This is a genomic window from Bosea sp. 124 (assembly GCF_003046175.1).
GTDB lineage: Bacteria > Pseudomonadota > Alphaproteobacteria > Rhizobiales > Beijerinckiaceae > Allobosea.
Map to the genome: position 1 here is coordinate 3646627 of NZ_PZZM01000001.1, position 53480 is coordinate 3700106.

The window sequence follows — 53480 nt, forward strand, 5'->3', positions numbered from 1 at the left end:
GCGGGCGGGCTTGCCGTCGCGCAGCAGCACGAGGCAGCGGTTCATCAGGTCGGCCAGCTCCTTGGCCTCCTTGTCGCCGGTTTTGGCCTTCTTCTCCAGCGGCAGCACGCGCTTTTCGAGGCTTTCGAGATCGGCCAGCATCAGCTCGGTCTCGATGATCTCGATGTCATTGATTGGCGCGACCTTGCCCTCGACATGGGTGATGTCGCCATCCTCGAAGCAGCGCACGACATGGGCGATGGCGTCGCATTCGCGGATATTGGCGAGAAACTGGTTGCCGAGGCCTTCGCCCTTGGAGGCGCCGCGCACGAGGCCGGCGATGTCGACGAAGGTCAGCCGCGTCGGGATGATCTCCTTGGAGCCCGCGATGGCGGCGAGTTTCTCCAGCCGGTCATCGGGAACCGCGACGTCACCGACATTGGGTTCGATGGTGCAGAAGGGATAGTTCGCCGCCTGGGCTGCCGCAGTCTGCGTCAGCGCGTTGAAGAGGGTCGACTTACCGACATTCGGCAGGCCGACGATACCGCATTTGAAACCCATGGTGGTCAGTTCGCTTTGAGGAAGGCGTCGGGATCGACGCGGAAGGGGTTGATGATGGTGAGATCGCCATATCGCGTCTCGTGGGCCATGTCTTCCGAGAGAAAATGGCTGCAGCCTTCTTCGGATGCCCAAGCGATCAGCAGACAGTCAAACCATTGATAGCCGAGCTTCTCGCGAACGGACCAGGCGGCCGCGACATGTGACGGCTGCAAGGCGGCCTCGCCGAAGCGCCTCAGCTCGTCAACGCGCTGCCTTGCTGTTGCGACGGGCACTCGTTCGTTGCGCAAGACCCAGCGGGTCAACTCGTTCAACACCTGAAGATTGACGACGAGGGATTGCCGTGCGGCGAGCATCCTCAGCCAGCGCGCGGCGCTGGCAGTCTTGTCGCCTGCCGCCGGGTCACGAACGTAGATCAGCACGTTGGTGTCGACGAAAACACGCCGCTCAGCGATCATAGATCTGATCGCGGCTCGGCGCGTTGCCGTTTTCGTCGAGGAGATCCCAATAAGGCGGAGCAAGAAAGCGTTCCATCGCCTCGATATCGGCGCTTCGCTCATCCCGACCAACTTGTCTGTCGACCAGCGTTGCGACGTATTTCGACATGCTCTTGCCCTCCTTGGCCGCAGCGACGCGCAGGCGGGCAAAGGCATCGTCAGGGAGAGTCAATGTCAGGTTTTTCATCGTGGCTGCCTCCAACGTCGATATCGTGTTTCCGTGTTTTCGTGTCAATGCTCTGTCCTGTTGCCGGTCACGCGAACGTGCGTGGCCGCAAGATTGCCGCAAGCGCAGGAATGGCCAGCGACGTTCTCGATATGATGGATAATCCCATGCGTTCTCTGGCCACTTTCTGCCTCGTGCTTGGACTGACTGTCGCGGCGCAGGCCCAATCGCCGACGACCCGCATTCGCGGCGAGGTCGAGAAGGCCGAAGGCGACACGCTGATCGTCAAGACGGTTGACGGCGCCATGGCGAAGGTCGCGTTGGCGTCCGGCTTCTCGGTCGGCGGGGTCGTCAAGGCGACGACGGCCGACATCAAGAAGGGCGGCTATATCGGTGTCGGCGCCCGGCCGCAGCCGGACGGCTCACTGCAGGCCGTGCAGGTCTTCATCTTCCCCGAGGCGATGCGGGGCACCGGCGAGGGCCACCGTCCCTGGGGCGTGCTGCCGGATTCGACGATGACGAACGCGACGGTTGCCGAGACGGTCTCGCGCGTCGACGGCGCGAATGTTGTGCTGAGCTATCCGGGCGGCGAGCAGAAGGTCGCGATCAATCCCGATGCCAACATCATCATGGCGGCGCCGGCGCAGACGTCCGAACTCGTGGCCGGCGCCCAGGTCGCGATGACCGCGACAAGGCAGGCCGACGGCAGCTTCAGCGCGAGCCGCGTCACCATCGCCAGGCCCGGCGCGCAATTGCCGTATTGAGCGGGCCGCCGGGCTCCTGCCGCATCGGCTTTTCCGAAAACCGGCGTCCGCTTTTCGGGGCAATGCTTTAGTCGGGCGTCTTCTCGCCCAGCCGCTTCACTGCGGCATGGCCGCGGGCATCCATGAAGAGATGGACCTTGTTCTGGAAGCCGGCATCGTCATGGTTGGCGAGCAGGGCGGCATGGTCGGCGCAGGCCGTGCAGAGATCCTCGACCCAGGGCTGCTCGGCCTTGCCGAAATCGTTCAGCACATAGGCGTGCACGAGTTCCTTGAGGCCCGGATGGCCGATGCCCATCCGGACGCGGCGATACTCGTTGCCGATCGCGGCCGTGGTCGAGCGCAGGCCGTTATGGCCGGCATTGCCGCCGCCGAGCTTCACTCTGAGCTTGGCCGGAGCGAGGTCGAGTTCATCGTGAAAGACGACGACGTCGGCGGGCTCGACCTTGAAGAAGCGCGCCGCCTCGCCGACGGAACGGCCGGATTCGTTCATATAGGTCTGCGGCTTGAGCAGGATGACCTTCTCGGTCCCGATCGTCGCCTCGCAGGCCACGGCCTGAAAGCGTGAGCGCCAGGGCGAGGCGCGGTGGGTGCGCGCGATCTCGTCGAGCGCCATGAAGCCGATATTGTGGCGGTTGCGGGCAAAACGCGTGCCCGGATTTCCCAGCCCTGCGAAGATCAGCATGATGGTTCGGTCCGCCTCGACATCGAACGAGGACATGGCTCAGGCGAGAAACCGTTCTCCCCATTTGCGTCTGCCCTAGCAAAACGGCCGGGAAATCCCGGCCGTCTGCAGTCTTTCGTTTCGGCAATCCTGCCGGCGTCTTGCCGGCAAGCTGGCCGATCAAGCCTTCGGCTTGGCCTCGGCGGCAGGAGCGGCCGCAGCGGCGGGCGCCTCTTCGGCTTCCTCGGCCATCGGCGGAACGATGGTGACGATGGTGGCGTCCGAGCCCACCGAGAGCTTGGCGCCCTTCGGCAGCTTGATGGCGCTGGCTTCGAGCGAGCCGCCGATCTCCAGGCCCGCAACCGAGACCTCGAAGAACTCCGGGATGTGCTCCGGCTCGACGGTGATCTCAAGCGAATGCTCGACGATCTGAACGGCGCCGCCGTTCTTGATGCCGGGGCTGGCATCCTGGCCGACGACATGGACCGGAATCTCGACAGTCACGGTCTGGCCGGCTGCCACGCGCAGGAAGTCGACATGGATCGGGAAATCCTTGACCGGGTCGAGCTGGTAGTCGCGCGGGATGACCCGCTGCTTCTTGCCGCCGACGCTGATTTCGAACAGCGTGGTCAGGAAGTGGCCGCCATAGATCATCAGGCGGGTCTTGTTGGCGTCGAGCGCGATCGCTTCGGGAGCGGCGCCCCCACCATAGATCACGGCGGGTGTCAGGCCTTGACGACGAACTGCACGGGCGGCCCCCTTGCCGACCTGTGCGCGCGCCGAAGCCTCGATTTGCTTCACGGCGGTCATGGTATGTCCTTGCTTCAAATGACAAGGCCGCCTGCTGGCGGCCTCATTGCGGTTTGCGCCCGTGCCTCCAAGGGTGTCAGTCGGGCGCTGGCAGGCTCATAAGCGAAATAGACGGCGATCTCAAGTCCGCAATGGCCCCAAGCTTCAGGCGGCGGTGGCGATGACGCCGGCCCGACTGTCGGGTTCCAGGTCGAGCTTCCGGATGGGCTTCTGGCCGAAACGCTGCAGCAGCTCGATGACGATCCCCGCCGGCATCGCCTGCGCGTAGAGGAAGCCCTGGCCGAGGCGACACCCCGTGGACTGCAGCCACTCCGCCTGCGCTTGCGTCTCGATGCCCTCGGCGATGATCTTCATGCCCAGCCGGTGGGCGATGCCGACCATGGCCTCGACGATCACGCTGCTCCTCGTGCCGCTCCGGGCGGCTGCGACGAAGGAGCGGTCGATCTTGATGATGTCGACCGGGAAGTCGAGCAGATGGGTCAGCGAGGCGAAGCCGGTGCCGAAATCGTCGAGCGCCACGGGGATGCCGCGCTCGCGCAATGCGGTGATCGTGCGGGCGACGCCATCCTTGCGCCCGCCCATGAAGACCTGCTCGGTGATCTCGACGACGAGATGCCTCGGCGGGACCCGGACCCGCTCCAGCGCCTTGAGCACGCGCTGGACGAGGTCGCCCTTCTGGAAATCGGCGGAGGTCACGTTCAGGCCGACATGCTGGAAGTTGATGCCGGCGCGCTGCCACGCCGCCATGTCGGCAGCGATCGCGCCGAGCATCTGCCCGGTGATGCGATGGGCGACCTTCGGGTCGAGCATGGCCTCGTGGAACTCGCCGGCGCAGGCGATCCGCCCGTCGGGCATGCGCATGCGGGCAAGCGCCTCGAGGCCGACGATCTCGTCGGTGTCGAGGCGGATGACGGGTTGATAATGGGGGATGATGCGCCCGCCGGTCAGGGCCTCGTCGACGTCGCGCCTGACCTGGATGCGGCGTGTCATCGAGGTGCGAAGCCCGTCCTTGAAGCGGACATAGCCGCCCCGGCTGGTCTCCTTGGCGTGATACAGGGCGAAATCGGCATTCTGCCTCAAGGTGACGCTGTCCTCGCCATCCTCGCCCGCGAGGGCCGCACCGATCGTCACGCTCGGGACGATGCTGTTGCCGTCATGGTCGAGCGGGGTCGACATCGCCGCGAGGATCGCAGACGCGACGGAGCGCATCTGGGCCGCCTGGGTGCAGTCCGGCAGAAGCACCGCGAATTCGTCGCCGCCGATCCGGCAGGCGGTGGCATCGCCGACCACCGCCTGGAGCCTCGCCCCCACGGTCTCGATCAGCGCGTCCCCGGCGGCATGCCCCATGGTGTCGTTGATCGCCTTGAGATGGTCGATGTCGATCAGCATCAGGCCGAAATCGTGCGGCGGCTCGGCGGTCATCCGCATGATCGCGTCGTTGAAGCTCACCCGGTTCGGCAGGCCGGTCAGCGTGTCGTAATAGGCGAGCCGGTGGTTGCGCGACCGGACCTCCTCATGCTCGATCGCGATGGCGCAGAGATGGACGCAGGTGGCGACGATCTGCCGTTCGAGATCGTTGGGGCCGCGCTGGCGGTTGTAGTAGAAGGCGAAGGTGCCGACGACGCGGCCGTCCCGTGCCTTGATCGGGCTCGACCAGCAGGCGCGCAGGCCGAGCGGCAGGACGAGGTTTTCGAGACCCTCCCAGAGAGGATCCGTCGCGATATCGGTGACGCAGACGGGCTCGCCGCGATAGATGGCCGTACCGCAGGAGCCGACGCGCGGCCCGACGGGCACGCCGCTGACGCTGGCGGCGTAATGCGCGGGCAGGCTGGGTGCGGCCAGCGGCTGCAGGCAGCCCTGTGCATCGACGCTCACGACCGAACAGATCACGCCGGGGGCGATGGCTTCCACGCGCCGGCAGAGCCGGTCCATGATGGCGACGAGAACCTCCCCACGCGCGACCGCCTCCAGAATCTCGTTCTGAAGGGCCTGCAGGTGTTCTGCCGAACCGCTTTCACGCATCTCGAAGCTCTCGCTGACGAAGCGGCAAGCTATGTCAGCCCGGCATGAAACCGTGGTTGCGGCGATGGTTCAAATTGTCAGGAATCGGCGTTTGAGCTGTGGAGCGCGTGTACTCCACCGTCCCTGTGTTGCGCCTGCGCCATGCCCGGAGCCGCGGCGGCGCGTCGCGTTTGCGCCGGCCTCGGGCGTCAGGGCTCAAGCGGCGGCGAGCCCGATCTTTTCGTCGCGGCGGCGCAGCAGATGCATCAGCGGCAGGGCGAGCAGCACCATCCAGGCCTTGCCGATGATCTGGCCGCCGACGAAGTCGAGGCTGCCGAAGGCGAGCTGCAGGAAGACGATGCTGTCGACGACCAGCCCGACGATGCTGGAGGCGACGACCGCGGTGACGAAGCGGCGGCGTTGCAGTGGCGTATAGACCGCGAAATCCGCCAGTTCCGACAGCAGGAAGGCCGCGACCGAAGCCAGCACGATGGCCGGCGGAGCGACGAAGGCCGAGATCAGCGCGCCGATGGCGATGGCGCCGAGGCCCGCCAATGGCCCGAGCCGCCGCTGCACGATGTCGCGCAAAACGAGCGCGAGCCCGATCATGAGAACGCCGCTGGGTGCCTTGATGTCGGGCCAGACCGGAACGAGGCAGGGGCCGTCCGGCACGCAGACGATACCGACATTGCCGATCAGCCAGTTGGCGACCGGGATGGTGAGGGCAAAGAGGACGAGGGCGACGATGCCTTCGATCTGGCGCTGCCGATCAAGAATCATGGGAGGGTCCGCTGTCGTCGGGGGAGGCGAGAAAGGCGACATAGCCTTTCGCACGCAGCTCGCAGGCCGGGCAATGGCCGCAGCCGAACCCCCAGCCATGCCGTGTCTTCCTGTCGCCGAGATAGCAGCTATGGCTGTCCTCGATCACGAGATCGAGCAGAGGCTCGCCGCCCAGCGCCTTCGCCAGCGCAAAGGTCTGGGCCTTGTCGCGCCACATCAGGGGCGTGTGGAGCACGAGCCGGCGGTCCAGGCCCAGGCCCAGCGCGACCTGCATCGCCTTGATCGTGTCGTCGCGGCAGTCGGGATAGCCGGAATAATCGGTTTCGCAGACGCCGAGAACGATGTGCCGCGCGCCGCGCCGATAGGCCAGCGCGGCAGCGAAGCTCAGGAAGATCAGGTTGCGGCCGGGGACGAAGGTGGTCGGCAGCCCGGTTTCGGCAAAGGCGATCTCGGTGTCGCGGGTGAGGGCGGTCTCCGAAATCGCTCCCAGCGCCGCGAGATCGACGAAATGGTCGGGGCCGAGCCGTTCCGCGTAGATCGGCGACAGTGCCGGCAGCTTGCCACAGATGACCTGCCGGCATTCCAGCTCGACACGATGGCGCTGGCCGTAGTCGAAGCCGACGGTCTCGACCTCGTCGAAGCGGGCGAGGGCCCAGGCGAGCGCGACGGTCGAATCCTGGCCGCCAGAGAACAGGACGAGGGCGCGGGATGTGGTCATGGCCGCGGCCGTCACGCCGCCGCTCAATCGAACAGGCTGGAGACGCTCGATTCGCTGGCCGTGCGCTCGATCGCCTCGCCCATCAGCGCGGCGATCGAGATGACGCGGATGTTGCGCGCCACCTTCACCGCCTCGGTCGGCATGATCGAATCGGTGATCACCAGTTCCTTGAGCTTGGAATTGGCGATGCGCGCCACCGCGCCGCCGGAAAGGACGCCATGGGTGATATAGGCATAGACCTCGCGGGCGCCCTGATCGAGCAAGGCCTCGGCCGCGTTGACCAGCGTGCCGCCCGAATCGACGATGTCGTCGAGCAGGATGCAGGAGCGGCCCTCGACCGAGCCGATGATGTTCATCACCTCGGATTCGCCCGGCCGGTCGCGGCGCTTGTCGACGATGGCCAGTGGTGCGTCGATGCGCTTGGCGAGCGCGCGGGCGCGGACCACGCCGCCGACGTCAGGCGAGACGACCATGGCGTTCTTGTAGTCGAGCCGCTCCTTGATATCGCGCGACATCAGCGGGGCACCGAACAGGTTGTCGGTGGGAATGTCGAAGAAGCCCTGGATCTGGCCGGCATGCAGGTCGAGCGTCAGGACGCGGTCGACACCGGCATGGGTGATCAGGTTGGCGACGAGCTTGGCCGAGATCGGCGTGCGGCCCGAGGCGCGCCGGTCCTGCCGCGCATAGCCGAAATAGGGGATCACCGCCGTGATGCGGCGCGCCGAGGAGCGGCGCAGCGCATCGGTGATGATCAGCAGTTCCATCAGGTGGTCGTTGGTCGGAAACGAGGTCGACTGGATGATGAAGACATCCTGGCCGCGCACATTCTCCTGAATCTCGACGAAGACCTCCATGTCGGCGAAGCGCCGGACGGAAGCCTTGGCGAGGGGAATGCCGAGATGGGTGCAGATCGCTTCGGCGAGCGGCCGATTGGAATTGCCGGCGACGACTTTGAAGGATGAAGGCATGCCGGCGCGCACCGTTATATTCTGGCTGGGCGAGAACCGCTCTAAGCTGGCTCAGTTCGCAGGGCTCTTAACAGCGGTATGACGGGGAGTCGACTGTTGCACTGCAAAAGCCGCCCGCAAAACATTGCGAGGCGCGCCTTGCCGATTTGCGCAGAGATGATGGCCGGCTCGCCCGACGCCCGGACCTTGCGTCCCGCGGGACTTTGCCTGTCTGGCTTCTTGGCCTGTCTGGCTTCAGAGCTTCTTGCCGCCCGTTGCCGAGGCCGTCTTGGCCGCGGTCTTGGCGCTGTCGGCCGCCTGCTTGCCGGCCGTCTTGGTCTTGTCGCCGGGCAGGACGGTGTCCGCGGCCGGCGTCGTCACCAGGAAGCTCGCGATCGCATCCATCGATTCGGCCGCGGCCTTGGCGACGATGGTCTGGTCGACGCCGGACCACGGGTCCGAGGTGCCGCCGCGCCGGCCGAGGCTTTCGCCCTGCACGCGCTGGGCGCGCTTCTTGGTCTCGTCATAGACGTCCCAGACGAAGCCGAGCGAGGTCTGGCCGTCTTCGGTCGGCTGGGCCGTGAGATAGCCGCGAACGCGGAAGCGGGCGGGCTTGTCGCCCGGCACGATCTCCATACGCCGCTCGGCGGCAGCCTCGCCGAGCAATCCGGCGAAACGGGTCGTCACCGCATCGGGGGCCCCGGAAATGCTCTGCACCGACACCGGCACGCCCGGCGCATCGACGCGCGGCCTGGCTGCGGTCGTGGTTTCCTGACAACCGGCGAGCGCAAGCGCGACGGCCGGCCCCAGAACGAGGCCGCTCAAACGATCGATCATGACGCCTCCCGCTTGTCTTTGCGCGTACGGGTTGGACAGTTTTTGTAGTCCCTGCGCGGCCTTTCTAGGCTCAACCGACCGCGAGGTCCAGACAGTGCGGCTGGCCGGACCCGAGCGGGCTTCGTCGGGAGGATCAGGCCGTGGTCGGTTGCTGCCGGGGCGGAAGGCATGTGCGATCTGCCCGGCCGCGATTGCGGGCCCGGGCATCCTCGCCCATATATCCCGACATGCGGGCTCGGGAAGGCCCGATCCGGAGAGTTCCATGGTCACGACCAGCAGCCGCATCCTCGACGATATCGCCCGCCTCGCCACCGATGCCGCCGGCGCGGCCCAGGGCGTGCGCCGCGAGGTCGAGACCGTCGTGAAGACGCAGATCGAACGCCTGCTGCGCGATCTCGACGTGGTGACGCGCGAGGAATTCGAGGCCGTGCGTGAGATGGCGCTGCTGGCGCGCGAGGAGAACGACAAGCTCGCAGCCCGGCTCGCCGCGCTCGAAGCGGGGCAGCCGAAGCCCTGAGTGGTGCGGGCGCCCGGCGCCTGCCGCATCGCCCGCCCGGCGCGCATCCACAGCCATGTGCTGTGGACAGGGCGCCATGGGGATTGAGCCCGCCCCCCGAATCCGCCGAGCGTCACATCGTGTTGGGAGTGTCACACGCCCTGCGCTAACGTCGGTGGAGAAATTGATTCGTCGGGTCAACCTCTTAGGAGGAAGCCGACGGATCGTGGCGCCCGGTTTCAGGCCGGCGCGGCATCTGTGGGTTGCGTTCCTTCAGCTTTCCCGTCGCCGTGTTCCCGTTCTCGAACGCGCCGGACCGCGCCTCAGCGACACCCGGCAGTTGGACCCAAGGGCATGATGGATCTCGAACTGGATGCCGAACTCGACCGGCCTTCCAACCCCCTCGACCTGATCGAACGACTCGCCGCTCTCAACAACTGGACCTTCGACCGCGACAGCGACGACGAATTGTCGGTCGCCGTTACCGGCGGCTGGTCCGACTATCACGTCGCCATTACCTGGCTGGCCGAAGTCGAGGCGATCCATATCGCCTGCGCCTTCGATCTGAAGGTGCCCGACAGGCGCCGAGCCGAGGTGCTGCAACTGGTCAGCCTCGTCAACGAGCAGCTCTGGCTCGGCCATTTCGACCTTTGGAGCTCCGAAAGCGTGGTGATGTACCGCCACGCGCTGCTGCTTTCGGGTGGTGCCGAGCCGACGGACGAACAGGCCGCCGCGCTGATCAAGGCGGCGATCGATGCCTGCGAGCGCTATTTCCAGGCTTTCCAGTTCGTCGTCTGGGCCGGGAAGACGGCGAAAGAGGGCCTTGAGGGCTCCTTGCTGGAGACCGTCGGCGAGGCGTGAGTTTCTCCGGTTTCGTCGTGCCCGGGCTTGACCCGGGCACCTCATGACGGGAAGGCTCTTCGGCGAGAGATGCCCGGGTCAAGCTTGGGCATGACGCCTGCCGCCATCTTCAGAGAGTTCCGCCCATGTCCAGCCCCCTGCCGCAATCGCTCGTCCTTCTCGGTGCGGGCAAGATGGGAGGAGCGATGCTGGAGGGCTGGCTGCGAATCGGCATGAACCCGGCCGGAATCAGCCTGATCGATCCCAAGCCTTCCGACGAGATGGTGACGCTCGCGGCCGAGAAGGGCATGGCGATCAATCCGGATCCGCGCTCGCTGGGCGCCGTCGAGGTTCTGGTTCTGGCGACCAAGCCGCAGATGCTCGACACCGCCGCGCCGGCGGTCCAGGCCTTCGTCCGGCCCCAGACGCTGCTGATCTCGATCCTGGCGGGCAAGACGATCGCCGATCTTTCGGCGCGGCTGCCGAACGTTACCGCCATGGTCCGGGCGATGCCGAACCTGCCGGCCTCCGTGCAGCGCGGCGCCACCGCGGCGGCGGCCGGTCCGGGCGTGACTGGCGCCCAGCGCGCCATGGCCGATGCGCTACTGCGCAGCATCGGCAAGGTCGAGTGGCTGGAGGACGAGGGGCTGATCGATGCGGTGACGGCCGTGTCGGGCTCGGGGCCGGCCTATGTCTTTCACCTGGTCGAATGCTTGGCGGCGGCGGGCAAGGCGGCCGGGCTGCCTGACGACATTGCGGAGCGCCTGGCTCGGGCCACGATCGAGGGCGCGGGCGAGATGCTGTTCCAATCGCCATTGTCACCCGCGACGTTGCGCCAGAACGTGACCTCGCCGGCCGGCACGACGGCGGCTGGGCTGGAGGTGCTGATGGCCGCGGACGGGCTGAAGCCGCTGATCATCAAGACGGTGGCTGCCGCCAAACGTCGCGCCGGCGAGCTTTCCGGTTGAACCGCCTTTCATAGGCCGCGATCGCGCCCTAGCTTCTCCGGACTGCGTCGCGAAGGAGAACTCCCATGGCCCGCAAACCTGTTTCCCCCGAATCCGTTCCTGCTGCGCCGGCGCCCGCGCCGGCCAATCCGCGCAAGCAGGCCGTCGAGGCGCTGATGCGGCTTGCCGCCAGCCGCCACTGGGATGAGATCGAGCTCGGTGAGATCGCCGCGGAGGCCGGCCTGTCGCTGGCGACGCTGCGCGGGCTGTTTCCGTCCAAGCTCGCCATGCTGGGCGCGGTGACACGGCTCGTCGACGATGTCGTGTTGGCCGAGCTCTCCGACGAGCTTGCCGGCGAGCCGGTGCGCGAGCGGATGTTCGATCTGGTGATGCGCCGCCTCGACGCGCTGTTGCCCTACAAGGACGCGCTACGCAGGATCGTGCCCGTGCTGCGGCGCGACCCGCTGACGATGGCGGCACTCAACCGCGGCGCGGTGAATTCCTGGCGTTACATGCTGGCTTCGGCCGGCATCCCGACCGAGGATGCGCTGGGCGCCGTGCGCGTGCAGGGAGCGGTGCTGCTGATGGCACGCGTTTCGGAGGTCTGGCTCGACGACGACGAGCCCGAGCTGTCGCGGACGATGGCGCGACTCGACCGCGAGCTGAAGACCGCCGGGCGGATCATGGCGCGGGTCGAGGATGTGCACCGGCTGACGGCGCCGCTGCGCGGCCTGGCGCGGGCGCTCTGCTCGGCACGGCGACCGCGTGCGCGCCGGCGGGAGCGCGCCGACACAGAGACGGCGATGCGCGGCGGCGAAAACGAGGATTTCGCCCCCGCAATCTGATGCAATGCCCGGCCAATCATGGCCGAGATGTGGCATCGTTAAGCGAGTCTTAGCCAATTTGTGCAACTCTGCGGAATCTCAATTCCGTGGGGGTCCCGGATGTCGCTGACGAAAAAACTCGCCACTCTGTCGATCAGTCGCTCGTTTGCGCTGATCGCAGCCCTTGCCGTCGTCATCGTGGTCGGGGGGGTTGGTGTGACGCTTCATGCCGCCCGCAACGAGATGATCTCGCTCAAGCGTGCCGAGATGAAAAACGCGGTCGACGCGGCCGCATCGACGGTGAACAGCTATCTGGCGCGGGCGGAGAAGGGCGAACTGTCCGAGGCTGATGCCAAGAAGCTGGCGATCGACGCGATCGGCGCCGCGCGCTTCGATAGCGGCAACTACTATTTCCTGATCGACTTCAACGGCATCAGCGTCCTGCATGCCAACAAGAAGATCGAGACGACCGACATGAAGCCGCTGAAGGATACGGCGGGAAAGTTCTTCGTCCAGGAGATGGTCCAGATCGCCAAGGGCCCGGGCTCCGGCTTCATCGACTATGGTTGGGTGAAGCCCGGCGACAAGGAGTCCTCGCTCAAGATCTCCTACGTCGTCGCCTTGCCGAAATGGCAGTGGGCGGTCGGATCGGGCCTGCATGTTCATGACGTCGATGCGGCCTTCATGGGCATGATCGGCGATGTCGCGAAGGTGCTGGTGCCGCTTGGGCTCGTGATGTTCGGCCTCGTCTTCTTCCTGAGCCGTCGCGCCTCGGCCATGCTGGCCTCGCTGGCCCAGACCATGAACGGGCTCGCGGCCGGCGACATGAAGGCGGATATCCGCCATCAGGACCGGCCCGACGAGATCGGCTCCATGGCGCGTGCGCTCGTGGTGTTCCGGGATGCGGCGCTGGCGAAGGACGCGATGGAAGGCGAGAAGCTGCGCATGGAGCAGGAGGCGGCCGGCCATCGCGATGCCGCCGACAGCCAGCGCCGGCACAACGAAACCGAGCGCGCCGAGCAGGCGCGGGTCCAGGAGAACGTCGTGCACGCGCTCGGGACGGGTCTCGAACACCTCGCCGAGGGGGACCTGACCTATCGTATCACCGACAGCTTCGGCGCCGAGTACGCGAAGTTGAAGGACGACTTCAATGCCGCAATCAGCAAGCTGCAGGAGACGATGCGGCAGATCGCGACCAATACCGAGAGCATGAAGGCCGGGTCCATCGAGATCAGCCAGGCGGCCGACGATCTCGCCGGGCGGACCGAGCAGCAGGCGGCTTCCGTCGAGGAAACCGCGACGGCGCTCGACGAGCTGACGGCGACGGTGCGCCAGACGGCGGAGAGTGCGCGGCTCGCCAGCCAGGCGACGACGCAGGTCAAGTCCGAGGCGGAGCAGTCGACCTCGATCGTGCGCGACGCTGTCCTGGCCATGGGCGGCATCGAGAAGTCCGCCGACGAGATCTCGCAGATCGTCGGTGTCATCGACGAGATCGCCTTCCAGACGAATCTGCTGGCGCTGAATGCCTCGGTCGAGGCGGCGCGGGCCGGCGATGCCGGCAAGGGTTTCGCGGTCGTCGCGTCCGAGGTGCGGGCTCTGGCCCAGCGCTCGGCCTCCGCTGCCAAGGAGATCAAGGAATTGATCACCGCCTCGAATGGCGAGGTCGAGAAGGGTGTCACGCTGGTCGGCCAGACCGGCAGCGCGCTGCAGCGGATGGCGGAGGAGATCACGCGGGCGACCGCGCTGGTCGCGGAGATCGCCAGCGCTGCCCAGGAGCAGGCGTCCGGCCTCCAGGAGGTTAACACCGCCGTCGGCGAGATGGACCAGTCGACGCAGCAGAACGCCGCCATGGCCGAGGAATCGACCGCTGCCGCGCACTCGCTGTCGCAGGAGGCGGACCGTCTCGCGGCCCTGGTCGCACGCTTCCAGCTCGGCGGCGATGTCGAAGGCCTCAAGGCGATGGCGCGGACAATGCACGCGGCCGTGGCGCCGGCGCCCGCACCCCGCCCGGCCGCTCCGCGCGCCGCGCGCCCCGTCGCATCCTCCGGCGGCGCTGCGACGGCCCGCAAGATCGATCCCAGCGCTCATGACAAGGACTGGGAGGAGTTTTGAGCGCTCCGTCCACCCCCTCCGGAGCCGCCGCGACGATCGGTTTCGACGATTTCCTGAAGGCCGACATCCGTGTCGGCACCATCGTCGAGGCCGCTCCCTATCCCGAGGCGCGCAAGCCGGCGATCAAGCTGACGATCGATTTCGGCGGCGCGATCGGGCTGAAGAAGTCCTCGGCGCAGATCACCCGGCACTACAGGCCGGAAGATCTGCCGGGCCGCCAGGTTCTGGCGGTGGTGAATTTTCCGCCGCGCCAGATCGGCAAGTTCATGTCCGAGGTGCTGACGCTCGGCGTGCCCGATGCCGATGGCGAGGTCGTGCTGATCGCGCCGGGGCTTCCCGTACCTGATGGTGGGCGGATGTTCTGAGCGAAGCTATTTGATCAGGATCGATGTCGGCGGGGTGAGAGCTCCGCCGAAATCCTCGAAATGCTTCGCTACGATGGCTTTGTATTCCTTCAGGGAATCCTTGACGAGGTCTTCCTTGAACGCCCTTTTTCCCTTCGCGGCGGAAATCAGTTCGAGTTCAATATTGTCCTTTACGACCGTGAGATTGCTCGCGGCTGTGAAATGCGCCTTGAACTGCGTATTGTACCCGAAGGCGGACAGGGCAGCGATGACCACGGCGCTTATGCCGGAGAGGACGAGCAAGCGCGCGGCGTCGACGCCTTTCCACCATGTCCAGCCGATGCTCACGACGGCGAGGACAAGTGTGGCCAGGACGAGGGTGCGGTACCAATCGAACGCAAACTTAGCCGCGTCGTCGTAATTGCCGATCAGGTCGATCAGGCGCTCCCTCAGAAACAGGGCGGCATCCGGCAGCGCCTCCTGAGCGAAGGAGGCCTGGATGTAGGCGCTGCAGATCCTGTGCCTGTCCCTCTCTTCGACAGGCCGGTCGTCCTTGCATTTTTCGACGTAGAGCGGCTTTGGCCCTTCGCCCCAACTCCAGGGTTCGGCTCGAACCGAGGCGCCGAGAAGCGTGGCGAGCAGGAGCGCAAGCCCGAGTGCCTTGACGAACTTCATCGACCATCCCCCAATGCCCTCAGTCATGTAAGAGCATCGCAGCAATCAATACAACTTATAAGAGTATTTTGTTGGGAAAAGCTCAGCGAGCGGAAACTGCACCGGCAGCCTGACCGTTGCCCGCAATCCCCCAGGATGATGTTGCCGCCTAGCGCAGCGAGCCGGCGAAGCCCACGATCGCTGCCACGACGGCGCTCTCCCTGCCGATGAAGCCGTGATAGGCACGCGCCTGGCAGGGGTCGCCGGTCGAACTGCCGCCCTCGATCCAGACCGTCCTCGCCCGGTTGCCGGCCCATTCCTGGAAGGCCACGGTCGATTCCGGCAGAGTGAGGCGGCAGGTGTCCCAGCGATGGTGGACCAGCAGCGTCGGCGGCAGCCGCGACGGGTCGCCGATGGCGGAGCGAGCCTGATCGAGTATTGCCGACGTGAAGACGATGCCGTCGGGCCGCTGGGCCAGCGTGCCCGCGACCTTCAGCGCGCCCCGGCTCATCGCCACCACGATCACGCGTGGCGCGATGCCGCGCATCAGCTCGACGGCCCGGGCGGGGTCGGCGCCGGCGTCGAGCGTGATGCTGGCGATGCTGCTGCGAAGATAGGCGGCGCGCGTCCGCACGATCCAGTTGCCGCTGCGCGCCACGCTGCCGTCGCTGCCGATGCCGATATTGCCGTCTCCGCCGGTCAGCAGCACGAGCCCGGCGCGGGCCTTGCCGGCGGGCTTGTTGAGCAGGGCCTTGCCGCCGCCGAAGAAGCCGCCGCCGAGATCGACGACTTCCTCTGACCGCGCTGGCGCGGCCAGCGCCACGAGGGTGAAGGCCGTGAGCAAGGCCAGGACCGACCGCTTCATAACACTCCCTCTGTCGCTCTTTTCATTGTTGGGCGCGAGGCTAAGACCGGCCCCGTGGGCTGTCCATCGCAGCACTGGCGCCGCGGCCCGCCTCACACCGGCAGCCTCACCGTCGCGCGCAGGCCGCCCAGCGGCGAATCCGTCAGGATGATGTCGCCGCCATGGGCGCGGGCGATGTCACGGGCGATGGCGAGGCCGAGGCCGGTGCCGCCGGAATCGACGTTGCGCGCCTCGTCAAGGCGGAAAAACGGCCGGAAGACATCCTCGCGCTGGTCGGGGGGGATGCCTGGCCCGTCGTCGTCGACCATGATGATCAGATAACGCGCATCATGGGTGGCCCGGATGGCGATGCGGTCACCGAAGCGGGCGGCGTTCGACACGAGATTCGTCATCAGGCGGCGGAAGGCGTCCGGCCGGATCACCACCAGCGGGTCGCCGATGACGGTGAGTTCGGTCTGGTGGTCCTGCCGCTCGGCATCGGATTTCAGTTCCTCGAGCAGCGCGCGAATATCGGTTTCGACCGCGGCCTCGCCAGCATCGCCGCGCGCAAAGGCGAGATAGTCCTCGAGCATGCGGCTCATCTCGTCGACGTCCTTTTCAAGGGCCTCGATTTCCGAAGAGCGCTCCAGCAGGGCGAGCGAGAGCTTGAAGCGGGTCAGGATGGTGCGCAGGTCGTGGCTGACGCCGTTCAGCATCGTCGTGCGCTCGCCGACGGCGCGCTCGACGCGGCGCTTCATCTCGATGAAGGCGTTGCCCGCGCGGCGGACCTCGCGGGCGCCGCGCGGGCGGAATTCGGCGTCGCGGCCCTTGCCGAAGGCCTCGGCCGCATCGGCTAGCCTGAGGATCGGGCGGATCTGGTTGCGCAGGAACAGCACCGCGATGGTCAGCAGGATCAGCGAGGTGCCGAGCATCCAGAGTAGGAAGATGTGGCTGTTGCTGGCATAGGCGGAGTTGCGCCGGGTCAGGATGCGCATCACGTCCTTGCCGAGCTTGACCCTGATCTCGATCAGGCTCGAGCGGCCGACCGTGTCGAGCCAGAAGGGCCGGGCGACCTGCTGGGCGAGCTCGGCCGAGAGCGCGCTGTCGAGCAGCGAGAAGAAGGGGCGGGGGCCCGGCGGGGGCAGGTCCGAGTCCGGGATGATGTCGATATCCATGCCGAGCCGGTCGGCGGCGATGCGGCCCAGCACACTGGCGTCGGCGTCCTGCGGATAGCTCTCATAGACGTCGATCATCGCGGCGATGTCGGCCGAGACGGCCGAGGACAGCCTTTGCGTCACCGTCTGCCAGTGGCGCTCCATGAAGACATAGGCGATGACCGACTGCAGCAGCACGACCGGCGCGATGACGATGACCAACGCGCGCGGATACAGCCCTTTCGGCATGTAGCGCGCGATGCTGTGCAGCGGCCTCCCTGCGAACTTGAGGATGGGCTTGAGCCGGTTGTTGATGCCCTGTCGCCAGCGGGCGCCGGCCGAAGCCAGGCGCGCGACCCGGGCGCCGATCGCCTGCGCCAGGCCCGTGCGGCGCCTGCCGGGCTGGACCGGCGTCACGTCCGGTCCGTCACGAGGCGGTAGCCGACACCGCGCACGGTCTGGAGATAGAGCGGATCGGCCGGGTCGCGCTCGATCTTGCGGCGCAGGCGGTTCATCTGGACATCGACCGTGCGGTCATTGGCGGCGGTTCCCTGGGCCGCCAGCTCCTCACGCGGAACGACCTCGCCGGCGCGTTCAGCCAGCGCGGTCAGAATCTCGCGCTCGCGTTCGGTCAGGCGGATCGGCTCCTCGCCCTTGCGCAACTCGCCGCGCGAGAGCCCGTAGAGGAAGGGTCCGAAGCGGACGAAATCGGGCCGCGGGCCGGATTGCGCGGGGTCGACGACGAGGGTTCGCTTCAGGATGTTACCGAGCCGCAGCAAGAGCTCACGCGGCTCGAAGGGCTTGGCGAGATAGTCGTCGACGCCGATCTCCAGCCCGTTGATGCGGTCCTTGCCGTCGGCACGGGCGGTCAGCATCAGGATCGGCACAGTGGAATCGGTGCGGAAGCGGCGGGCGAAGTCGAAGCCGTTCTCGCCTGGCATCATGATATCGAGCACGATGGCGTCGAAGACCAGCCGCGCGAGCTTGGAATCAGCCTCAGCCGCATTGGCGGCCGTGGTGACGCGGTAGCCGTTGTCGCCGAGGAAGCGCCCGAGCAGGTCGCGCAGGCGGCGGTCGTCATCGACCACGAGGATGTGGGAGGCTTCGTCGGGGAGCGGCTTGCGCGCTGGCTGTGCGGCCATCTGTCTTCCGCCTTGTCCTTCCTGCCTGAGGTCGCATGCGCTCTCGCCCCAGGCTGGGCTTCGGCCCTCACCGCGGCGCGGCGAGGAAGCTCTGCACCTTGTGGCGTTCGGCAGGATCGATCAACCCTGCGAGATAGAGCGCGACCGTCTCGGCCGCTTCGGGCGCGAGGTCGCCCAGCGCGGCATTGATCCGCTTTGCCTGAAGCCGGACGAGGCGCAGTGCCAGATCCTGCCCGGATGGCGTGGCATGCAGATGACGCTGGCGCTTGTCCTGGACGCCGGTGCGCTGCTCGACGAAGCCGGTCTCGACCAGTTCCTTCAGGACGCGGTTCAGGCTCTGCTTGGTGATCTTGAGGATGTCGAGCAGTTCGGCGATGGTCAGTCCCGGGCGACGCAGGACGAAGTGCAGGACGCGGTGATGGGCGCGGCCGAAGCCATATTCGGCGAGAATGAGATCGGGGCCGCCGACGAAATCGCGATAAGCGAAGAACAGCAGCTCGATCAGGTCATAGGGCACGGTTTCGCCCGGCGGCAGATTGGCATCGATCGGTCGGCCTTGCCTGTCGGCCATCGCATCTGTCCTGAAATTTATGTCAGTGATGTTGACATATCTCAGACGGAAGATTACCGGTCAAGCGCGCCTGACGACGGAATATGTCGCAAGACGATGTTGCAGCGCACTATCATTCCGGTCCTTCGCCTCGTCCCGTCATGGTGACGGTGTTCGGAGCGAAACGGATCACCAAGGCCGGACGTGCCAAGAGGAGCACCCCATGTCAGTCATTCCATTCGACCAGCGCGACGGCGTCATCTGGTTCGACGGCAAGCTCGTGCCGTGGAAGGACGCGAAGATTCACGTACTGACCCATGGGCTGCACTACGGCTCCTGCGTGTTCGAGGGCGAGCGCTCCTATGACGGCGTGATCTACAAGGGCACCGAGCATTCGCAGCGCTTCCATGCGTCGGCCGAGATCATGGATTTCACGATCCCCTGGTCGGTCGCGGAACTCGATGCCGCCAAGGAACTCTGCCTGAAGGAGAACGGGCTGAAGGACGCCTATCTCCGCCCGGTCGCCTGGCGCGGCTCGGAGATGATGGCGGTCTCAGGCATCAACAACACGATCCATACCGCGATCGCGGTCTGGGAGTGGCCGAGCATGTTCGACATGGCGCAGAAACTGAAGGGCGTGCGCCTGGACGTTGCGGCCTATCGCCGGCCCGACCCGGCCTGCGCGCCGGTCCATGCCAAGGCGGCGGGGCTCTACATGATCTGCTCGCTATCGAAGCACAAGGCGGAGCGTGCCGGCTATGCCGATGCGATGATGCTCGACTGGGAAGGCAATGTCGCCGAATGCACCGGCGCCAACATCTTCTTCATCAAGGATGGCGTGATCCACACCCCGCTGGCCGACCGCTTCCTGAACGGCATCACCCGCCAGTCGGTGATCGAGCAGTGCAGGAAGCGCGGTTTCGAGGTGGTCGAGCGCCGCATCCGCCCGGAGGAGCTGGAAGGCTTCAACGAGTGCTTCATCACCGGCTCGGCCGCCGAGGTGACGCTGGTCTCCGAGATCGGCCCTTACTCCTTCATCACCGGCAATATGGGCAAGGTGATCATGGAGGATTACTCCGACTCGGTCAGGCCGAAGTCGAAAGCGGCTTAAGCGCGTCCGGCTTGTTCGCAGGCGACTTGCGTCTGCCGTCATGCTCGCCCTGGTGGCGAGCATCCACGTCTTTGTCATAGGGCTCGACGGGCGAAGACGTGGATGCTCGGGACAACCGACCATGATGGGGAGGGCGTTCGCGCTACTTTGCGACCTTCATCTCGCTGCGAAACAGCGTGATCCAATTGTCGCCGGTCAGTCCCTTGCACTCGTCCATGGCCTGGAACGCGGTCAGGACGAAGCTCGAGCCCGTCCAGGCATAATTGCCGTTCGCGCCGCAATCGCCGATGCCGCGGCCCTTGTTGTAGAAGCTGACCTGGCCGCTGGCCTGATCGAATTCGGCGTTGACGAGCATGTTGTCCTTGCCGCCATCCAGTTGCGGGAAGATGGCCTTGCGCGCCTTGGCGACGTCCGTGCCCGGCACGATCCAGAAGCCGGTCGAGAGATTATAGGCCCCGCGCGAGCAGAGCAGGCCGACCAGGCGGGTTCCTCCATCGAGCGGCCAGGCATTCTCGACATCCGCCAGATCGGCGGGGCTCTCCTCGCAAAGATCCGGACCGAGCTTCTTGAGATGCTTGCGCAACGCTGCGGTCAGCGCCTTGGCCGACCGGGCCGAAATCGCGGGCAGCGCCGACCCTTTCGCCGTGACGACCGGCAGCGGCGGCGCGGCCGGGACCGCCGAGCCCGGACCCTTCCGGATCAGCGCCGAGGTGGTGTTGAGCCTGCCCTGCTGTTCGTCGATCCAGAGCATCGCGGCGACGGAGCCGGCAAGCGAGACGTCGTAGCTCTTGCCCGCGAGCGTCACGACGAGCTTCGTCCCCTTGCGTGCGGCTGCGACCAACGCCTCCGTCTCGGCGGGCGAGAGCGCGATGGTGGCGTTCTCCTCATCGACGATCGTGGCAGCGAGGCGCTTTCCGGCGACCGGAAAGGCTGCGTCGTCGATCGTGAGATCGGCTGCGAGCGGAGCCTGCAGCCTATCGGCCCTGACCCTGACCTCAAGCCTGGCCACGCCGTCGGGGCCGGCCGGCCGTTCGAGCTTGAGCAAGGCGACGTGCTCGTCTGCCTCGCCAGGCAGCGAAAGCGCGGTGCAGCTCTTCAGGTTGTCGCAGCCAGCGACCCAATCGCGGAAGGTCTTGCTGGCGAGCGGCGCGGCCTGGGCCTGCGCGCTGAAGGCAGCGCCGGTCAGAAGCGCCAGGACCAGTCTTCCGGCATGCGTCATCGTTCCCACCGGCCTGCCGCCTCGTCGTCGCTCGCCTTGGCCTCGACCCAGCCGCCCGTCGTGCCGTCGACGAGATGCTCGCGCTTCCAGAAGGGCGCGCGGGTCTTGAGATAATCCATCAGGAAGTCGGCGGCCTCGAAGGCGGCGCGGCGATGGGCGGAGGCCGTGATGACGAGCACGATCTGCTCGCCCGGCGCGACCAGCCCGTAGCGATGGATCGCGAGCAGCCCATGGAGCGGCCAGCGTGCGGTAGCCTCGGCGGCGACGCTCACGATCTCCGCCTCGGCCATGCCGGGATAATGCTCGAGCTCAAGCGCGGCGAGCCTGCCACCCTCGTCGCGGCACAGGCCGGTGAAACTGACGACGGCGCCGATGTCGCGGCGGCCGGCCGACAGCGCGGCAAGCTCGGCGGCGAGATCGAAATCCTCCCGCTGGATCCGCACCACCGGCATCATGGCGAGCCTCAGCCGCCCGTCATGGGCGGAAAGAAGGCGATCTCGCGGGCACCTTCGAGGCTCGCCCCCGGCTTCACATGGGTCTGGTTGACGGCGGCGCGCACCAGCGTCTCGTTGGCGAATGCGGCCGCATAGCCCTCGTCGCGGCCCTTCAGCCAGCGCACGAGATCGAGCACCGTTTCGGTGCCGGCGGGCAGTGCGACCTGCTCCTCGGCCAGGCCGACACGCTCGCGCACCCAGGCGAAATAGACCAGCCTGACAGTGTGGACTGCGGCTTCCGGCGCTGATGTCGCGAGAACTTGCGTCATGGCGTGCGCGCGTCCTCCTCAACCATGTGGCGGATGCCGGCGTTGAAATAATCCCAGCCCGTATAGATGGTCAGCGCGGCCGCGACCCACAACATCACGATGCCGATCTGGGTGTTGTGCGGCAGCACCTTGTCGCCCGCGGGACCTGCGACCAGGAAGCCCAGCGCCAGCAGCTGCGCCGTGGTCTTCCATTTGGCGATCCGGCTGACCGGGACGCTCACCTTCAACTCGGCCAGGAACTCGCGCAGGCCGGAGACCAGGATCTCGCGGCAGAGAATGACGATGGCCGCCCAGAGCGACCAGCCATGGATGGTGCCGTCGGCCACCAGCATCAGCAGCAGCGCGCAGACGAGCAGCTTGTCGGCTATCGGATCGAGCATGCGGCCGATCGCCGATTGCTGGCTCCAGGCGCGGGCGATGTAGCCGTCGAGATAATCTGTCACGGCGGCCAGCGTGTAGATGCCCAGCGCCAGCCAGCGCATCCAGTCGTCGCGCGGCCAGAACAATATCGCCACCAACGCCGGAATCGCCAGGATCCGGCCGTAGGTGAGCAGGTTCGGCAGGGACCAGGGTCCGCGCCGCCTGATGGCGTCTGGAAGAATCGTCACGGCCATCACCAAAGCAGCGGGCGCATGACAGCGTCAACACGCAAAGCCGAGATCGCCGTCATGCGCGGCGGAAAGCCGCGACGCGGGCTCATGCATCATGGAAATAGTCATGCACCGCCCTGGCAGTGGCGGCGTTGACGCCGGGCGTCCGCATCAGATCGTCGAGCTTGGCGCGCTGGATCGCCTTGACCGTCCCGAAATGCAGCAGCAGCGCCCGTTTGCGCGAGGGACCGATGCCCGGAATCTCGTCGAGCGGGTTTTTCATCGTGTCCTTCTTGCGCCGCGCCCGGTGCGTGCCGATGGCGAAACGATGGGCTTCGTCGCGCAGGCGCTGGATGAAGTAGAGCGCCGGATCGCGCGGCGGCAGCTTGAAGGGCTCGCGGCCGATCATGTGGAAGGTCTCGCGCATGGCGTTGCGGTCGGCGCCTTTGGCGATGGCGACGAGCGGAATGTCGCCGCCGCCGAGTTCGGCCATGATCTTGCGGGCGGCTTCGAACTGGCCCTTGCCGCCGTCTACGATGACGAGATCGGGGCGCGACGGGAAGACGTCATCGTCAGCTGCTTCGGCTGCTTGCACGGGCGCTTCCCTTCCCTCTGGTGGGGAAGGGAGAGGGATGGGGGGCGCGCCGCTCAGTGAGCCCTCGCCAAGCGGGACGCCCCCCACCTCCAACTCCTCCCCACCAGGGGGAGGAGAGTCGGTCGCGGTTGTCGGATGCGCGCCAGCCTCCTTCGCCAGCCGCGCAAATCTGCGCTGCAGCACCTCACGCATCATGCCGAAATCGTCGCCGGCGATGGTGTCGGCGGAGATGTTGAAAGTGCGGTAGTGGCTCTTCATGAAGCCGTCCTTGCCGGCCACGACCATGCCGCCGACAGCGTTGGTGCCCATGATGTGCGAATTGTCGTAGACCTCGACCCGGCGTGGCGCCTTTGCCATGCCGAAGGCGGCGCCGAGCGCAGCCAGCAGCGAACTCTGTCCGGCATTGTCGGCGAGCTTGCGCGAAAGCGCTTCGCGGGCGTTCTTGCGCGCGTGCTCGACGAGATCGACCCGCTCGCCGCGTCTGGGGTGGGCAACCTCGACCTTGCGGCCGGCCCGGGCCGAGAGCGCCTGCGCGATCAGTTCGATCTCCTCGACCGGATGCGAGAGCAGCACGAGGCGGGGCGGCGGCTTGTCGTCGTAGAACTGGGTCACGACGGAGGCCAGCACCTCCTCCGGCGTCAGGCTGCGGTCGGCGCGTGGAAACAGGGCGCGGTTGCCCCAGTTCTGCTTGTTGCGGAAGAAGAAGATCTCGACGCAGAACTGTCCGGCCTGCTCGTCGATGGCGAAGACATCCGCCTCCTCGACGCCTTGCGTGTTGATGTCCTGCCCGGCCTGCACGGCCGAGAGCGCCGCCAGCCGGTCGCGATAGCGCGCCGCCTTCTCGAATTCGAGGTTCTCGGCCGCATCCTGCATCCGGGCGGACAGCAACTGCTTCACGCTCGACGAGCGTCCGGAGAGGAAGTCGCGCGCCTGGCTGGCGAGCGCCTGGTATTCGGGGATGGCGATTTCGCCGGTGCAGGGGCCGGCGCAGCGCTTGATCTGGAAAAGCAGGCAGGGGCGCGTGCGGTTCTCGTAGAACGAGTCGGTGCAGGAGCGCAGCAGGAAGGCCTTCTGCAACGCATCGATGGTGCGTTCCACCGCCCAGACCGAGGCGAAGGGGCCGAAATAATCGCCCTTGCGCTGGCGCGAGCCGCGATGCTTGGCGATCTGCGGCGCCTCATGGTCGCCGGTCAGCAGGATGTAGGGGAAGCTCTTGTCGTCGCGCAGCAGCACGTTGTAGCGCGGCCTGAGCTGCTTGATCAGGTTGGATTCGAGCAGCAGCGCTTCGGTTTCCGTCCCCGTGGTGACGAATTCCATGTTCGCCGTCTCGGCGATCATGCGGGCGACGGCGTTGGTGTGGGCCATGCCGCGGGCATAGGCGGTGACGCGGTTCTTCAGGCTCTTGGCCTTGCCGACATAGAGCACCTCGCCGGCGCGATCGAACATGCGGTAGACGCCGGGCTTGTTGGGCAGATGCCTGGCGAAGCCGGCGATGACCTCGATGCCGGCCTTCAGCGCGCCCGGCGCGGTTTCGCCGAGATCAAGCGCCGGGGCGGGGAGGGTATCCTCCGCCTCCGTTTCGATCTCGGTCTCCGGCAGGTCTTCGGGCGGTTGGCGATTCATAGGACGCATGTAGGATGCGCGAGGCGTTTCGTCATGTCAGCAGTGTCGATGCGGCGCGGACGCGACAGTCGCTTGATCCCGTGCAGCCACGTCGCCATGTCCGACCAACAGCAGCGCGCGAGGCCTTCATGTCATCTTCCGAAAAGCAGCAGATCGTTCTGGCCTCGCGACCTGAGGGGCGGCCGGCTCCGTCGAACTTCCGGTTGGAGCGGGCGGCGGTCCCCGTGCCTGCCGAGGGGCAGGTTCTGCTGAAGATCCTCTATCTTTCGCTCGACCCGTATATGCGCGGTCGTATGAGCGCGGCGAAATCCTATTCCGCGCCGGTCGAGATCGGCCAGGTGATGGAGGGCGGGACGGTCGCCGAGGTGCTGGAGAGCCGTCATCCGGGCTTCAAGGCGGGCGATGTCGTGCTGTCTCATTCCGGCTGGCAGTCGCATGCGCTGGCCCATGGCGACCAGTTGCGCAAGCTCGATCCAGCCGCCGCGCCGCTCACGACCGCGCTCGGCGTGCTCGGCATGCCGGGCTTCACAGCCTATGCCGGGCTTCTGACGATCGGACAGCCGAAGCCGGGCGAGACGGTCGTCGTCGCAGCGGCGAGCGGACCCGTCGGCTCGGCGGTCGGGCAGATCGCGCGAATCAAGGGCGCAAGGGCGGTCGGGATTGCCGGCGGGCCGGAGAAATGCGCCTTCGTGCGCGAGACCTTCGGCTTCGACGTGGTGGTCGATCATCGGGCGCCGGATCTGGCGGCGCAACTCGCGGCGGCCTGCCCCGATGGCATCGACGTCTATTTCGAGAATGTCGGCGGCAAGGTCTGGGAGGCGGTGTTTCCGTTGCTCAATCCATTCGCCCGCATCCCGGTCTGCGGACTGGTGGCGCAATACAACAGCAGCGGCGATTTCGAGGGGCCCGACCGTCTGCCCATCGTGATGCGCCAGGTTTTGTCGAAGAGCCTGACGATCCGCGGCTTCATCCAGCGCGAATTCGTGGCCGAGCAGCGCCCGGCCTTCGAGCGGGAGATGGCGGCGTGGATCGCCAGCGGCGCTGTGAAGTTCAAGGAGGACATCGTCGACGGGCTTGATCAGGCGCCTGAGGCCTTCATCGGGCTGCTCGAGGGCAGGAATTTCGGCAAGCTGATCGTGAAGATCTGAAGCAGCCCGGCTGGCGGGAGCCGACGCCTTTTCGCTTGACCACGCGGCGGGCGGGTGGCCATCACCTTGCGCCCGCCACCGGACCCTGCCCATGCCCACATTCGCCATCGCCTTCCCGATGATCGATCCGGTCGCGTTGCAGCTCGGGCCGCTTTCTGTCAAATGGTATGGGCTGGCCTATGTCGTCGGTCTGCTCGGCGGCTGGTGGTATGCGCGCCGGCTGGTTTCGGCCGATCCGCTCTGGGCCGGGCGCGCCCGGCCGAAGGCCGACGAACTCGACGACATGCTGCTCTTCGTCGCGCTCGGCGTAGTGCTCGGCGGGCGGCTCGGCTTCGTGCTGTTCTACGACCTGCAGCGCTATCTTGCCCGGCCGCAGGACATCATCGCGATCTGGCAGGGCGGCATGTCCTTCCATGGCGGGCTGATCGGGGCCGCGACGGGGCTGTGGCTGTTCGCACGGCGGCGCGGCTATCCTGCGCTGTCGGTCTTCGACCTCGCCGCCGCGGTCGTGCCGATCGGGCTCTTCCTCGGCCGCATCGCCAATTTCATCAATGCCGAGCTCTGGGGCCGGCCGGCGCCGGACCTGCCCTGGGCGATGGTATTTCCGAATGGCGGGCCGCTGCCGCGCCATCCGAGCCAGCTTTACGAGGCGCTAGGCGAGGGCGTGCTGCTGTTCATCCTGCTGGCTTTGCTGGTGCGGGCCGGCGGCCTCAAGCGCCCGGGGCTGGTCGCGGGTGTGTTCGGCATGGGCTATGCCGTCGCCCGCATCGTCTGCGAATTCTTCCGCGAGCCCGATCCGCAGCTCGGCTTCCTGTTCGGCAGTTCGGTCGATGCGCTGTCGGGCGGGATCACGATGGGCATGCTTTTGTCGCTGCCGCTCTTCGCTGCCGGGCTCGTGCTGGCGCTGCGCGCGCCGCGGGCCGCCGCGTGAGCGGTCTGAAGGCGGAGCTCATCCGCCTGATCACTGACGAGGGGCCGATCCCGGTCTCGCGCTATATGGCGCTCGCGCTCTGCCATCCGCGCCATGGCTACTACATGACGCGCGATCCCTTCGGAGCGGAGGGCGACTTCACCACCGCACCCGAGATCAGCCAGATGTTCGGCGAGATGATCGGGCTCTGGGCGGGCCATCTCTGGCAGGCGATGGGCGCGCCGTCGCGGTTTGCGCTGGTTGAACTTGGACCCGGCCGTGGCACGCTGATGGCCGACATGCTGCGCGCGACGCGGATCCTGCCCGGTTTTCACCTGGCAGCGTCGGTCCATCTGGTCGAGACCAGTCCCGTGCTGCGGAATGTCCAGGCGGCGACGCTGGCCGGCAAGGCCGAACCGCAATGGCATGAGCGCGTCGAGACGGCGCTGGACGGGCCGGTGATCGTCATCGCCAACGAGTTGCTGGATGCGCTGCCGCTCGATCAGTTCGTCATGACGCCGCAGGGCTGGCGCGAGCGGCTGGTCGGGCTCGATGGTGAGGGTGGGCTGGTCTTTGGGCTCGCGGGCGAGGCGCCGTCCGGCGGCGCATCCCCGCCCATGACGGGGCAGGAAGGCGCCATTCTGGAGCAACCGGCTGCGGCGCTCGGCCTTGTGTCGGAGGTTGCCAGTCATGTCGCAAGCTTCGGCGGCGGCGCGCTCTTCATCGATTACGGACCGGCAGAGTCGGGCTTCGGCGATACGCTGCAGGCGATGGCCCGGCACCGCTTCGTCGATCTTCTGGCCGGGCCCGGTGAGGCGGACCTGACGGTCCATGTCGATTTCGCCCGGATGGGGCAGGCGGGGTTGCGTGCGGGAGCGGCGGCGCATGGGCCAGCGCGGCAAGGCGATTTCCTGCTGACGCTGGGGCTGGCCGAGCGGGCGCAGGCACTGTCGCGCAAGGCGACACCGGATCAGGCCCGGGCGATCGGCGCCGCCTTCGACCGCCTGACGCAGCGCGGCGAGACGGGCATGGGCGATTTGTTCAAGGTTCTGGCGCTATCGCATCCCGCCCTGCTGCCGCTGCCCGGATTTGACCTTCATCGGCTGCCAGAGCAGGGCTGACGCTGCCACCGCCGCCACAACGGACGACATCATGGTCATTCTCTCGCCCGACCTCGCCGCGGAACCCGGTATCCGCCATGCCTTCTTCACGCGTGAGGGCGGGGTCTCCAGCGGCATCTACGCTTCACTGAATGGCGGCCTCGGTTCTGCCGACGCTCCCGAGGCGATCGTGGAGAACCGGGCCCGCATGGCGGCGCATCTTGCGGTCGCGCCCTCGCATCTGGTCAGCCTCTATCAGGTACATTCTGCCGATGTGGCGATCGTGACCGGCCCCTGGACGGGCGAACGGCCGAAGGCAGATGCGATGGTCAGCGTCGCGCCCGGCGTGGCGCTCGGCGTTTCCAGTGCCGATTGCGGGCCGATCCTGTTCGCTGACAGCGAGGCGCGCGTCATCGGCGCGGCCCATTCCGGCTGGAAGGGCGCCTTCACCGGCGTCGTCGCCGCGACTGTGACCGCGATGGAGAAGCTCGGTGCGCGGCGCGAGCGCATCCTCGCCGTGCTCGGGCCGACGATCAGCGCGAAGGCCTATGAGGTCGGGCCCGAATTCGTCGAGCGTTTCAAGGCGGAAAACCAGACCTATGCGCGCTTCTTCATCGCCTCCGAACGGCCGGCCCATGCGATGTTCGACCTGCCGGCCTTCATCGCGCTCAGGGCACAGGAGGCGGGCATCGGCCGCTTCGTCGATCTTGCGCTGTGCACCTATGGCGACGAGCAGCGCTTCTTCAGCTATCGCCGGACGACCCACCGCTCCGAGCCGGATTACGGCCGGCTGATTTCGGCGATCACGCTGGGCTGAGCACGCTGTTCGTCAGGGCTTTTGCTTGGTGATTGAGCTTTCTTGCGAGTTGCGCGGGCGTGCGAGGAGAGTCATCGTCCGAGGGCCATGAACCATGGCGTTTGGGGGCTGACATGGAACAGATCCTGATGAATCTCGTCGCCGGTGCGATCGGCGGCAACGCCGCCGGCAAGGCGTCTCCGACCTTCGACCTCGGAACGATCGGCAACACCATCTCCGGCCTCGTCGGGGGCGGCATTCTCGGCCAGTTGATCCCGATCATCCTGCCCGCCATCAGTGCGGCGGCGCAGGGCGGCAATCTCAGCGTCGGCGGCATCCTGACGAACCTGATCGCCGGCGGTGCCGGCGGCGCGGTCCTGACCGCTATCATCGGGGCGGTGAAGAACAAGGCCGCCTGAGCGGAGGCGCGGGTTTTGGCCCGCCTCGATACCGAGCCACGGCGCATCGGCGCCGTGGCTCGGACGACCCTGACCCTACCTTGCCTGTTCCGGAAACGACTTCAGCCATGCCGCGCACCGTCGACTATTATTTCTCGCTGCACTCGCCCTGGACCTATCTCGGCCATGCGACCTTCCTCGATATCGCCGCGCGGCACGGCTGCATCGTCGTCTACCGGCCGGTGCCGCTGCGTGCCGTGTTCGACGAGACGGGCGGCCTGCCGCTGCCGAAGCGGCATCCGGTGCGCCAGCGCTATCGCCTGATGGATCTGCAGCGCTGGCGCGAGCGCCGCAAGGTGCCGCTCGTACTGCAACCCAAGCATTTCCCGTTCGATCCAGCGCTGGCCGATCGCTTCCTCATCGCGATCGTGCAGGCTGGCGGCAATCCCGGCCGGTTCATGGCGGAGATCATGGCGGGCGTCTGGGCCCGTAACGACGACATGACGCAACCTGAAGCCATTGCCGCTGTGGCGAGGGCCACGGGCTTCGATGCGCAGGCGCTGGCCGTGGCTGCAGAGAGCGAGGCGGTCAGCCAGCTTTACGAGGGCACGATCGCGGCTGCGATAGAGGCGGGTGTCTTCGGCGCGCCGAGCTATGTGCTCGATGGCGAGGTGTTCTGGGGGCAGGACCGGCTCGAACTGCTGGACAGCGCGCTGGCCAGCGGCCGCGTGGCCTATCGCCCGGATCCGGGCGCCTGAGCCGGCAAGCCCCTCAGCCGACGATGTCGGGCGTGCGCCAGCCGAGATGCTGGCCGGCATCGACGGCGATCATCTGGCCCGTCACCGAGCGCGCCTGCGCCAGATAGAGCACGGCCTCGGCGATCTCGCGCGCATCGATCCTGCGTTGCAGGAGGGTGGCGGCGGCCTCCTGCTCCATCGCCTCGGCGCCGTCATGGGAATTCGGCAGTGTCGGGCCGGGGCCGACAGCGTTGACGCGGATGCGGGGCGCCAGCGCCTGCGCCATCGTCTTGGTCGCCGTCAGCAGCGCGGCTTTGGTCAGGGTGTAGGAATAATACTGCGGCGTCAGCTTCCAGACGCGCTGGTCGATGATGTTGACGATCGCGCCGTGGCGGTCTTCAGGCAGGCGGTTGGCCAGCGCCCCGGCGAGGACTGAAGGTGCGCGCAGATTAATCGAGAACTGCCGGTTCCAAGTCGGCACGTCGATCGCGCAGAGGTCGTCGATCAGGAAGCTCGAGGCGTTGTTGACGAGCAGCGTGACCGGGCCGAGCGCGGCCTCGACGGCTGGCATGAGCGCATCCACGGCGGCGGCGTCGGCGAGATCGGCCTCGACCACGATGGCGCGACCGCCCTGCCGCGCGATTTCGCCGGCCAGCGCCTCGGCCTCGGGCCGGGCGCTGCCGCAATGGATCGCGACCGCATAGCCGGCGCCGGCCAGCCGCTCGACGATGGCGCGCCCGATGCGCCGTGCCCCGCCCGTGACGAGCGCGACCTCAGACATCGTGCGATTCGCGTTGGGGAGGTGATGCCGAAGCGGCCGAACGGCGCTGCAGCCGCCTTTCCCAGTGCTTGGCGACCCTGAGATAGCGGTAGAAGGCGTAGTTCATCGCGGTCATGAAGCCGTAGACGCCGCGCAGGGCGTGGCGGCGGCCGATATAGGCCTTGATGAAGTTCGCCGGGAATTCGACGACGAGGCGGAAGACCGAGAGCGAGACGCCGCGCTTGTCGAGATCGTCGGCCTGGGCATCGCTGTAGCTGTTGAGCTTGGCCATCTGTTCGCCGAGCGAGCGCACCGAGTAGTGATGCACCGTGCCCCTGAGCCGCGCGATGCGCGCGTCGGATACCAGATCGACCCGGTCATGCACCGGCGAGGGCGAATAGCGCCCCTTGTCCTTGCGGTAGAGCCGGACGGGAGCGAGCGCATAGGCAAAGCGATGCGGCGCGCGCTCGCCCGGGAAGATCTCGGCGATGCGCAGTTGATAGGCGTCTGCCGCCGGCACGCCGCTGGCGAAGAGGCTCGCGATCTCCGCGGCGAGGTCCGCAGGCACGACCTCGTCGGCATCGAGATTCAGCAGCCAGTCATGGCGGCACTGCTCCTCGGCGAAGCGCTTCTGCTGCCCGTATCCGGGCCAGGGGTTGAAGATGACGCGAGCGCCGAGCGCTTCCGCGATCGCCTGCGTGCCGTCGGTCGAGCCGGAATCGATCACGAGGATGTCATCGCTGAGGGTGCGAACCGCTTCGATCGTGCGGGCGATGCGGTCGGATTCATCGCGTGCGATGATGAAAATCGAAAGACGTGGCACCCAGAGGTCTCGTTTTGTCTGCCTGACCAATCAAGGCTTAAGCACGCGTCAGAAGGGGCCGCAAGCTGTGGTGGAGAAATTGTGGCGAGACTGGGAACCTCGGGGGATCTGCCGCGTTTGTGGTGTGGGTTGGCGAAGGGTGTCGCGGCTATATTAGTATTCGATTTACCATTCAGGGCGCTTTAACAATCACTAATCCGCCTTTACGCATTTGCCCTAGTCATCCCGATCTTGCCGCATTTCTGCCGCGGTCTGCACGGCAGATGTGTTTTCGCCGCAACAGACAAAGCCGACTTCTGGTCTTATAACCATTCCATCGACATCACCCGCCGGCCTCACCGGCAAAGCGACGACCCTAGGAGTTCCATCATGAAGAAGTTTCTGCTTTCGAGCGTCGCGGCGATCGGCCTCGTCGCTGCCGGTGCCGCCTCTGCCGCCGATCTGCCGTCCCGCAAGGGCCCCGTCGTCGCCCCGGTCTACGCTCCGGTCTTCACCTGGACCGGCTTCTACGTCGGCGCCAACGCCGGTTACGCTTTCGGCAACGTGAATGCCGGTTCCTTCGTCCTGCCCCGCACCGTTTCGATCGGTGACATCGACGGCTTCACGGGCGGTGGACAGGTTGGCTACAACTACCAGATGGGCCAGTTCGTCCTCGGCGTCGAGGCTGACATCCAGGGTGCCGATCTGAGCGCCAGCAACGGCTTCGGCGATCGCATCCGGACCGACTACTTCGGCACGGTGCGTGTTCGCGCCGGCCTCGCCTTCGACCGGTTCATGCCCTACGTCACCGGTGGTTGGGCTTACGGCAACGTGAAGACCACGATCGCTGGCATCGGCTCGACCGACAAGAGCCACACCGGCGGCTACGCCATCGGCGCCGGCCTCGAATACGCCTTCACCAACAACTGGACTGCCAAGATCGAGTATCTCTACGTCGATCTGGGCGAGAAGAGCGTGTTCAACACGGGCGTCAAGGTTGGCACCGATTTCTCGGTTGTCCGCGCCGGCCTGAACTACAAGTTCTAGTCTGCCTCCCCTCCCGGGGACCTTCTGAACCCGGTGGCTTCGGCCACCGGGTTTTTTGTTGTCTAGGGGGGCGCGTTTCGATCTCCGGCGATAGAGATCTGCCGGTCAGCCCTTGAAACGCGTGGTTTCGAAGGCCGGGACCCTGGCGGCGAAGGCATCGAGCCAGGCCACGAGGCGCGGATGGTCGGCGCGCCAAGCGCCGGCGAAGCGCAGGTCGAGATAGCCGAGCGCGCAGGCGAGCGCGATCTCACCGATCCGCGGCCGGTCGGGGAAGGTGGGCGGGGCTGCCTCGAGCGCGGCGAGTGCGCGCGCGACTTTGCCGACCTGATTGGCGACCCAGGCTGCATTGCGACCTTCTTCCGGACGGAAGCGCGTTTCGTAGACCTGGAGCAGAGCCGCGTCACAGAGACCGTCGGCCAGTGCCTGAAGCCGCAACTGCACGAAGCGCTCGTTGCCGGCCGGGATGAGACGGCCGTCACCGGCGAGATGGTCGAGATAATCGACGATGACGCGCGAATCGAACAGCGTCGTGCCGTCTTCCAGCACCAAAGTCGGGATCTTCCCGAGCGGGTTCTGCTGGCGGAGAGGCTCGGCTGGATCATTGGTGTCGGCCACGACGATCTCGATCCGGTCCATCAGGCCGAGTTCGGATGCCGCCATCTTGACCTTGCGGCCGAAGGGGGAGGCGGGGGAGGAGCGCAGGATGAGCATGGATGAGACCCTGGATCGAGAGCAGGCGGTTCAGCCGTCCGGGCGGATCGGCTCGCATAGATAGCGCGGGCGCGGCCCCTGGGCGAGGCGCTCCGTCAGGGCGGGCAACAGGAGCCGCGCTTCCTCCGCGAGCAGCCAGGGCGGATTGATCACCAGCATGCCGGTGGCGCTCAGGCCGCCGGCGGCCTCCGGCCGATCGACGTCGATCTCGAGCCGGAGCAGGCGGCCAATGCTGGCAGCGGTTATGGCCGAAAGCAGATTCGCGACGGCGAGCCGATCCTTGACCGGATACCAGAGCGCATAGATGCCCGTCGGCCATTTGCGATGGGCGGCGATCAGTTCCGCTTCCAGCGTGGCGAACTCGTCCTTCTCCTCGAAGGGGGGATCGATCAGGACGAGGCCGCGCCGCTCCTTCGGCGGGACATTGCCGCGCAGCGCGTTCCAGCCGTCGATCGCCAGCGCCTTGCAGCGATCGTCGCGGCCGATGACCTGAACAAGCTTCTTGTGGGTCTGCGGATGCAGTTCGGCCGCGATCAGGCGGTCATCACCGCGCATGGCCTGCCGGCAGAGCCAGGGCGAACCGGGATAGGCATCGGCGCCGTAAAGCGTGCGGGCGCCGGAGACCGCGTCGCGCCACGGCTTGAGCAGCGCTTCGACGGCCGGCGACAGGGGCGACAGGTCGAGCCGCGCGACGCCGTCCTTCCACTCATGCGTCCGCAGCGCTTCTTCGGAGCCGAGATCGTAGCGGCCCGCACCGGCATGCGTGTCGACGACGCGATAGGGCGTGGCCTTGCCGTTGAGATGGGTCAGGATGCGCATCAGCACGACGTGCTTGAGGACATCCGCGAAATTGCCGGCATGGAAGCCGTGGCGATAATTCATCCCGCGCTCTTACGCGGCTTTGCCGCCGCTGTCAGCGCGGCGCGACGACGGTGATGTCGCGCGTGCGGCAGCCGGAGCGGTCGACCTCCTGGCACATGCGGAAATCGCGCAGGTCCTTGCTCAGGCAGATGCGGACCTCCTGCAGCACGCCGCGCTTGCAGGCGACCGACATCATATCGGTGCGCAACCCGGGATTGGCGGCGACGAAGGCCCGTTCGAGATCGATTGCGGTCCAGTTCTGGTTGCGCTCGGCCTTGGCGAGCACAGGCGGAATCACGATCCTGTCACGGGCGCGCCGGACATCGGCGAAGTAGTCGCTCGGACCCGCGCCCGAGCAGGTGCCGTGCTTGCGCCATTCGTAGCGGGCGAGGCTCTCGGTTGGAAACAGGCCCTTCGCCTGTTCGAGCGCGATTCGCGAGGGCGTGCGCCCGGCCGGACCGCAATCGCTCGGGTAGCCGCGCTCGTTCTGCGGCCAGAGGCCGTGGACGACAAAGCGCAGGCCGGCCCCGTCGGCGCATTGCTCGCGGTTGCGGTCACGGTCGCCGTCGAGTTCGCAGAAGCCGGGCGACCAGGATAGGGCCAGGACATAGAAGTCGAAATCGCCGGGCTCGCCGCCACGCTGGTTGCGGCCCTGTGCCTGGGCTGCACTTGTCAGGACGGCGAGCAAACCGAGCAGGCGCAGGCAGGCCCACACAGGTGCCACGGCGCGGTGTTACTTCTCGGGGCCGGGCCGGGCCATCTGGCAGTCGGGCGCGTAGCTGCGGTGACGGTCGAGACCGCTGACGCACCAGTTGACGTTCCAGGTCCAGCTGAAGAGGCCGAGATCCTCGCGCACCGAATAGTCGATGCGGTGCAGCGTGCCGTCGTTGAGTGCGATCCGGCCGGTGCAGAAGCGGCGCGGAATGAAATCGTCGCCGAGCGGACGGAAGCCGATCGACTGGATCCGGTCATAGGCCACGGCCTGGAGCGGGCCCCAGAATTTGGCCTCGCGCGAATTGAACCAGCTCGTGATCTCGCCGAGCACGGCCGAGTCGTCGCAGGCCGGCAGGTTGCCGTTCATCGCGATGATGCGGTTCTCGGCGCGATCGGCCGGGTGGACCTGGCGTCCGCCCGAGGCCTCGGCCGAGACAGCCGCCGTGAGTACGGCGAGGGAGGCGAGGGCGGTTCGCAGCAAAGCGCGGCGCATGGGGCAAGCCTCGTGCAGAGGGTCAAAGATTCGTGGAACGATGGCGGGGGCGGCCGCGAGGGTCAAGCGCTGCGCGCCGATTCGGGCCTTCTCAACGCGCATTGCGGCATTTCGATTCGCCGATGCAGCGTCAGGGCAACACCCGGCTGGCGCGGCGGGGCCCGATCGGGGACACTCGCGGCGATCCGGAGGAAGGACGACATGACCGTGCAGTTCGACGACATCGCAGCGCGCATTGCCGATCCGGCGGAGCTGAGGGCGCATATCGGTACGCTCCACCCGCTGGCCGAGCGCAAGGTTCTGGACCGGCTCGACGGGTTCTGCCGTGACTTCATCGCGCTCTCGCCGTTCCTCGTCCTGGCGAGCGCCGACGGGGCGGGGCGAGCCGATGCCAGCCCGCGTGGCGACGCGCCCGGCTTCGTGGAGGTGCTGGACGACCGCACGCTGCTGATTCCCGACAGGCGTGGCAATAACCGCGTCGACAGCTACGGCAATGTCCTGGCCGCGCCCGGCGTCGGGCTGATCTTCATGGTGCCGGGCATCGCCGAGACATTGCGGGTCAACGGCCGCGCCCGGCTGACGCGGGACCCCGCCCTGCTCGAACCTGCGACCGTGCAGGAGCGGACGCCGACGCTCGGTCTGCTGGTCGAGGTCGAGGAGGCGTTCTTCCACTGCGGCAAGGCGCTGATCCGCTCGAAGCTCTGGGATCCGTCCTCGCAGGTCGAGCGCAGCAGCTTCCCGTCGCTGGGCCGGATTGTCGCCGAGCAGACGAAGGCCATCGGTGTGGCGGAGGCCGAGGCCGGCCTCGAGGAGGGCTACAGGACGCGGCTTTACTGAGCGGCGCCCCGAGGCGGCAGCCCCGGGACGCCGCCGCTGTCAGCGACGGGCGCGCGAACGAATCTGGTAGGCGTCGTAATTGAACTCGGCGACCTGCTGCCAGAGCAATTGCTCGTTGCGATAGGCCATCATGTGGTCGTGGAGTTTCTTGAACATCGGGTTCTTGGCGCCGATCTCCTCGTAGAGTTCGTTCGCCGCCTTGGCGCAGGCGTCCATGATCTCGGGCGAGAAGGCGCGCAACTGCGTGCCCGCCGCGATCAGGCGCTTGATCGCGGCCGGGTTGACGTCGTCGTATTTGGCGATGGTCAGCGAGTGGGCCTGATGGGCCGCAGCGGTGAAGACAGCCTTGTCGGTGGCGCTGAGTTCGTCCCACTTCGCCCTGTTGATCATCAACAGGATGGCGGAGGAGCCCTCCCACCAGCCGGGATAGTAGTAATAGGGCGCGACGCGGCTGAAGCCGAGCTTCTCGTCGTCATAGGGGCCGACCCATTCGGCGGCGTCGATCGTGCCGCGTTCCAGTGCCGGGTAGATGTCGCCTGCGGCGATCTGCTGGGGTACGGCACCGAGTTTCGCGATGACTTGGCCGGCGAGCCCGCCGATCCGCATCTTGAGGCCCTTGAGATCGTCGATCGTCTTGATTTCCTTGCGAAACCAGCCTGCCATCTGGGCGTTGGTATTGCCGATCGGCAGCCCGATGACATTGTACTGCGCCAGCAATTCGTTGAAGAGCGCGAGGCCCCCGCCCTGGAAGAACCAGGCGTTCTGCTGGCGTGTGTTGAGGCCGAAGGGCACCGCCGCGCCGAAGGCGAAGGAAGGGTCCTTGCCGATATAGTAGAAGGCTGCCGTGTCGCAGCATTCGACGGTGCCGTTCTGGACGGCGTCGAGCGCCTGCAGTCCGGGCACGACCTCGCCGGCGGCGAAGTGCTGGAGCTGGATGCGCCCCCCGGACATGTCCGAGACCGCCTTGCTGAAGATGTCGCCGGCGCCGAAGACGGCGTCGAGCGCTTTCGGATAGCTTGAGGTCATGCGCCACTTGATCGTGGCGCCGGTAGTCTGCGCGGCGGCTGGCGTCGCGCCGGCGGCGAGCGCGACACCGGCGCCGGCCAGCCCGCCCTTGAGCATGTCACGTCTGTTCGTCATCTGCGTCTTCTCCCTCTTCGGCCCTGGGTCTCGGTGTCGGCTGGCCTTGTGCTCGACGATGCGCCGGCCGGTGGCCGGCGCGGTGGCGGATAGCAGCGGTATTTTCAGCCGAAGGATGCCTCCAGCATGGCGGCATAGTCGGCTGCGCTCGCGGTGCGCGGGTTGGTCGCGCTCGAATGGTCCTTGGTCGCGGCTTCGGCGATGGCGGGGATCACGGCGTGGGGGAGCCCCATCGCCGACAGGCTGCCGGGCATGCCGAGTCTCCTGACCAGATCGGCGATCCAGGCCGCGAGGTCGGTGTCCGGCGGAAGACCGAGCGTGGCGCGGATCGTGGCGTATTTCGCTTTCGCCTCCGGTTCGTTGAAGCGCAGCACGGCCGGCAGCAGCACGGCGTTGAGCGTGCCGTGATGCAGCGAGACCTCCTTGAGGCCGCCGAGCGGGTGGGAGAGCGCATGCACGGCCCCTAGCCCCTTCTGGAAGGTGAGGCCGCCCTGAAGGGCCGCCATCATCATCTCCTTGCGGGCTTCGCGGTCGGCCCCGTCCTTGACGGCGCGCTCGATGAAGTCGACGGCGCGCTTCAGCCCGTCGAGCGCGATCGCCTCGGCCGGCGGATTTTCGCGGGGGCTGAGATAGGTCTCGATGCAGTGGGTCACGGCGTCCATGCCGGTCGCGGCGGTGAGCCAGCCGGGCAGGCCGAGCGTCAGCTCGGGATCGCAGATCGCGAGCCGCGGGATCAGATAGGGTGAGATGAAGCCGAGCTTGCGGCCGTCCTTCAGGGTGATCAGCGCGGCGCGGCCGACTTCGCTGCCGGTGCCGGAGGTCGTCGGCACGGCGATCACCGGCGCGACGGCCGACGTGACCTTCGGAATGCCGCCGAGGATCGCGGCGTAGGCTTCGAGCGAGCCTGGATGCGTCGCGAGCAGCGCTACGCCCTTGGCGAGGTCGATCGGCGAGCCGCCGCCGATGGCGACGAGCCCGTCGCAAGCGTGCTGCCGATAGAGCACGAGGGCAGCCTCGACAGCGTCTTCCGTCGGGTTGGTCGGCGTGGCGTCGAAGACGGGCGCGGCCGCCAGGAGGGGAGACTGTCCCTGCACGGTGGCGACCAGGCCTGCCGCGACGATACCCTTGTCGGCGATGATCAACGGCTTCGAGACGCCGATGCCGGCGAGATCCGCCTCGATGCCGGCGATCTCGCCGAAGCCGAACTTGACGGTGGTGAGATAGGTGATCAGGGCCATGGTCTTAATCCTTCGCCAGCGAGGGGGAGAGTGTCGCGTGCCCGGTCAGGGGAGATCAAGCGCGGCTTTAGCGGGGGCCACGCGCCGTTCGAGCACAAGCAGGGTGAGGCCGGCCGCCACGATCAGTGCGGCGCCCGCCAGCATCGCCGGTGTCGGCCAGTCGCCGAAGACGAACCAGCCGAAGACGAGCGCCCAGATGATCAGCGTGTATTGGTAGGGCACGACGACCGACGCCTCGGCCAGCTTGAGCGAGCGCGTGACGCAGAGATGCGCGACCATCGCGACGACGCCGAGCAGGGCGATCAGCGCGGCGTCGGTCAGGCTCGGCATCACCCAGCCGAAAGGCAGCAGGACGAGCCCCATCAGCAGGGCGCCCAGCGTTTGCCAGGCGACGAGCGTGACGTCGGGCGTGCCGCGCAGCTGCCGGCCGGCGATCATCATGCCGGCGAACAGGATGCTGCCGGCCAGCGCGATCAGGGCCGGCAGCGAGAGACTCGCGCCGGTCGGATCCAGCGACACTGCGACGCCGACGAAGCCCATCGCCACCGCGAGCCAGCGGCCGGTATCGACGCGTTCGCCGAGCAGCAGCGCGGCCAGGATGACCACCCAGATCGGCGCTGCGAGCCAGATCGTCATCGTGTCGGCAAGCGGCAGATAGGAGACGGCGAGGTAGAACAGCGCGACCTCGCCGGAGCCGAAGAGCACGCGCAAGACCTGCAGCCCGGGCTTTTCCGGCCTGAGCGTGCGGCCGATCCCCTGGGCGAAGACGAAAGGCAGAAGCAGCAGCAGCGCGGCGGCGCTGCGCAGCAGCAGGACCTGGCCGACCGTGTAGGTCGCGACCAGCCATTTCCCCATCACGTCGTTGAGGGAGAACATCAGGATGCCGAGCAGCATCATGGCGATGCCGGCCAGGGTCGCGTTTCGGGTGGGCATGCGTCGCCGGGTGCCGTGGAAGGGCCTTCGCAATGGCCGAGCCCGCCGTCGCGATCAAGCGCGCCCGCAGCGGAGGGGGCAGACCAGAAGCGCCGCACAATAATTTATTATTGACTTAATTAAGTAGATATCGAATTAATAGGCTATGGACGCATTTGCCGCTCTCGCCGACCCGACACGCCGCCGCATCGTCGAGATGCTGGCGCAAGGCGCGCTCTCGGCCGGTGAGATCGGCGAGCGGTTCACGGTGTCGGCGCCGGCAATCTCGCAGCATCTCAGGACGCTGCGAGAGGCCCGGCTGGTTCGGGTCACGGTCGCCGGGCAAAGGCGGATCTATGCGCTGGATCCCGACGGCATCGACGGTTTCGACCAATGGGTCAGGCGCGTACGCGCGTTCTGGCCCGACAGACTGGCAGCCCTCGAGGCTGCGCTGCAAAAGCCCGATCCGGGCGAGGAGGCGTGATGCAAGCTGGTACGAGCAACGAGTATGGTGCCGTCCTGGAGAGTGGCGCGGTGCGCTTCGAGCGGTTGCTGTCCGGCCCGATCGAGCGGGTCTGGGCCTATTTGACGGAAGCCGACAAGCGCGCGACCTGGTTTTGCGGCGGCGAAACCGAGCCGCACGCGGGCGGACAGATCGCGCTCTACTTCAAGCATTCGCAGATCACCGACGAGCCGCCGCCGGAAAGCCATCGCAAAATGAATGACGAGGGCGCGCTGATGGGCGGCACCGTGACGGTGTGGGAGCCACCGCATCGCCTGTCCTTCACCTGGCAGGGCATGGGCGATCCGGATTCCGACGTCGAGATCGAGCTGACGCCGGCCGGAGACAAGGTCCGCCTTGTGCTGACCCATCGCAGGCTTGCGACGAAGAGCCGGATGGCGAACGTCTCCAGCGGCTGGCACCTGCATCTCGGCTTGCTCGAGGACCAATTGCTCGGGCAAAAGCCGCGCGGCTTCTGGTCCCGGCATGAGCGGCTGATGGCGGAGTATGCGGAGCGGCAGCACGAGGCGGAGTGATGCGAGGAGAAGCGCGCGAAGGTGCGGGCCCGGCGGTTTCGCCAGGCTCGCCTTGCGCGTGAGTGAGGATCTGTCGCATCGGGGCCGTGCGCGATGTTCGCTGCCGGTCGGTCGGCGACACCTGCCCCGGTTGGCTGGTGCAGGACCTCAGACATCCCAAATGGGCGAAAGTCCGTCCGGGCTGAGCCGACGACCGTCCGGGCGGGCGAGGGCGCCGATGGCTGCCATGTCGGCGTCATCGAGTTCGAAGTCGAAGATCGCGGCATTATCGCGCGCCCGCACCTCGCTCAGCGTTTTTGTCAGCGCCACCACGCCCGACTGTTGCACCAGCCAGCGCAGGACGATCTGGGCGATGCTGCGGTCATGGCGGCGCGCCAGTTCCGCCAGCGTCGCGTCTTCGAAGACCTTTCCGTCCGCCATCGCGTAATAGGCGGTCAGCGCCATGCCGGCATCACGCAATGCTGCGAGCAGCCGGTTCTGCGCCAGAAAGGGGTGATACTCGACCTGATTGGTCACAAGCGGCGCATCGCTGAGCGCCATCGCCTCTTTCAAAAGGGCGATGTTGTAGTTGCTGACGCCAATGTGGCTGGTCTTTCCAGCCTCGCGCACCGCGTTCAACGCACCGATCTGCTCGGCCAGCGGTACGGTGCCGTTGGGCCAGTGCAGCAGCAGGAGGTCGACATGGTCGGTCCGCAGCTTGGCGAGGCTTTCATCGACCGAAGCCATGAACCTGTCCGAGGCAAAATTGTCGATCCAGACCTTGGTGGTCAGGAAGATATCGCCGCGCGGCACGCCGCTGCGGGTGATGGCTTCGCCGACCTCGGCCTCGTTGCGATAGATCTGGGCCGTGTCGACATGACGGAAGCCGAGCCGCAGCGCGGCCGGGACCATCCGCAGCACGTCTTTGCCCTCCATGCGGAAGGTTCCGAAACCCAATGAAGGGATCGCGGCTCCGTTGGCGCTGATGGTCTGCATGGTCGCTCTCCCGGCCGACCGGCGCGGCGGGCGGTCCATGGCTAGCATGCTGCGAGCGCCAACAGTGGTCTTTCGATGGCCGACTTATTCCTGCGGTGCCCTTATAATGGGAGGTGGGCCACACCATGTCCAAAACAGGGTCGTCGAGAGCAAGCCGCGGTTGCGGTTGATCTGCTCCGGTACGGCCAGCCTCGAGACAATATCGGTATTGCTGAAGCTCCTTTTGGGGCAGATGGCGCGCGCTTGCGCGGCGGATGGGCACTGGTGCCGGTCCCTGCCGTCGCCTGTGGGCGTCGTTTGTCCAGGTGCCGGCGCCGTTTCCATGATTCATCTATCTCTTTTTCTGCCTCCTATTTAAGGAAATTCAGATTTGATCGCGTATCTTGTTCTGGTTCATCGGTATCCCGCGCAGTTCAAGCGCATGTTCAAGTCAATCTACGATCCCGCCAATCACTATCTGATCCATGTCGACAAGAATTCGGGCCCGGAGCTGGAAGCCGATATTCGCCGTTTCCTGCGCGGCTTTCCCAACAGCGCGATCCTCAAGGGTCACCGCGCGCTCTGGGGCGGCTACAGCCTCGTCGATGCCGAACTGCGCGGCATGGCTCAGTTGCTCGAAATGGGCGCCGATTGGGAGTTCTTCATCAATCTGAGCGGCCAGGACTATCCGCTCAAGAGCCAGGACGAGATCGCCACCTTCCTGAAGCGCAACCGCGGCAAGGAGTTCATCAAGGTCCTCGATCAGCGCAAGGCGCGGCCCGAGACCATGAAGCGCATCGGCCGCTACGTGATCGAGTTCGAGAAGCGCATCGTCAGGACGCCGTTCCCGCGCTCCTTCATGGCGGGCGTCTCGCCCTATATCGGCAACCAGTGGATGATCGTCAGCCGGCGCTTCTGCGAGTTCGTCTGCCATGATCCGCAGGCAAAGCGCTACAAGGCCTTCTACCGCAACACGTTCATCGCCGATGAGGGGTTCTTCCAGACCGTGATGATGAACACGACGGCCCATGGCGAGATCGTCAGCGACGACCTGCGCATGATCGACTGGGTGCCCGACGGCGACATCAAGCTGCGCCCGCGCACCTTCATCGCCGAGGATGCGCCGGACTTATTGGCGAGCCACTGCCTGTTCGCCCGCAAGTTCGACGCGACGGTCGATGACGAGATTCTCGACATGATCGATGATCGGCTGCGCGCCGACGAGCCGCCGATGCCGCTGCCGCTGCGGCCCCGTATCCCGGTTCCGGTCCATCTTTCTGTGCCCGTCGCGCAGGCCGCCTTCCTGGCGTCCTGAGTCTCGGCCGCGAAGAGAGGCATCAAGATGGCACTGAACTTTCCCAATCCGGTGCGCAGCTTCGATGCCGGCCGCTCCTGCATCAGCTTCTGGGGCTCGGACGCCGCGCTGGAGATTGCTTTCCAGATCGAGATCGACGCCCTGCGCAAGCTCGGCGCGGCCACCGGCGATGACGAGGCGCAACTGCTCGCGACCTTCGACAGCCATCGCGATGCGATCCTGAATGCGGCGTCGGCGGCTTATGGCCGGCGCCGGGCCAGCTACCACCGCATTACTGCGGCTGACATTTCCGGAAAAGGCTGACGATATGGCACGCCCACCCTACAAGCCCGGCGATCTCGTCGAACTGACTCGGGATTTCGCCAACCAGCCCCGGGTCGGCCCCTTCGAGATCACGCGGCTGATGCCGGCGCGTGACAACAGGGAGGCGCAGTACCGCGTCCGTGGACCGGACGGCCGCGAACGGGCGATCGATCATCACGAGATCGAGGCAGCAGCAGGCGACGGTGCGAAGGATTAGGCGATGACCGCGAAGTCGAAACTGCGCGTCGATGCCGACAACGCGTTCCTGCGCGTTCAGAACCGCTCGTCGGTGCAGTCCAGGATCATGTCCGAGACAGAGCAGGTCGAGCAGGCTCGCGATGCGAAAACGGCCCGGCTGAAAGCCCTACGATTGGAGAAGGCGGCCATGGACCGCGTGAGTCCGGCGCCCGATCCAGAAAAACACTAGAGCCGGCTGCGTGGAGCCGAACCGTTCCCTTTCTGCGATGCGCCATCTTCGAGAGCCTGGCGCCGTCGGCGGGCATCACGCCTCCTTCTCCGGGCCGATGGACGGTGCCAGCCGGCAGGTCGATCGGGTAAAGGTCTCGATCTCGGACAGGGCCTTGTCGAGCGTGGCGAAAGGGCCGCGCTTCATGGCGCGCATCGAATCGGCGATACGCTCGCCGAGGGTGATCCGGAATTCAGCTGGCGCGGCTTCCTCGACGATACCGACGTGGCGCCCCAGCAGATCGACCAGGTTCCAGGCCCCGAGGGCGGTCGGCGTGACGACGATGTCCATGCAGCTTGTTCCCTGGCGCCGATCGGCGAGGCCGAACCATCGCATGTTTCGCAGCCGGAGGCGCGCCATCCACGATGGCGAGCGTATCAGAAAGGCAATCTTCCTTCTTGAGCAGGTGGCGACGGCGGTCCTTTGGCACATCGTCTCCTATGCCCGACCGTATTCTCCCCACCTTATTCCCCCTCTCGCCAATGGCCGTATCATGCTCTCGATCCGCCCTACCAAGGGGGCCGTGTGGCCGGCCGCGCGTGCGGGGGCATTCCGTCTCGCCGAACGCACGGCGTAACCTGCGCCACCATGTCATTTTACCTTGCGAGCCGGCGCGTGAACGGTCATCGAAGCGGCGTTACCCTCCGGACCGACCATGCCCATCTCCCAAGCCTTCTTCCGGCGAACCAACCTGCTGCTGATGGCGGCGGGCATCGCCGTCCTCATCGCGATCGTCGTCAGTTCGCTCTGGCTGACCCTGGCGACCGAGCGCAATTTCAGCGATGTCGTGGCCGCTCGCGAGGTGCGCAGCGCTTCGGCCGATCTGATGTCGCTGGTGCAGGATGCGGAGACCGGCCAGCGCGGCTTCCTGCTGACGCGGGATCGGGAGTACCTTTCACCCTACAGCGATGCCCTTGCCCGCTATGACGAGCGGTTCGGGCGCCTGGCGGCGTCGGTCGACGGGCTGCCGGACATGGCGCCCTATATCGACAGGCTGAAGACGGGCCTGGCGGCGAAGCTTGCAGAGCTGACCGCGACCGTCGAGGTCGCGCAAAGCGGCAATTTCGAGCAGGCGCTGGCCACCGTGCGTGACGGGCGCGGCAGAGCGCTGATGGACGAGGCGCGCGCCGGCTTCGCCAGCATCCTCGAACGATCGGAGTCGGCGCTGATCGCGGCCATCGCGGCGCAGGAGACCACGGCCTTTCGGCTGCGCTGGGTCACGATCATCGGGGCGATCGTCATCCTGGGGCTGGCCGCCACCGCCGCCTGGACGATTCTCGGCTATACCCGCGAGATCATGGCGGCGCGCCGCGAGCTCGAAGGGCTGAATGTCGGCCTCGAAGAGCGGGTGCGGGAGCGCACCGATGCGCTGGTCAAGGCCAATGAGGAAATCCAGCGCTTCGCCTATATCGTCACGCATGACCTGCGCGCGCCGCTGGTCAACATCATGGGCTTCACCAGCGAGCTGGAGGCCACTTTCAAGCCGATCGAGGCCTATGTCGAAGCGGAGGGCGAAAAGGCCGCCGAGCTGAAGCCCGAGGCGGAGCTCGCACTGAAAACCGACGCGCCGGAGGCGCTCGAATTCATTCGCTCCTCGACGCGCAAGATGGACGGGCTGATCAATGCGATCCTCAAGATCTCGCGCGAGGGCAGCAGGGCGCTCAAACCCGAGCGGCTGAAGCTGGGCGCGCAGCTCGAGGCGGCTGCTGCTGCCGTGCACCACCAGGCCAGCGAGACGGGCGGCGGCATCACGATCGACGCCAAGGTGGGCAGCATCGTCAGCGACAGCTTCTCGCTCGACCAGATCGTCGGCAATCTGCTCGACAACGCGATCAAGTATCGCTCGTCCGAGCGTCCGCTGGAGATCGTTGCGCGGACGCGGGCCGTCCGTCCCGGCTGGATTGCGATCGAGATCGAGGACAATGGCCGCGGCATCGCGGCCGGCGATCATGAGCGGATCTTCGAGCTGTTTCGCCGCTCGGGAACGCAAAATACACCCGGAGAGGGTATCGGTCTGGCGCATGTGCGCACGCTGGTGCGTAATCTCGGCGGGGACATCACCGTGCGGTCCGAATTCGGGGTGGGAACGACCTTCACGGTTCTGCTGCCGAGCGACCTCGCGACAGTCAAACGGAGTATCTGAACGTGTCCAACGGAAAGCCAGTTTCGATCGTGATGATCGAGGATGACGAAGGCCACGCCCGGCTGATCGAGAAGAACATCCGGCGCGCGGGCGTCAACAACGAGATCATCCCCTTCACCAACGGGACGGATGCGCTCGCCTATCTGTTCGGCCCCGACGGCTCCGGCATGGTGAGTTCGGGGCGCCAGCTCCTGATCCTGCTCGACCTCAATCTGCCCGATATGGGCGGCGTCGACATCCTCGAGAAGGTCAAGGCCAACCTGCACACCAAGCGCTCGCCGGTCGTGGTCCTGACCACCACGGACGATAGTCGCGAAATCCAGCGCTGCTATGATCTCGGCGCCAATGTCTACATCACGAAGCCGGTGAACTATGACGGCTTCGCCAACGCGATCCGCCAGCTCGGGCTGTTCTTTTCGGTCATGCAAGTGCCCGAGACACGCTGAGCGCTCCGCGCGACTGCCGCCACGATGCCGAACCGCACGCTCACGATCCTCTATATCGACGACGACGCCGCGCTGGGCCGTCTCGTCCAGAAGATGCTTGGCCGGCGTGGGTATGCCGTCGAGCATGTGCTGGATCCACAGTCCGGCTACGCCCGCATCGCCCGCGGCGGCATCGATGCCGTCATTCTGGACCATGATCTCGGGACGAGTTCTGGCCTCGACGTGCTGGCGGAGCTGAGCCGCAGCGAGGGTGCGCCGCCGGTCGTCTATGTCACCGCTTCTTCGGAACTGTCGATCGCGGTGCAGGCGCTGAAGGCCGGCGCCGTCGACTATGTCGTCAAGACGATCGGCGAGGATTTCGAGATCCTGCTCGTTTCGGCGCTCGAGCACTCGGCCGAGCGGACGCGACTGATGCGCGCCAAGGAGGCGGCCGAACGCGAGGTCCGCGAGGCGCGCGACCGTGCAATCGTGCTGCTGGCCGAGGTCAATCACCGTGTCGCCAACAGCCTCTCCCTGGTGAGTTCGCTGGTGCGCATGCAGGCCTCGGCGGTGAAGGATGCCGGCGCGCGCGCCGCGCTCGCCGAGACGCAGGCGCGGATCACGGCGATCGGCAATCTGCATCGCAGCCTCTACACCTCGGAGGATGTCAGGACGGTCGATCTCGCGGCCTATCTCGAATCGCTGGTCGGCGAACTCGGCCAGTCGATGTCGGCGGCGGGGCGGACGCCGACGATCCGGTTCGAGGCGGTGCCGATCCAGGCCAAGACCGACAAGGCGGTCTCGATTGGCATGATCGTGACCGAACTGGTCACGAACGCGATCAAATACGCCTATCCGGAGGAGCCAGGCGAAATCCGCGTCTCGCTGTCGCGGGATGCCGACGGGGCGACCGTGCTGGTTGTCGCCGATGACGGCGTCGGCTGGACCGGCCAGGGTCAGGCGACGGGGACGGGCCTCGGCGGCAAGATCATCGGCGCGATGGCGAAGAGCCTGTCGACCACGATCGAATACGCACAGCAGCCGAAGGGCACGCGCGCCGTGATCAGGATCGAGAACGACAGCTAGCCGGGCACTGGGCCGAGCCGCGCCCGACCGGGCGTCATAGGCTCGCCGCGGCGCGGGCCGCCTGGTCGTACTGGCCCGAGAGCGAGCGCATGGCGGCGGCGATCTCGGAGATGCGCGCAGGTTCGAGGCCGGTGGCGAGCACCGATTTGACCAGCAACTGCTCGCGGATCTGGGCGTAGCGCTTGCAGGCGTCCTCGCCGGCGGGCGTGACGGTGACGGTTTTTTCCTTGCCCTTGCGCCCGGATTTCAGGAGCTTCAGCCGTTCCAGCTTCTTGAGGGCGTAGTTCACCAGATGCGTGTCCTCGATGTTGAGGACGAGGCAGATGTCGGCCAGCCGCTTGGGTTTGGCCCGGTGGTTGACGTTGTGCAGCACCAGCACGTCGAGCGGCGAGAGATCGGGCACGCCGGCCGCCGCCATGCAGCGCACCATCCAGCGCTGGAAGGCATGCACCGTCATGTTCATCGCGAACTCGAACTCCGATAGCGCCGGCATCGCGCCCGCGGCGAGGTGGCCGGAGGAGACGATCGGGCCGAGGTCGTCGGGGAACGGCTTTGTTTCTGGCATGATTGAAACGCCCGTCATTCTCGGGCGGCGCCACGGCGCCGACCCGAGAATCTCCTGCAAGCGATGGTCGGCTCAAGGCCGACCATGACATCGCTGCTCACATCTTCTTGTAGGCGTCGACGATGGCCTGGCCGTCGGCGCCGGCCTTCTTCAGCCAGTCGGCGGTGAGGGTATCGCCTGCCTTCTTGAAGCCGGCGGCGAGCTCGGGCGAGGGCGCCATCACCTTCATGCCCTTGGCCTTGAGCTGGTCGAGATACCAGCCGGCCTTCTCCTGCCACATCTTCCAGCCGCGCTCCTCGGCGGTTGCCGCAGCCTTCCGGATCGCGTCCTGCGTCGCCTTGTCGAGGGCGTTGAAGGCGGCCTTGTTGACGAAGGTCGCATCCTTCGGGATCCAGGCCTGCGTGTCGTAGAAATGGGTCAGCGACTCCCAGACCTTCGAATCGTAGCCCGTGCCGCCCGAGGACATGAAGGAGTTGACGACGCCGGTCGCCAGCGCCTGCGGCAGTTCCGCCGCCTGGATCGTGACCGACTGCATGCCGAGCAACTCGCCGAGACGGGCGGTGCCGACATTGTAAGAGCGCCACTTCAGGCCCTTCATGTCCTCGATCGTGTTGATATCCTTCTTCGTGTAGACGCCCTGCGGAGCCCAGGGGACCATGAACAGCAGCTTGACGCCCTGGGCGTCGAGCTTCTTCTCCACGGCGGCCTTGGAGGCGGCGTAGAGCTTCTTGGAGTCTGCGAAGGAGGTCGCGAGGAACGGCACAACGTCGATGCCGAAGATCGGGTCCTCGTTCTCATGGATCGAGAGCAGGACCTCGCCCATCTGCGCCTGGCCGCTCTGGACGGCACGCTTGATCTCGGGCGCCTTGAACAACGAGGCGTTGGGGTGGACGGTGATCTGGAGCTTGCCGCCCGTGGCGGCCTCGACGTCCTTGGCGAAGAGGACGAGGTTTTCGCTGTGGGGGTTGTCGCCCGGATAGGCGGCCGGAAGGTTCCACTTGGTCTGGGCCGCGGCGGGGGCGGCGAAGGCAAGCGTGCTGACGCCGAAGGCGAGCGTCGCGGCCATGAAGGTCTTGCGACTGATGAAGGTCTTGCGGTTGATCATGATGTCATTTCCCTCTTTGTTGAGCTGCTTGTGAAGACGGTTCAGTCCGGGAAGGCGAGCTTGGGCAGATAGAGCACGATCTGCGGGAAGGTCGTGATGATGATGACGGCGACGTTGAGCAGAAGGAAGAACGGAAATGCGGCTTTCGCAATCGTCCAGGTGTCCTTGCCGCTCATGTTCTGCAGCACGAACAGGTTGAAGCCTACGGGCGGCGTGATCTGCGCCATTTCGACATGGATGACGAGATAGACGCCGAACCAGACGAGATCGAAGCCCGCCTCCTTGACCATCGGCAGCACGATCACGGCGGTCAGCACGATCATCGAGATGCCGTCGATCAGGCAGCCCAGGATGATGTACATGCAGGTCAGCGCGAGCACGAGCATATGGGCGGAGAGCTGCTGGCCCTTGACCCAGTCCGCCAGTGCGGCGGGGATGCCGGTATAGGCCATCGCCGCCGTGCAGAAGGCTGCGCTTGCCAGGATCAGCATGATCATGCAGGTCAGGCGGGTGGCGCTCATAATGCTCTCGAAGAGCGTCCGCCAGGTCAGCGTGCGGCTCCACAAGGCAAGGAACAGCGCGCCGCTGACGCCCCACGCGGCACATTCCGTCGCGGTGGCGAAACCGAGCACCAGCGAGAGGAAAACGGCCGCGATCAGCACCAGGCAGGGAGCGAGCTTGGCCGACTGCCGGAGCTTCTCGACGAAGGGAATCTTGGGGTCGCGCGGTGGCGTCTTGTCGGGGTTCAGCAGCGACCAGATAATGACGTAGCCCATATAGAGCGCCATCACGAGCAGGCCGGGTAGGAAACCGCCGAGGAAAACCTGCAGCACCGAGACATTGGCCGTCACCGCATAGACCACCATCGGGATCGAGGGCGGGATCAACAGGCCAAGCGTGCCGGAGCCGGCAAGCGTGCCGAGGCTGAGCTGCTCGTCATAGCCGCGCTTCTTGAGCTCAGGGAGCGAGATTTTGCCGATCGTCGCGACCGTCGCCGCCGAGGAGCCTGAGACGGCGGCGAAGATGCCGCAGCCGATGATGTTGGTGTGGATCAGGCGTCCGGGCAGCCATTGCAGCCAGGGCGAGAGACCCTGGAACATCTGCTCGGACAGGCGCGTGCGGAACAGGATTTCGCCCATCCAGATGAACAGCGGCAGTGCCGTGAGCGTCCAGCCGCTGGCGGCGCTCCAGACCGTTGTGGCGAGGACCTGGCCGATCGGAACGTCGGTGACGAGATACATCGCGAGCAGGCCGACGATGCCGAGTCCGACCGCAATCCAGACGCCGCTGGCGAGAATGACGACGAGCGTGCCGAGAAGGACGAGAGCGAGGGTAGGCAGTGTCATTGTCAGACGCCCCCGCCCTGAGCGATGCGATCGATCAGTTCCTCGGTCGTCTGCGGCGGCGGCATATCATAGGTCGCGCGGCCCGTGCGCAGGACGATGATAAATTCGTCGACGATGGCGATCAGGAGAGTGCCGAGACCGAGCACGAGGGAGAGTTGCGGCATCCACAGCGGGACAGAGACGACGCCCGTCGACATGTCGAAATACTGCCAGGAATCATAGGCGAGCTTGCCCGTTTGCCAGGTGAAGAAACCGATGAAGGTTCCAGCGACGGCGAGGGACATCAATTCCGCCAGCTTGCGCGCAGGGCCGTGCAGCCGCTCGAGCAGAAGCCCGACACGGATCATCTCGCCCTTCTTGAAGGTGTGGGCCAGACCGAAGAAGGACATGGCTGCGAAGGCCCAGCCAGCGAAGTCGTCGCCCGAGGGCACGTTGAAATTGATCTCGCGGCCGACCGAGAGCAGCATCATCAGGGCGAAGATCACCAGCAGGAACACGCCAGCGATATAGCCGGCCATGAGATAAAGGCCGTCGAGCGAACGGCGGATCATGGGCGCGGCCCCTGTGACGTGGCGCGGGGCACGCCTTCATTTGCCAGGACTCTTTGCGTCATTGCATCCTCCGTCTCGCGACCGCCCCGGCCCCTCAGCCATGTTCCGGTCACAATTGCGATCGTATCCGCCGAATCCGCCTTGTCAACAACACATCGACAATTTATCGATGAAACGTCAGCGATGGCTTGGCTGACGCGAAACGAGGGAATGTTGGGGATGTCGTCGTCGCGTTGGGACTTCTGGATCGACCGGGGCGGGACCTTCACCGATGTGATCGGCAGGGATCCTGCAGGCAAACTTCACGCCAGAAAGCTGCTCTCGGAGAATCCGGGCGCCTATCGCGATGCGGCGGTGCAGGGAATCCGCGATCATCTCGGCCTGAAGACGGGCGAGCCGATCCCGGTCGCTACGGTCGGCGAGGTTCGCATGGGCACGACGGTTGCGACCAATGCGCTGCTGGAGCGCAAGGGCGACCGGACGTTGCTGGTGACGACGAAGGGTTTTCGCGACGCGCTGCGCATCGGCTACCAGGCAAGGCCCGACATCTTCGCCAAGGAGATCATCAAGCCGGAGCAGCTTTATGATGCCGTCGTCGAGGTCGACGAGCGCGTGCTGGCCGATGGCGCGGTCGAGTCCGTGCCCGACGAGGTCGCGATCCGGGCCGATCTGCAGGCGCACTACGACGCCGGCTTCCGGGCCGTCGCCATCGTCTTCATGCATGCCTACCGCTACCCTGCCCATGAGCAGGTCGCAGGCCGCATCGCCCGCGAGATCGGCTTCCCGCAGGTTTCCGTGAGCCATGAGGTGTCGCCGCTGATCAAGTTGGTCGGGCGAGGCGACACGGCGGTGGTCGATGCCTATCTCTCGCCGATCCTCGGGCGCTATGTCGCGCAGGTCTCGGAGGAACTCGACATCGCCCGCACCGGCGCGCGGCTGATGTTCATGATGTCGTCGGGCGGTCTCACCGCCGCCGAGCTGTTTCAGGGCAAGGACGCCATTCTCTCCGGCCCGGCCGGCGGCGTCGTCGGGCTCGCCGAGACCGGGCGCTCGGCCGGGTTCGACAAGGTCATCGGCTTCGACATGGGCGGGACCTCGACCGATGTCGCCCATTTCGACGGCGAGTATGAGCGCGCCTTCGAGACCGAGGTCGCGGGCGTGCGGATGCGCGCGCCGATGATGCTGATCCATACGGTTGCGGCCGGTGGCGGGTCCATTTTGCATTATGACGGCGCGCGCTTCCGTGTCGGGCCGGATTCGGCCGGCGCCAATCCCGGCCCTGCCGCCTATCGCCGGGGCGGACCGCTCGCTGTGACCGATGCCAACGTCATGGTCGGCAAGCTGATCCCGGCCTGGTTTCCGCCGATCTTCGGCGAGAGCCGCGACCAGCGGCTCGATGTCGAGACGGTTCGGCTGAAATTCGCGGCGCTCGCGGCCGAGGTCGGCGACGGGCGTTCGCCTGAGGAGGTCGCCGATGGTTTCATCCAGATCGCCGTCGCCAACATGGCCGAAGCGATCAAGAAGATATCCGTCCAGCGCGGCTACGACATCACGCGCTATGCGCTGAATTCGTTCGGCGGCGCCGGCGGGCAGCATGCCTGTCTCGTGGCCGATGCCCTGGGCATCAAGACGGTGCTGCTGCACCCGTTCTCAGGCTTGCTCTCGGCCTATGGCATGGGGCTGGCTGAAATCCGCTCGACGCGGACGGCGGCGCTCGATGCCGCCCTGGACGAGCGGGCGCCGGCCGCCATCGCGCCCGTGGCCGACCGGCTCGCGGCCGAGACCCGCGCCGAACTGACCGGGCAGGGCGTGCCCGATGGCGAGATCGCGGTCCTGACCCGCGCCCATATCCGCTACGCGGGCACGGATACCGCCATCGCGATTGCGGCGGGCAGCGCTGCGGCGATGCGCGATGCCTTCCAGGCCGCGCATAAGGCGCGCTTCGGCTTCATGGACGAGACCAAGGCGCTCGTGGTCGAGGCGGTCGAGGTCGAGGCCATCGGCGGCGGGGCGAAGTTCGAGGAGGCGTCCGCGCCGGAGCAGGCCGGAGTGCCGGCCGTCGCGGAGCGGACGCGCCTGTTCTCGAAGGGCCAGTGGCACGAGGCTGCGGTGGTGCGGCGCGAGGCGATCTCGCCCGGCCAGCAGGTCGTGGGGCCGGCGATCATCATCGAGGCGAACCAGACCGTCGTGGTCGAGGATGGCTGGTCGGCCAGGCTGACGGCGAAGGACCACCTCGTGCTGGTCAGGGCGAAGGCGCTGGTCCAGAACGCTGCGATCGGGACGAAGGCCGATCCGGTGATGCTGGAGATCTTCAACAACCTGTTCATGTCGATCGCCGAACAGATGGGCGTGACGCTGCAGAACACGGCCTATTCGGTCAACATCAAGGAGCGGCTCGACTTCTCCTGCGCTGTCTTCGACCAGACGGCGGCGCTGGTGGCGAATGCGCCGCATATGCCAGTGCATCTCGGCTCGATGGACAAATCGGTCGAAACCGTCATCAAGAACAATGCGGCGATCGCGCCGGGCGATGTCTACTGCCTGAACGCGCCCTATAATGGCGGGACGCATCTGCCTGATATCACGGTCTGCACGCCGGTCTTCGACGCGGGCAAAGAGACGATCCTGTTCTGGGTCGCCAGCCGCGGCCATCATGCCGATGTCGGCGGCGTCGCGCCGGGCTCGATGTCGCCGCTGGCGACGCATATCGAGGAGGAAGGCGTCTATATCGACAACTTTAAGATCGTCGATCGGGGTCGTTTTTGCGAGAACGAACTCATCGCGCTGCTGAAAGGCGCACGCTATCCCGTCCGCAACGTCGTGCAGAACGTCAACGACCTGAAGGCCCAGATCGCCGCCAACGAGAAGGGCGTCGCCGAACTCAGGAAGATGATCGCCTCCTTCGGGCTCGACGTGGTCCAAGCCTATATGGGCCATGTCCAGGACAATGCCGCCGAGAGCGTCGCAAGGCTGCTGACGAGGCTGCACGATTCCGAATTCACCTATCCGATGGATCAGGGCTGCGCGATCAAGGTGAAGATCACTATCGACCG

At 66.4% G+C, this 53480-nt stretch carries 61 protein-coding genes (2 of these 61 only partly in view); 26 read left to right on the top strand and 35 right to left on the bottom strand.

Features of this window, described 5'->3' with window-relative positions:
- The 3 genes in view from ychF to C8D03_RS17230 are tightly spaced (at most 5 nt apart) and all read right to left on the bottom strand, a layout consistent with a single transcriptional unit that may run on beyond the window.
- Positions 1–540, bottom strand: the beginning of a protein-coding gene (gene ychF / locus C8D03_RS17220; protein WP_108048015.1) for a redox-regulated ATPase YchF. The gene continues 558 nt to the left of window position 1, outside the view; 540 of the gene's 1098 nt are visible here — the first part of the coding sequence; it begins with the start codon at positions 538–540; its stop codon lies off the left edge, out of view.
- A gap of 5 nt (positions 541–545) precedes the next feature.
- Positions 546–995, bottom strand: coding sequence for a PIN domain-containing protein (locus C8D03_RS17225; protein WP_181301060.1), 450 nt, complete (start codon positions 993–995; stop codon positions 546–548).
- Positions 985–1221 carry a ribbon-helix-helix domain-containing protein gene (locus tag C8D03_RS17230; protein ID WP_108051769.1) on the bottom strand — a complete coding sequence of 79 codons (237 nt, stop codon included), beginning with the start codon at positions 1219–1221 and terminating at the stop codon, positions 985–987. Before C8D03_RS17230 ends, C8D03_RS17225 begins: the two co-directional genes overlap by 11 nt.
- Positions 1222–1367: 146 nt before the next feature.
- Here C8D03_RS17230 and C8D03_RS17235 point away from each other — a divergent pair, with 146 nt between their 5' ends.
- Positions 1368–1964 (top strand): single stranded DNA-binding domain-containing protein, encoded by a 597-nt coding sequence (locus tag C8D03_RS17235; protein WP_146170217.1) that lies wholly within the window; start codon positions 1368–1370, stop codon positions 1962–1964.
- A 67-nt stretch (positions 1965–2031) separates the two neighbouring features.
- Here C8D03_RS17235 and pth read toward each other — a convergent pair whose 3' ends face one another.
- The 7 genes from pth to C8D03_RS17270 all read right to left on the bottom strand — a co-directional run bounded on the left by pth (position 2032) and on the right by C8D03_RS17270 (position 8718).
- Entirely contained in the window at positions 2032–2646 is a 615-nt protein-coding gene (gene pth / locus C8D03_RS17240) for an aminoacyl-tRNA hydrolase (RefSeq protein ID WP_108051771.1), read from the bottom strand.
- 159 nt (positions 2647–2805) lie between these two features.
- The gene (locus C8D03_RS17245) at positions 2806–3435 is read right to left on the bottom strand and encodes a 50S ribosomal protein L25/general stress protein Ctc (RefSeq protein WP_108048021.1); all 630 of its coding nucleotides are present in this window, start codon (positions 3433–3435) and stop codon (positions 2806–2808) included.
- Between the two features lie 144 nt (positions 3436–3579).
- Positions 3580–5457 (bottom strand): putative bifunctional diguanylate cyclase/phosphodiesterase, encoded by a 1878-nt coding sequence (locus C8D03_RS17250; RefSeq protein WP_108048023.1) that lies wholly within the window; start codon positions 5455–5457, stop codon positions 3580–3582.
- A gap of 195 nt (positions 5458–5652) precedes the next feature.
- Positions 5653–6216 (bottom strand): VUT family protein, encoded by a 564-nt coding sequence (locus tag C8D03_RS17255; protein ID WP_108048025.1) that lies wholly within the window; start codon positions 6214–6216, stop codon positions 5653–5655.
- Positions 6206–6934, bottom strand: coding sequence for a 7-cyano-7-deazaguanine synthase QueC (queC, locus tag C8D03_RS17260; RefSeq protein ID WP_108051773.1), 729 nt, complete (start codon positions 6932–6934; stop codon positions 6206–6208). Before queC ends, C8D03_RS17255 begins: the two co-directional genes overlap by 11 nt.
- A 23-nt stretch (positions 6935–6957) precedes the next feature.
- Positions 6958–7902 (bottom strand): ribose-phosphate pyrophosphokinase, encoded by a 945-nt coding sequence (locus C8D03_RS17265; RefSeq protein ID WP_108048027.1) that lies wholly within the window; start codon positions 7900–7902, stop codon positions 6958–6960.
- Between the two features lie 234 nt (positions 7903–8136).
- Complete coding sequence (locus tag C8D03_RS17270; RefSeq protein ID WP_146170218.1) at positions 8137–8718, bottom strand: hypothetical protein; 582 nt, start codon at positions 8716–8718, stop codon at positions 8137–8139.
- Between the two features lie 262 nt (positions 8719–8980).
- Here C8D03_RS17270 and C8D03_RS17275 point away from each other — a divergent pair, with 262 nt between their 5' ends.
- From C8D03_RS17275 to C8D03_RS17300, 6 genes are all read left to right on the top strand, one after another.
- Entirely contained in the window at positions 8981–9235 is a 255-nt protein-coding gene (locus tag C8D03_RS17275) for an accessory factor UbiK family protein (protein ID WP_108048031.1), read from the top strand.
- Positions 9236–9568: 333 nt separating this feature from the next.
- A complete protein-coding gene (locus C8D03_RS17280) occupies positions 9569–10075 on the top strand; it encodes a type III secretion system chaperone family protein (RefSeq protein ID WP_108048033.1) in 507 nt (168 codons plus the stop codon).
- Positions 10076–10200: 125 nt separating this feature from the next.
- Positions 10201–11022, top strand: coding sequence for a pyrroline-5-carboxylate reductase (gene proC / locus C8D03_RS17285; protein ID WP_108048035.1), 822 nt, complete (start codon positions 10201–10203; stop codon positions 11020–11022).
- A 65-nt stretch (positions 11023–11087) separates the two neighbouring features.
- A complete protein-coding gene (locus tag C8D03_RS17290; protein ID WP_108048038.1) occupies positions 11088–11846 on the top strand; it encodes a TetR family transcriptional regulator in 759 nt (252 codons plus the stop codon).
- A gap of 99 nt (positions 11847–11945) precedes the next feature.
- Positions 11946–13937, top strand: coding sequence for a methyl-accepting chemotaxis protein (locus C8D03_RS17295; RefSeq protein WP_108048040.1), 1992 nt, complete (start codon positions 11946–11948; stop codon positions 13935–13937).
- Positions 13934–14302, top strand: a complete 369-nt coding sequence (locus C8D03_RS17300; protein ID WP_108048042.1) for a tRNA-binding protein — start codon at positions 13934–13936, stop codon at positions 14300–14302. Before C8D03_RS17295 ends, C8D03_RS17300 begins: the two co-directional genes overlap by 4 nt.
- A 6-nt stretch (positions 14303–14308) precedes the next feature.
- On the opposite strand, the gene C8D03_RS17305 is transcribed toward C8D03_RS17300, so the two are convergent.
- The 5 genes from C8D03_RS17305 to C8D03_RS17325 form a co-directional block, all read right to left on the bottom strand.
- Positions 14309–14956, bottom strand: coding sequence for a hypothetical protein (locus tag C8D03_RS17305; RefSeq protein ID WP_108048044.1), 648 nt, complete (start codon positions 14954–14956; stop codon positions 14309–14311).
- A 148-nt stretch (positions 14957–15104) separates the two neighbouring features.
- Positions 15105–15800, bottom strand: coding sequence for an alpha/beta hydrolase (locus tag C8D03_RS17310; protein WP_108048046.1), 696 nt, complete (start codon positions 15798–15800; stop codon positions 15105–15107).
- 92 nt (positions 15801–15892) lie between these two features.
- Positions 15893–17248, bottom strand: coding sequence for an ATP-binding protein (locus tag C8D03_RS17315; protein WP_465246476.1), 1356 nt, complete (start codon positions 17246–17248; stop codon positions 15893–15895).
- Between the two features lie 98 nt (positions 17249–17346).
- Positions 17347–18075 carry a response regulator gene (locus tag C8D03_RS17320; protein ID WP_108048048.1) on the bottom strand — a complete coding sequence of 243 codons (729 nt, stop codon included), beginning with the start codon at positions 18073–18075 and terminating at the stop codon, positions 17347–17349.
- Positions 18076–18142: 67 nt separating this feature from the next.
- Positions 18143–18646: a MarR family winged helix-turn-helix transcriptional regulator gene (locus C8D03_RS17325; RefSeq protein WP_108048049.1), complete on the bottom strand. Its 504-nt coding sequence runs from the start codon at positions 18644–18646 to the stop codon at positions 18143–18145.
- 202 nt (positions 18647–18848) lie between these two features.
- On the opposite strand from C8D03_RS17325, the gene C8D03_RS17330 reads away from it, so the two are divergent.
- Positions 18849–19736, top strand: coding sequence for a branched-chain amino acid aminotransferase (locus C8D03_RS17330; protein ID WP_108048051.1), 888 nt, complete (start codon positions 18849–18851; stop codon positions 19734–19736).
- 142 nt (positions 19737–19878) lie between these two features.
- Here the strand turns inward: C8D03_RS17330 and C8D03_RS17335 are convergent, their stop codons facing one another.
- The 5 genes from C8D03_RS17335 to uvrC form a co-directional block, all read right to left on the bottom strand.
- Entirely contained in the window at positions 19879–20955 is a 1077-nt protein-coding gene (locus C8D03_RS17335; RefSeq protein WP_108048053.1) for a DUF1176 domain-containing protein, read from the bottom strand.
- Positions 20952–21410 (bottom strand): molybdenum cofactor biosynthesis protein MoaE, encoded by a 459-nt coding sequence (locus tag C8D03_RS17340; RefSeq protein ID WP_181301062.1) that lies wholly within the window; start codon positions 21408–21410, stop codon positions 20952–20954. Before C8D03_RS17340 ends, C8D03_RS17335 begins: the two co-directional genes overlap by 4 nt.
- A gap of 8 nt (positions 21411–21418) precedes the next feature.
- On the bottom strand, positions 21419–21718 hold the full coding sequence (gene moaD / locus C8D03_RS17345; RefSeq protein WP_108048055.1) for a molybdopterin converting factor subunit 1: 300 nt from the start codon (positions 21716–21718) through the stop codon (positions 21419–21421).
- Complete coding sequence (pgsA, locus tag C8D03_RS17350) at positions 21715–22326, bottom strand: CDP-diacylglycerol--glycerol-3-phosphate 3-phosphatidyltransferase (protein WP_248308511.1); 612 nt, start codon at positions 22324–22326, stop codon at positions 21715–21717. Before pgsA ends, moaD begins: the two co-directional genes overlap by 4 nt.
- A gap of 88 nt (positions 22327–22414) precedes the next feature.
- Complete coding sequence (gene uvrC, locus C8D03_RS17355) at positions 22415–24526, bottom strand: excinuclease ABC subunit UvrC (protein WP_248308512.1); 2112 nt, start codon at positions 24524–24526, stop codon at positions 22415–22417.
- Between the two features lie 128 nt (positions 24527–24654).
- Here uvrC and C8D03_RS17360 point away from each other — a divergent pair, with 128 nt between their 5' ends.
- The 6 genes from C8D03_RS17360 to C8D03_RS17385 all read left to right on the top strand — a co-directional run bounded on the left by C8D03_RS17360 (position 24655) and on the right by C8D03_RS17385 (position 29636).
- The gene (locus tag C8D03_RS17360; protein WP_108048061.1) at positions 24655–25674 is read left to right on the top strand and encodes an NADP-dependent oxidoreductase; all 1020 of its coding nucleotides are present in this window, start codon (positions 24655–24657) and stop codon (positions 25672–25674) included.
- A gap of 91 nt (positions 25675–25765) precedes the next feature.
- Positions 25766–26605, top strand: coding sequence for a prolipoprotein diacylglyceryl transferase (gene lgt / locus C8D03_RS17365; protein ID WP_181301064.1), 840 nt, complete (start codon positions 25766–25768; stop codon positions 26603–26605).
- The gene (locus C8D03_RS17370) at positions 26602–27705 is read left to right on the top strand and encodes a class I SAM-dependent methyltransferase (protein ID WP_108048065.1); all 1104 of its coding nucleotides are present in this window, start codon (positions 26602–26604) and stop codon (positions 27703–27705) included. Before lgt ends, C8D03_RS17370 begins: the two co-directional genes overlap by 4 nt.
- Before the next feature lie 31 nt (positions 27706–27736).
- Positions 27737–28501, top strand: a complete 765-nt coding sequence (gene pgeF, locus C8D03_RS17375; protein ID WP_108051779.1) for a peptidoglycan editing factor PgeF — start codon at positions 27737–27739, stop codon at positions 28499–28501.
- 113 nt (positions 28502–28614) lie between these two features.
- Positions 28615–28899 carry a hypothetical protein gene (locus C8D03_RS17380; protein WP_108048067.1) on the top strand — a complete coding sequence of 95 codons (285 nt, stop codon included), beginning with the start codon at positions 28615–28617 and terminating at the stop codon, positions 28897–28899.
- 107 nt (positions 28900–29006) lie between these two features.
- A complete protein-coding gene (locus tag C8D03_RS17385; RefSeq protein ID WP_108048069.1) occupies positions 29007–29636 on the top strand; it encodes a 2-hydroxychromene-2-carboxylate isomerase in 630 nt (209 codons plus the stop codon).
- Positions 29637–29649: 13 nt separating this feature from the next.
- Here the strand turns inward: C8D03_RS17385 and C8D03_RS17390 are convergent, their stop codons facing one another.
- Positions 29650–30396: an SDR family oxidoreductase gene (locus C8D03_RS17390; protein WP_108048071.1), complete on the bottom strand. Its 747-nt coding sequence runs from the start codon at positions 30394–30396 to the stop codon at positions 29650–29652.
- On the bottom strand, positions 30389–31198 hold the full coding sequence (locus C8D03_RS17395; protein WP_108048073.1) for a glycosyltransferase family 2 protein: 810 nt from the start codon (positions 31196–31198) through the stop codon (positions 30389–30391). Before C8D03_RS17395 ends, C8D03_RS17390 begins: the two co-directional genes overlap by 8 nt.
- Before the next feature lie 369 nt (positions 31199–31567).
- On the opposite strand from C8D03_RS17395, the gene C8D03_RS17400 reads away from it, so the two are divergent.
- Positions 31568–32224: an outer membrane protein gene (locus C8D03_RS17400; protein ID WP_108048075.1), complete on the top strand. Its 657-nt coding sequence runs from the start codon at positions 31568–31570 to the stop codon at positions 32222–32224.
- A 105-nt stretch (positions 32225–32329) separates the two neighbouring features.
- On the opposite strand, the gene C8D03_RS17405 is transcribed toward C8D03_RS17400, so the two are convergent.
- The 4 genes from C8D03_RS17405 to C8D03_RS17420 are packed head-to-tail and all read right to left on the bottom strand — an operon-like array spanning position 32330 to position 35003.
- Positions 32330–32935: a glutathione S-transferase gene (locus C8D03_RS17405; protein WP_108048077.1), complete on the bottom strand. Its 606-nt coding sequence runs from the start codon at positions 32933–32935 to the stop codon at positions 32330–32332.
- Positions 32936–32965: 30 nt separating this feature from the next.
- Positions 32966–33817, bottom strand: coding sequence for a 23S rRNA (adenine(2030)-N(6))-methyltransferase RlmJ (locus C8D03_RS17410; RefSeq protein WP_108048079.1), 852 nt, complete (start codon positions 33815–33817; stop codon positions 32966–32968).
- 31 nt (positions 33818–33848) lie between these two features.
- Positions 33849–34520: a ribonuclease T2 family protein gene (locus C8D03_RS17415; RefSeq protein ID WP_108048080.1), complete on the bottom strand. Its 672-nt coding sequence runs from the start codon at positions 34518–34520 to the stop codon at positions 33849–33851.
- Positions 34521–34529: 9 nt separating this feature from the next.
- On the bottom strand, positions 34530–35003 hold the full coding sequence (locus tag C8D03_RS17420; RefSeq protein WP_108048082.1) for a hypothetical protein: 474 nt from the start codon (positions 35001–35003) through the stop codon (positions 34530–34532).
- A gap of 201 nt (positions 35004–35204) precedes the next feature.
- Here C8D03_RS17420 and C8D03_RS17425 point away from each other — a divergent pair, with 201 nt between their 5' ends.
- Entirely contained in the window at positions 35205–35840 is a 636-nt protein-coding gene (locus C8D03_RS17425) for a pyridoxamine 5'-phosphate oxidase family protein (RefSeq protein ID WP_108048084.1), read from the top strand.
- Positions 35841–35879: 39 nt separating this feature from the next.
- On the opposite strand, the gene C8D03_RS17430 is transcribed toward C8D03_RS17425, so the two are convergent.
- The 3 genes from C8D03_RS17430 to C8D03_RS17440 form a co-directional block, all read right to left on the bottom strand.
- Positions 35880–36980 (bottom strand): TRAP transporter substrate-binding protein, encoded by a 1101-nt coding sequence (locus C8D03_RS17430; protein ID WP_108048086.1) that lies wholly within the window; start codon positions 36978–36980, stop codon positions 35880–35882.
- 104 nt (positions 36981–37084) lie between these two features.
- Positions 37085–38218 (bottom strand): iron-containing alcohol dehydrogenase, encoded by a 1134-nt coding sequence (locus C8D03_RS17435; RefSeq protein WP_108048088.1) that lies wholly within the window; start codon positions 38216–38218, stop codon positions 37085–37087.
- 45 nt (positions 38219–38263) lie between these two features.
- A complete protein-coding gene (locus C8D03_RS17440; RefSeq protein ID WP_108048090.1) occupies positions 38264–39151 on the bottom strand; it encodes a DMT family transporter in 888 nt (295 codons plus the stop codon).
- Positions 39152–39296: 145 nt separating this feature from the next.
- Between C8D03_RS17440 and C8D03_RS17445 the strand changes: the two genes are divergently transcribed.
- Together C8D03_RS17445 and C8D03_RS17450 are read left to right on the top strand one after the other, a co-directional pair.
- Entirely contained in the window at positions 39297–39614 is a 318-nt protein-coding gene (locus C8D03_RS17445; protein ID WP_108048092.1) for an ArsR/SmtB family transcription factor, read from the top strand.
- Positions 39614–40168 (top strand): SRPBCC family protein, encoded by a 555-nt coding sequence (locus tag C8D03_RS17450; protein ID WP_108048094.1) that lies wholly within the window; start codon positions 39614–39616, stop codon positions 40166–40168. Before C8D03_RS17445 ends, C8D03_RS17450 begins: the two co-directional genes overlap by 1 nt.
- Positions 40169–40315: 147 nt before the next feature.
- On the opposite strand, the gene C8D03_RS17455 is transcribed toward C8D03_RS17450, so the two are convergent.
- Positions 40316–41143: an aldo/keto reductase gene (locus C8D03_RS17455; RefSeq protein WP_108051780.1), complete on the bottom strand. Its 828-nt coding sequence runs from the start codon at positions 41141–41143 to the stop codon at positions 40316–40318.
- A 370-nt stretch (positions 41144–41513) separates the two neighbouring features.
- Between C8D03_RS17455 and C8D03_RS17460 the strand changes: the two genes are divergently transcribed.
- From C8D03_RS17460 to C8D03_RS17475, 4 genes are read left to right on the top strand one after another with little or no spacing between them, the layout of a single operon-like run.
- Positions 41514–42437, top strand: coding sequence for a beta-1,6-N-acetylglucosaminyltransferase (locus C8D03_RS17460; RefSeq protein ID WP_108048096.1), 924 nt, complete (start codon positions 41514–41516; stop codon positions 42435–42437).
- A gap of 27 nt (positions 42438–42464) precedes the next feature.
- The gene (locus C8D03_RS17465; protein ID WP_108048099.1) at positions 42465–42740 is read left to right on the top strand and encodes a DUF1488 family protein; all 276 of its coding nucleotides are present in this window, start codon (positions 42465–42467) and stop codon (positions 42738–42740) included.
- Positions 42741–42744: 4 nt separating this feature from the next.
- Complete coding sequence (locus tag C8D03_RS17470) at positions 42745–42957, top strand: hypothetical protein (RefSeq protein WP_108048101.1); 213 nt, start codon at positions 42745–42747, stop codon at positions 42955–42957.
- A gap of 3 nt (positions 42958–42960) precedes the next feature.
- Positions 42961–43167 carry a hypothetical protein gene (locus C8D03_RS17475; RefSeq protein WP_108048102.1) on the top strand — a complete coding sequence of 69 codons (207 nt, stop codon included), beginning with the start codon at positions 42961–42963 and terminating at the stop codon, positions 43165–43167.
- 75 nt (positions 43168–43242) lie between these two features.
- Here C8D03_RS17475 and C8D03_RS17480 read toward each other — a convergent pair whose 3' ends face one another.
- The gene (locus tag C8D03_RS17480; RefSeq protein WP_146170219.1) at positions 43243–43497 is read right to left on the bottom strand and encodes a hypothetical protein; all 255 of its coding nucleotides are present in this window, start codon (positions 43495–43497) and stop codon (positions 43243–43245) included.
- 364 nt (positions 43498–43861) lie between these two features.
- On the opposite strand from C8D03_RS17480, the gene C8D03_RS17490 reads away from it, so the two are divergent.
- From C8D03_RS17490 to C8D03_RS17500, 3 genes are read left to right on the top strand one after another with little or no spacing between them, the layout of a single operon-like run.
- Positions 43862–45349 carry a sensor histidine kinase gene (locus C8D03_RS17490; protein ID WP_108048109.1) on the top strand — a complete coding sequence of 496 codons (1488 nt, stop codon included), beginning with the start codon at positions 43862–43864 and terminating at the stop codon, positions 45347–45349.
- A gap of 32 nt (positions 45350–45381) precedes the next feature.
- Complete coding sequence (locus tag C8D03_RS17495; protein ID WP_108048111.1) at positions 45382–45795, top strand: response regulator; 414 nt, start codon at positions 45382–45384, stop codon at positions 45793–45795.
- Positions 45796–45819: 24 nt separating this feature from the next.
- Positions 45820–46860 (top strand): sensor histidine kinase, encoded by a 1041-nt coding sequence (locus C8D03_RS17500; RefSeq protein ID WP_108048113.1) that lies wholly within the window; start codon positions 45820–45822, stop codon positions 46858–46860.
- A gap of 34 nt (positions 46861–46894) precedes the next feature.
- Here the strand turns inward: C8D03_RS17500 and C8D03_RS17505 are convergent, their stop codons facing one another.
- The 4 genes from C8D03_RS17505 to C8D03_RS17520 all read right to left on the bottom strand — a co-directional run bounded on the left by C8D03_RS17505 (position 46895) and on the right by C8D03_RS17520 (position 50427).
- Positions 46895–47425: a winged helix DNA-binding protein gene (locus C8D03_RS17505; protein ID WP_108051782.1), complete on the bottom strand. Its 531-nt coding sequence runs from the start codon at positions 47423–47425 to the stop codon at positions 46895–46897.
- A 97-nt stretch (positions 47426–47522) separates the two neighbouring features.
- Complete coding sequence (locus C8D03_RS17510) at positions 47523–48491, bottom strand: TRAP transporter substrate-binding protein (RefSeq protein ID WP_108051784.1); 969 nt, start codon at positions 48489–48491, stop codon at positions 47523–47525.
- Positions 48492–48571: 80 nt separating this feature from the next.
- On the bottom strand, positions 48572–49876 hold the full coding sequence (locus C8D03_RS17515; protein WP_108048115.1) for a TRAP transporter large permease: 1305 nt from the start codon (positions 49874–49876) through the stop codon (positions 48572–48574).
- Positions 49877–49878: 2 nt separating this feature from the next.
- A complete protein-coding gene (locus C8D03_RS17520; protein ID WP_108048117.1) occupies positions 49879–50427 on the bottom strand; it encodes a TRAP transporter small permease in 549 nt (182 codons plus the stop codon).
- A gap of 219 nt (positions 50428–50646) precedes the next feature.
- On the opposite strand from C8D03_RS17520, the gene C8D03_RS17525 reads away from it, so the two are divergent.
- Positions 50647–53480: the 5' portion of a hydantoinase B/oxoprolinase family protein gene (locus C8D03_RS17525; protein ID WP_108048119.1), read on the top strand. The gene runs 766 nt beyond the window's last position; the window shows 2834 of its 3600 coding nt (coding positions 1–2834); the start codon lies at positions 50647–50649; the stop codon falls past the right edge of the window.

What these genes read in the sequence shown, in the direction of transcription:
- C8D03_RS17425 (WP_108048084.1), top strand. Translation starts at nt 35,205, where the DNA reads ATGACCGTGCAGTTCGACGACATCGCAGCGCGCATTGCCGATCCGGCG.
- C8D03_RS17445 (WP_108048092.1), top strand. Translation starts at nt 39,297, where the DNA reads ATGGACGCATTTGCCGCTCTCGCCGACCCGACACGCCGCCGCATCGTC.
- pth (WP_108051771.1), bottom strand. Translation starts at nt 2,646, where the DNA reads ATGCTGATCTTCGCAGGGCTGGGAAATCCGGGCACGCGTTTTGCCCGC.
- C8D03_RS17255 (WP_108048025.1), bottom strand. Translation starts at nt 6,216, where the DNA reads ATGATTCTTGATCGGCAGCGCCAGATCGAAGGCATCGTCGCCCTCGTC.
- C8D03_RS17455 (WP_108051780.1), bottom strand. Translation starts at nt 41,143, where the DNA reads ATGCAGACCATCAGCGCCAACGGAGCCGCGATCCCTTCATTGGGTTTC.
- C8D03_RS17330 (WP_108048051.1), top strand. Translation starts at nt 18,849, where the DNA reads ATGTCAGTCATTCCATTCGACCAGCGCGACGGCGTCATCTGGTTCGAC.
- C8D03_RS17520 (WP_108048117.1), bottom strand. Translation starts at nt 50,427, where the DNA reads ATGATCCGCCGTTCGCTCGACGGCCTTTATCTCATGGCCGGCTATATC.
- uvrC (WP_248308512.1), bottom strand. Translation starts at nt 24,526, where the DNA reads ATGAATCGCCAACCGCCCGAAGACCTGCCGGAGACCGAGATCGAAACG.
- C8D03_RS17250 (WP_108048023.1), bottom strand. Translation starts at nt 5,457, where the DNA reads ATGCGTGAAAGCGGTTCGGCAGAACACCTGCAGGCCCTTCAGAACGAG.
- C8D03_RS17340 (WP_181301062.1), bottom strand. Translation starts at nt 21,410, where the DNA reads ATGATGCCGGTGGTGCGGATCCAGCGGGAGGATTTCGATCTCGCCGCC.
- moaD (WP_108048055.1), bottom strand. Translation starts at nt 21,718, where the DNA reads ATGACGCAAGTTCTCGCGACATCAGCGCCGGAAGCCGCAGTCCACACT.
- C8D03_RS17360 (WP_108048061.1), top strand. Translation starts at nt 24,655, where the DNA reads ATGTCATCTTCCGAAAAGCAGCAGATCGTTCTGGCCTCGCGACCTGAG.
- C8D03_RS17400 (WP_108048075.1), top strand. Translation starts at nt 31,568, where the DNA reads ATGAAGAAGTTTCTGCTTTCGAGCGTCGCGGCGATCGGCCTCGTCGCT.
- C8D03_RS17505 (WP_108051782.1), bottom strand. Translation starts at nt 47,425, where the DNA reads ATGCCAGAAACAAAGCCGTTCCCCGACGACCTCGGCCCGATCGTCTCC.
- C8D03_RS17480 (WP_146170219.1), bottom strand. Translation starts at nt 43,497, where the DNA reads ATGGACATCGTCGTCACGCCGACCGCCCTCGGGGCCTGGAACCTGGTC.
- C8D03_RS17235 (WP_146170217.1), top strand. Translation starts at nt 1,368, where the DNA reads ATGCGTTCTCTGGCCACTTTCTGCCTCGTGCTTGGACTGACTGTCGCG.
- C8D03_RS17465 (WP_108048099.1), top strand. Translation starts at nt 42,465, where the DNA reads ATGGCACTGAACTTTCCCAATCCGGTGCGCAGCTTCGATGCCGGCCGC.
- C8D03_RS17440 (WP_108048090.1), bottom strand. Translation starts at nt 39,151, where the DNA reads ATGCCCACCCGAAACGCGACCCTGGCCGGCATCGCCATGATGCTGCTC.
- C8D03_RS17435 (WP_108048088.1), bottom strand. Translation starts at nt 38,218, where the DNA reads ATGGCCCTGATCACCTATCTCACCACCGTCAAGTTCGGCTTCGGCGAG.
- C8D03_RS17470 (WP_108048101.1), top strand. Translation starts at nt 42,745, where the DNA reads ATGGCACGCCCACCCTACAAGCCCGGCGATCTCGTCGAACTGACTCGG.
- C8D03_RS17270 (WP_146170218.1), bottom strand. Translation starts at nt 8,718, where the DNA reads ATGATCGATCGTTTGAGCGGCCTCGTTCTGGGGCCGGCCGTCGCGCTT.
- C8D03_RS17265 (WP_108048027.1), bottom strand. Translation starts at nt 7,902, where the DNA reads ATGCCTTCATCCTTCAAAGTCGTCGCCGGCAATTCCAATCGGCCGCTC.
- C8D03_RS17475 (WP_108048102.1), top strand. Translation starts at nt 42,961, where the DNA reads ATGACCGCGAAGTCGAAACTGCGCGTCGATGCCGACAACGCGTTCCTG.
- C8D03_RS17500 (WP_108048113.1), top strand. Translation starts at nt 45,820, where the DNA reads ATGCCGAACCGCACGCTCACGATCCTCTATATCGACGACGACGCCGCG.
- C8D03_RS17230 (WP_108051769.1), bottom strand. Translation starts at nt 1,221, where the DNA reads ATGAAAAACCTGACATTGACTCTCCCTGACGATGCCTTTGCCCGCCTG.
- C8D03_RS17225 (WP_181301060.1), bottom strand. Translation starts at nt 995, where the DNA reads ATGATCGCTGAGCGGCGTGTTTTCGTCGACACCAACGTGCTGATCTAC.
- C8D03_RS17430 (WP_108048086.1), bottom strand. Translation starts at nt 36,980, where the DNA reads ATGACGAACAGACGTGACATGCTCAAGGGCGGGCTGGCCGGCGCCGGT.
- queC (WP_108051773.1), bottom strand. Translation starts at nt 6,934, where the DNA reads ATGACCACATCCCGCGCCCTCGTCCTGTTCTCTGGCGGCCAGGATTCG.
- C8D03_RS17290 (WP_108048038.1), top strand. Translation starts at nt 11,088, where the DNA reads ATGGCCCGCAAACCTGTTTCCCCCGAATCCGTTCCTGCTGCGCCGGCG.
- C8D03_RS17410 (WP_108048079.1), bottom strand. Translation starts at nt 33,817, where the DNA reads ATGAATTATCGCCACGGCTTCCATGCCGGCAATTTCGCGGATGTCCTC.
- C8D03_RS17380 (WP_108048067.1), top strand. Translation starts at nt 28,615, where the DNA reads ATGGAACAGATCCTGATGAATCTCGTCGCCGGTGCGATCGGCGGCAAC.
- lgt (WP_181301064.1), top strand. Translation starts at nt 25,766, where the DNA reads ATGCCCACATTCGCCATCGCCTTCCCGATGATCGATCCGGTCGCGTTG.
- C8D03_RS17305 (WP_108048044.1), bottom strand. Translation starts at nt 14,956, where the DNA reads ATGAAGTTCGTCAAGGCACTCGGGCTTGCGCTCCTGCTCGCCACGCTT.
- C8D03_RS17515 (WP_108048115.1), bottom strand. Translation starts at nt 49,876, where the DNA reads ATGACACTGCCTACCCTCGCTCTCGTCCTTCTCGGCACGCTCGTCGTC.
- C8D03_RS17335 (WP_108048053.1), bottom strand. Translation starts at nt 20,955, where the DNA reads ATGACGCATGCCGGAAGACTGGTCCTGGCGCTTCTGACCGGCGCTGCC.
- C8D03_RS17325 (WP_108048049.1), bottom strand. Translation starts at nt 18,646, where the DNA reads ATGGCCGACAGGCAAGGCCGACCGATCGATGCCAATCTGCCGCCGGGC.
- pgeF (WP_108051779.1), top strand. Translation starts at nt 27,737, where the DNA reads ATGGTCATTCTCTCGCCCGACCTCGCCGCGGAACCCGGTATCCGCCAT.
- C8D03_RS17510 (WP_108051784.1), bottom strand. Translation starts at nt 48,491, where the DNA reads ATGGCCGCGACGCTCGCCTTCGGCGTCAGCACGCTTGCCTTCGCCGCC.
- C8D03_RS17420 (WP_108048082.1), bottom strand. Translation starts at nt 35,003, where the DNA reads ATGCGCCGCGCTTTGCTGCGAACCGCCCTCGCCTCCCTCGCCGTACTC.
- C8D03_RS17295 (WP_108048040.1), top strand. Translation starts at nt 11,946, where the DNA reads ATGTCGCTGACGAAAAAACTCGCCACTCTGTCGATCAGTCGCTCGTTT.
- C8D03_RS17275 (WP_108048031.1), top strand. Translation starts at nt 8,981, where the DNA reads ATGGTCACGACCAGCAGCCGCATCCTCGACGATATCGCCCGCCTCGCC.
- C8D03_RS17390 (WP_108048071.1), bottom strand. Translation starts at nt 30,396, where the DNA reads ATGTCTGAGGTCGCGCTCGTCACGGGCGGGGCACGGCGCATCGGGCGC.
- C8D03_RS17280 (WP_108048033.1), top strand. Translation starts at nt 9,569, where the DNA reads ATGATGGATCTCGAACTGGATGCCGAACTCGACCGGCCTTCCAACCCC.
- C8D03_RS17385 (WP_108048069.1), top strand. Translation starts at nt 29,007, where the DNA reads ATGCCGCGCACCGTCGACTATTATTTCTCGCTGCACTCGCCCTGGACC.
- proC (WP_108048035.1), top strand. Translation starts at nt 10,201, where the DNA reads ATGTCCAGCCCCCTGCCGCAATCGCTCGTCCTTCTCGGTGCGGGCAAG.
- C8D03_RS17310 (WP_108048046.1), bottom strand. Translation starts at nt 15,800, where the DNA reads ATGAAGCGGTCGGTCCTGGCCTTGCTCACGGCCTTCACCCTCGTGGCG.
- C8D03_RS17245 (WP_108048021.1), bottom strand. Translation starts at nt 3,435, where the DNA reads ATGACCGCCGTGAAGCAAATCGAGGCTTCGGCGCGCGCACAGGTCGGC.
- C8D03_RS17405 (WP_108048077.1), bottom strand. Translation starts at nt 32,935, where the DNA reads ATGCTCATCCTGCGCTCCTCCCCCGCCTCCCCCTTCGGCCGCAAGGTC.
- C8D03_RS17495 (WP_108048111.1), top strand. Translation starts at nt 45,382, where the DNA reads ATGATCGAGGATGACGAAGGCCACGCCCGGCTGATCGAGAAGAACATC.
- C8D03_RS17450 (WP_108048094.1), top strand. Translation starts at nt 39,614, where the DNA reads ATGCAAGCTGGTACGAGCAACGAGTATGGTGCCGTCCTGGAGAGTGGC.
- C8D03_RS17320 (WP_108048048.1), bottom strand. Translation starts at nt 18,075, where the DNA reads ATGGCCGCACAGCCAGCGCGCAAGCCGCTCCCCGACGAAGCCTCCCAC.
- C8D03_RS17490 (WP_108048109.1), top strand. Translation starts at nt 43,862, where the DNA reads ATGCCCATCTCCCAAGCCTTCTTCCGGCGAACCAACCTGCTGCTGATG.